The following is a 56,761-nucleotide window of genomic DNA, read 5'->3' as shown; positions in this document are numbered from 1 at the left end:
TGTTGCGTTTTCTCGGCGTGCCCTGAGGATGTCATTAACCCCGGCAAAAGCGGGGATGTTATCGCAGTGAAAATTTGTCAGGATGGCACTCTCTCAGGCGTGATTAGCCCGATAACCTTGCAGGGATTGCTGAATGAACACTATCCGTACCTGTTTCCTCCTGATGCTGCTGACCGTGATGACAGCCGGTTTAACCGCCGTTCCGGCCATTGCCCGACCCGATATGCGTCCGCTGGGCAAGAACATCGCCGACACAGGTTCCGCCTGGTATCGCTTCCAGAGTAAAAAGTTTGTCTCACAGGATGGGGAACGGCACTATCGGGTGTGGCTTGCTATCCCCAAAAGCGATGCGCCGCCAGGCGGCTATCCGGTGCTATGGCTACTGGATGGCAATGCGGCGATGGCACATTTGACAGAACCTCTGCTTAAAAAGCTGAGCAGCGGCACGCCGCCAGTGCTGGTCGCGGTGGGTTACGACACCCATTTGCCCTTTGATGTGGTGGCGCGTAATTACGACTACACCCCACCCAATGATGCGCCTGATACTCTGGTCACTCAGCCTCATGGCCGCAAAGGCGGAGGCAGCCATCAGTTTCGTCAGCTGCTGCTGAACACAATTGTCCCGTGGGCAGAACGCATTGCGCCCAGTAATCCGCAGCGGCGTGCGCTCTGGGGTCACTCCTACGGCGGACTGTTCGTGCTGGACACCTTCTTTCATGCCGCCTGGTTCAGCCATTATTTTGCGGCCGCTCCCTCGCTGAGCTGGAATCATCAGCGCATTCTTACCCTGGCCCGACGCGCCGACGCCGGACCGCTAAAACATTTGTCGCTCTATCTGATGGAGGGCGATGGCATCACCGAACGCCGAACCGGCCACTCTGACGATCTTCAGCAGGAAGAGCGTGCACTTACCGACATCCTGCGCCCGAGCGGTGCCAGACTGATTCTGACGCGTTATCCCGGTCAGAGTCACGGCCAGATATTACCCTCATCGCTGGTGGATACGCTGGAAATAGTTTCCGGTAGCCGGGATTGATATCTGACCGGGCATCGCGGCATGATGGCGTTTCATCACCTGCCCGGAGTTCACGCATGAATCGTCCGCTACAGATTGGTCTTTTGCTGTTCCCTGATGTCACTCAGCTCGACTTAACCGGCCCGTGGGAGGTGTTTGCGCGCACGCCTGGTGTCGAATGCCATCTCATCTGGAAAGATCGCCAGCCGGTGCGTTCCGATCGCGGCCTGTCGATATTGCCGACCACTACGTTTGCAGATTGTCCGCCACTGGATGTGATCTGTGTGCCTGGCGGGCCGGGACAGATCGCCCTGATGTCGGATGACGTCACGCTGAATTTCCTTCGTCAGCAGGCCGAACAGGCGAAGTGGGTTACGTCGGTCTGTACCGGTTCGCTGGTGCTGGGGGCCGCCGGACTGCTAAAGGGATATCGTGCGACCTCGCACTGGAGTTCCATCGATCAGCTGGCACTGCTGGGCGCGGAGCCGGTCAGTGAGCGGGTGGTGCGCGACCGCAATCGTATCAGCGGCGCAGGCGTGACCTCTGGTATCGATTTTGCCCTGACGCTGGTGGCAGAAATTGCGGGTGACGCGGTGGCGAAATCGGTTCAGCTGCAGATGGAATATGATCCTGAACCGCCGTTTACCAGCGGTTCGCCGCATACCGCACCGCCACAGGAAGTGGAGCAGGCGCGGGCGAAAATGGCTGAGTTTCTTGCCACTCGCCGTGCGGCAACCGAACGAGCCGCTCTGCGACTACAGGCTGATTAGCTTACTGACACCGGGGATGCGCAACAGCAGCAGTGACAGCGCCATTGAGAAGATTAACGTAAGGGCGATGACCAGCAGTTTATCGCCCAGTGTCTGGATGCGGATTGCCGCCGCCAGCAGGCCAAAAATCAGATAGTGCAGGATATAGACGCCGGTCATGGTCTTCCCCAGGGTCGTCAGAAACGGCGTCAGCCACTGGACTTTTTCCGGCAGGCGAATGGCGTTAATGCTGATCACAATCAGCACCACCAGCAGATAAACCTGCGAGCCCGTCAGCACCACATCGTTATGGGTCGCCAGAAAACGCGCAAGAAAGTAATGACGCTCATACAGCCAGGTAAAGAGATAAACCGCGGGCAGCAGCAGCAGGCTGATCTTTATCACTCTGGGTGATGTCAGCAACTGCATCACGCGCGGCGCGGCCATCAGCCGACCCGTGAGGTAGTAGAGCACCCAGGTCCAGATTCGGTATTGCGGCAGCAGCGAAAAGGCCCGCTGGCCCGGGTAGAGACTGGCGAGCAGGTCATAGGCAAAAGCTAACACCAGCAGCAGTAAAATCCCCGATGCCATCAGCCCAGGCCGCTGAATGAGTCGGTCAATCAGCGGATGCGACACATAAATCACAATCAACGCAATTACAAACCACGGCTGAATCAGATAGCCCTTATGATGCATCCCGGCAAACCAGAAAAAGCTGAACCAGAAGATAAAAATCAGCAGAATGCGGCGAATTTTGCCGAGCTGCCACGCGGGTGTATGCAGCTCACCGGCATCAATATAACCGCTGAGCAGAAAATAGAGCGGCGTGGCGATCGTCGAAACAAAACTCAGCACGTTCAGCGTCAGATTAATGTCGTAATGGTAGCTGTCGTAGCTCTGGTAAAGCGTGAAAAACGAGACGGCGGTGATACAGGCCAGCGTCTTCAGCATTGCCAGTCCGCTCTTATTCACCGTGCGCCTCCCGACCATGGAAGCAACGATAGATGACCGGCAGCACCAGCAGGGTCAATACTGTCGCGAACCCGAGGCCAAAAATAATGACCACCGCCATGCTCTGGAAAAAGACGTCGCGCAGCAGCGGCAGCAGGCCCAGCACCGTGGTGAAGGCGGTCAGCAGAATAGGACGCAGACGTGAGGTCGCCGCATCAATAATTGCCAGCTGCAGCGATTTCTCCTGCCGGAACAGCCTGATCTCCTCAATCAGCACGATCCCGTTACGGATCAGCATACCCGACAGGCTCAGCAGCCCAATCAGCGCCATAAAGCCAAACGGAATACCGGTGAACAAAAAGCCACAGGTGACGCCAATCAGCGCCAGTGGCACGGTGATCCAGATAGCGACGGCGTCGCGCAGCGAGTTAAACATCAGCACAGTAATGATGAACATAGCCAGGAATCCCACCGGCAGCGAACTCAGCAGCCCGCTTTGCGCTTCACGTGAACTCTCCAGCTCACCTCCCCATTCAAGCCGGTAGCCCGCCGGGAGTTTAAGCTGGTCGATCTGTGGCTGAACCCGCGCCACCACTTGTGCGGAGGTTAACCCTGAAGCGGGATCGGGATCGGTCTGCACCGTCAGCACGCGCGTACGATCGCGGCGCATAATCAGCGGATTCTCCCACTCCAGCCGGAAGTCGGAAATCACATTGCTCAGGGGCACAAAGTGCTGCAGGGCCGCACTCCACAGCTGAATATTCTCGATGTGATCGACACTCTGCCGCTCTTCATCAGCCGGATAGAGCATCACCGGCATCAGCCGCGAACCGTCACGGAAAATGCCCACCGCGTCACCGCTGAAATTCATTCTCAGCGCCTGATCGATGTCACGTTTATCGATACCCAGTTCCTGACCACGCAGCGCCGAATAGACCGGGCGGATCACTTTGCTGCGCTCCTGCCAGTCATTGCGAACCGGAAACGTTGAGCCATCCGCCAGGAAAATGGCATCCAGCTGGCTGCCGATGTGGCGCAGCACTTCGGGATCGGGGCCGATCACCCGCAGGGCAATGGCGCTGTCACTGGCGCTGCCAAACTGGATACGTTTGATGCGCTGATTCACCTGTGGGAAGTTCTGCTCAATATACGCCTCGGTTTTCAGCGCCAGCGCATCTAGCTGTCGGCCATCCTTAACCCGCACCATAATCTGTGCGAAGTTGCTGTACTGCCGTGCCGCGTCATAGGTCAGGGTAAAGCGCAGAGCGCCCTGGCCCACCGTCGTGACCGTGGCTGCGACCTCAGGATCCTGATTAATGAACCGGGCAATATCCGCCGCCGTATTCGCGGTGTAATGAATATCGGTGCCATAGGGCAGCCAGAGATCGGTGAAAAAGACCGGCGTGCTGGAGGAGGGGAAAAAGTTCTGCTTCACGAGTGTAAAGCCATACAGCGACAGAGCCAGCAGTGCCACCATTACCGTCAGCGTGGTCAGGCGGAAACGCAGCAGGCCGCCCAGCGCCTGACGATAGAGCCGGAATACGATGCCCTGATAAGGTGCCGAGGGTTCGGTTTGCTCAGGCTGAGCCGTGCTGCGGCGCTTCTCACTCCAGTTGATAAACACCGGCGTTAAGGTCAGCGCCGTGACCCAGCTCAGCATCAGTGAAATCAGCAGCACCTGGAACAGCGATTTACAATATTCGCCGGTCGAATCCTGCGACAGGCCAATCGGCGCAAAGGCGAGAATCGCAATCACCGTGGCACCCAGCAGCGGCAGGGCAGTGCGCCGTACCATACGGGCAATGGCCTGCTGTAAAGGGTGACCGCGCTGGTGATCGATTTTGACCCCTTCGACCACCACAATGGCATTGTCCACCAGCATGCTGAGCGAAATAATCAGCGCGCCCAGCGACACCCGCTGCAGCTCAAGTTTAAACAGGTACATGATCAGGAGTGTGCCAAGCACGTTAAGCGCCAGCGAGGCGGCAATCACCATGCCGCTGCGCAGGCCCATAAACAGCAGCAGCGTTCCCACCACAATCGCCAGCGCCATCAGGAAGTTGAGGATAAAGCCATCAACCGACTGTTTCACCTCATGGGCCTGGTTATAGAACACCTTCAGACTGATACCGGCGGGCGTATCCTGCTGGTAGTGCGCCATTCGGGCGGAAAGCGCGTCGCCAACATCAATCACATTGACGCCGGGCGCGAACGAAATGCCGATAGCCAGAGCCGCTTCACCGTCTGCAAAGTAGATATTGGCGGGATTGTCGGTAACGCCACGCGTCAGGGTGGCGATATCGCGCAGATGCACGTTCTGTGGGTTGCCAGCGGGCAGAATCGGCAGATTAGCCAGATCGTCCAGCGTCTGCAGTTCGCCGGTGGGATGAAAACGGATCGATTCGCTGTCGACCCGCAGCGTTCCGGCACTGGCAACGCTGTTATTCCGGCTCAGCAGATCGGCGACGCGCTGCGGCGTCATACCATAGGCGGTCATTTTGCTGGCGGAGAGAGCGATGCGGATCTCCTCCTGCTCGACGCCCGCTACTGCAACTTTAGCCACACCCGGCACCAGCACCAGATCGCGCCGCAGCTGATCGGCATAGTTGCGCAGTTCGCTGTTGGTAAAGTCTTTACCGTGAATGACGAAGAAGTAGCCGTAAACATCGCCGAAATCATCGTTAACCAGCGGGGCCTGAACGCCAGGCGGGAACTGCCGGGCCGCATCGCCGACCCGACGACGTAACTCATCCCAGATTTGCGGCAGCTGATCGGCCAGATAGCGGGTATGAATATTAACGGTAATCTGCGACAGGCCATTGCCAGAAATGGACGTGACATTGTCCAGCGACGGCAGGCGCTGCAGCGCATTCTCCAGCGGCAGCGTTACCTCCTCTTCAACCTGCTGTGCGGACGCGCCGGGATAGTGGGTGACAATAACCGCAGACTTAATGGTAAACAGCGGATCTTCAAGGCGGCCAATGTTGAGCAGCGCATAGATGCCGCCCACGCCCAGCAGCAGAATGACCATCCAGATGCGAATGGGTTTATCAAGAAAATGCTCCTGAATACGCATTATAACCCCCGCTCGCGCTGCCAGATGCGCACCGCTTCACCGTCACGCAACTCACCCACTCCGGCGGCAACGATACGGTCGCCCGGCTTCAGCCCGCTGATGATTTCTATGCCCTGGGCGGTGAGACGGCCCACTTCGACAGGTCGATCTTTGATGCGCAGCGCCTCGCCATCCTGCTCAACCAGCCAGACGTGCGGTTGATTAGTGGGGCTGCGATCGGGATTGAACACCGCCGCCGCAGGCACGACCAGACGCGGCTGGGCAGGGGCATTCGGCAGGTTATGCAGCCTGACGCGCACCGAACCGCTGAGGCCGGCAACGCCAGGGAGATCAGCCGGACGCGGCATGGTCAGCACCACCTGATAGGTCAGCGTGGCGGCATCCGTCTGGCTGGTATGCTCTTTATATTGTGCGGTGAAAAAGCGGCCTGGCAGGGCGTTAAACTGCACCTCAGGCTGATAGTCAATATTCTGGATATCGAGGCTGGTGAAGAGGGTTTCGGGCAGCGTAAAGATGACGTCGAGCAGATCGGCACGGGTCAGCAGCGCAATGGGCTGTCCGGCGGCCACGACCTGATGATTACGCGCCTGTACCCTTGCAATCACGCCATCAAACGGCGCGCGAAGGCTAAGAAACTGTAACTCCTCCTGTGCGATTTTCAGCGCAGTCGCGGCGGCATCGCGATTAGCACGCTGCACATCCATTTCAGACTTTGAAACGGCGCTGCGCTGGGCCAGCGTATTGAAGCGCTGAAATTGTCGCTCCGCCAGTTGCAGTGCAGTCTGGCGGTCGCGTACCCGTAGTTTCGCATCTGCATCATTCAGGGTAGCGAGAAGCTGTCCCGCTTTCACGGGCGTTCCGTCACGAATATCAAGCTGTACCAGCTGGCCTGCCCGTTTAAACGCAAGATCGGTATTATCACCCGCCTGAATACGCGCAGGAAATACCCGGATATTTTGAGCGATGTCCGACTCAAGGGTGAAAACTTTAATTACGCGGGGCGGGGGAGCATCCGGTTCTTTTTTTTCATCGCACGCTGTCATAAAAAAACAACAGAGCAAAATGAGGATAACCTTGCGTTTAATCATTTTCTTCGCCTTAACATCAGCTTTTAAACTGCGGTTTGATAAGCATTAAGGCGTAATAAACCCTGATGCTTATCGCGACCGGGATAAACTTATTTTTAATCTTCGTCATATAAGTTTAACGAAGCGGCAGGGCCGCTTCGCCTGAATCGGCTTACGCCGCCATCTGAGAGACCACCAGCCAGGTCAGTAAGCCCACCAGAGTCGTTGCGGCGACCGCGAGAATAACGAAACCGCAAAGCATGATAATGCTCTGTTTTTTCATCAGAGTTTCCTTTTGCGAGCCAGAGTATAAACCGATGCACACTGCATCAGCATACTTAAACCTTAGCTAAACAAAAACAACGTTGTCATTCTCATAATATAGGTTAGATTTAATTTAGCCATTTTATGTTATTCGTCAGACGTTTCTTACGTAAATATGATATCGGTCATTACCTGCAGGAGGGGCTGCCTGCAAAATGCATGTCTTTTAATTGCGCCTTTATTTCATCGCTAAATGGCACGAGGTTTATATATGCTAAATAATGATAAGCAGGATAAAGCGTTAGCTTTATCTGAGCGCCCCTGGTATCAGCGTAGTGTGGCAGAGATATTCTCCGAACTGCAGAGCTCATCAGCAGGATTATCCACCGCCACTGCGCAGGAACGCCTGCAGAAACACGGTCCCAATGCCCTTCCGCAAAAAGCTGAGAAATCGGCTCTGCTCAAATTCATCGCGCATTTTAAAGATGTGCTGATCTATATTCTGCTGGCCGCGGCGGTGATCACCGCGATAATGGGTCACTGGGTCGATACCTTTGTCATTATCGGCGTGGCCGTCATTAACGCCCTGATCGGCTTTATTCAGGAGAATAATGCCGAGAAGTCACTGAAAAGTATTCAGAACATGCTTGCCAGTGAAGCGATGTTGGTACGGGATGGCAAACAGGTCACGGTCGCGACGCGCGATATTGTGGTCGGTGATGTGGTGATGTTACGCCCCGGCGATAAAATCCCGGCTGATCTGCGACTGTTTGAGGTCAATAATCTTCGGGTTGAAGAGGCGATTCTCACCGGGGAGTCGACGGTGGTGTCGAAGAACACCGATACGCTGAGCGGTGAAAAATCGCTGGGCGACCGTCTGAACCTGGCTTTTTCAGGCACTACCGTCAGTTCCGGCACCGCCGCAGGCGTGGTGATCGCCAGCGGCGGTGATACTGAGCTGGGCCATATCAACGAAATGATCAGCGGCATAAAAGAGGTTAAAACCCCGCTGCTGGTGCAGATCGACAAACTCGGTAAAGCGATCTTTTTCATCATCCTGCTGATGATGGTCGCCCTGTTTATCTTCGGCTATCTGCTGCGTGACATTCCACTGGGCGAGTTGTCGCTGTCCGTCATCAGCCTGGCGGTTGCTGCGGTTCCGGAAGGTCTGCCTGCCATTATCTCTATCATCCTGTCGCTGGGCGTGCAGTCGATGGCGCGGACCCAGGCGATTATCCGTAAGCTGCCGACTGTTGAAACCCTGGGCGCGATGTCGGTGATCTGCTCCGATAAAACCGGCACGCTCACCATGAATGAGATGACGGTGAAAGCGGTGGTGCTGGCGAAGAGCCGCTGGCGCGTCAGCGGAAACAGCTATGAACCCAAAGGGGAGATTGTTGCTGAGCAGGGCGACGCAAGTGGACTCTCTGCGGCACAGGATCCGCTGTTTCAGCAGTTCCTGCATGTGGTAGACACCTGTAATGAAAGCCAGCTGCGTCAGGAAAGTCAGGGACACTGGACGATTGTTGGCGGCCCGACTGAAGGCGCGCTGAAGGTGCTGGCGGCGAAGGGTCAGACGACACCTCAGCCGGTTGAGGTGGTGAGCAAGCTGCCGTTCGATTCCCTCTATAAATATATGTCGGTCAGCTGTGTTGCCAACGGCGAATCTTATGTGCTGCTGACCGGTGCGCCAGACGTGCTGCTGACGCTATGTCAGCAGCAGCAAACACCGGAGGGTGCAGAGCCGATAGACCGTGCGTACTGGGATGCCGCCATCACCACCTACGCCAGCGAAGGGCTGCGCACCGTTGCCGCCGCCTGGAAGAGAACCTCTGCACCCGTTACCGCGCTGGATCATGCCGATCTGAGAAGTGACATGGTGCTGCTGGGTCTGGCCTGTATGATGGATCCCCCACGTCCCGAGGCGATTGCCGCCATTGACGAGTGCCAGAAAGCGGGCATTCGCGTCAAAATGATCACCGGCGACCATCAGGAAACCGCAATGGCGATTGGTCAGATGCTGGGAATCGGCAACAGCCAGGCTGCTATCACTGGCTACCAGCTTGAACACATGAGTGACGCCGAACTGGCGGACGCGGCAAAAACCTATGATATTTTTGCCCGCACCAGCCCGGAACACAAACTGCGTCTGGTGAAAGCGCTGGAAGCGAGCGGCGAAATCGTCGGCATGACCGGCGACGGCGTCAATGATGCTCCGGCGCTGAAACAGGCCAACGTCGGTATTGCGATGGGTATTAAAGGCACCGAGGTGACAAAAGAGGCGGCCGATATGATTCTGGCCGACGATAACTTTGCCACCATCGCTGCGGCAGTCAAAGAGGGACGTCGGGTCTACGACAATCTCAAGAAAACCATCCTGTTTATCATGCCCACCAACCTGGCGCAGGGTCTGCTGATTATTATCGCGATTCTGATGGGCAATCTGCTGCCGTTAACCCCGGTACAGATTCTGTGGATGAACATGGCAACGTCCGCCACGCTGTCATTTGGTCTGGCGTTCGAGCCTGCTGAAGCGAATGCGATGCGCCGGCCACCGCGCAATGTCAAAGCACACGTAATGGACGCTTACGCCATCTGGCGCGTGGTGTTTGTCGGGCTGCTGATTTCAATCAGTGCTTTTGTGCTGGAAGCCTGGCTGCAACCGCGTGGTTACAGTGCCGAGTTTATCCGTACCGTGCTGCTGCAGATGCTGGTCACCGCGCAGTGGGCCTACATGCTTAACTGCCGTAACTCGGATGGCTTCTCACTGGATCGTGGTCTGCTGAAAAATCGTGGTATCTGGCTGGTGACGCTGGTACTGATTGTCCTTCAGGCGATCATTATTTATGTGCCATTAATGAACACGCTGTTTGGTACCCGTCCACTGCCGATCAACTACTGGCTGATTTCGCTGATTGTCAGTATCGCGATCTTCATCATAGTTGAGATTGAAAAACGCCTCACCCGCGCATGGCGGATGAAGACGCCATCACTGAGTTAATTCTGTCTCCGGGTCCTGCTGCGGATAGCTCGCCAGCAGGACCTTTTTAATCAGATAGGTCAGTGGAATAGCCAGTATCCCGCCCGTAATCCCCAGTAACGCCTGCCAGAACAGAAACGCCAGCAGCTGCGTAGTCAGCGCCAGATTGAGTCGCTTACCAATCAGCAGTGGTTCGATCACCGAACTCAGGCAGAGGTTCAGCACCACAAAGAATCCTGCTACCGCCAGCGCGATCTGTAAATCAAACATGATGTAACTCTGGATCACCGGCGGAATCGCGGCCAGAAAGGAGCCAAGCACCGGCACGTAATTAAAGATGAACATCAGCACGCCCCAGAAAAAGGCAAACTTCAGCCCGATCAGATGCGCGCCGACGCCCACGATTAACCCGCCCAGAATACTGGTCAGCGTTTTCACTCTGGCATACACAATCACGCTCTGAATTCCCTCCTGCAGCGCCAGATAAAAGGCCTGATGTTTTCCCTTTACCCGCTGTTGCAGTGCAGCTTTCAGCAGCGGCATCTCATAGAGCATAAACAGCAGCATCAGGAACACCATGATCCACCATGAGATGACGCCAGGGATTTGCGTCAGAAATGCAGTGACAATGCGCACTATCGCACCCGCATCCACAAAGGTCAGCAACTGGTCGGGCGTCATACCGATATCAAGCCGGGCAAAGGCCAGCGTCAGCTGTTCAAGCCGGGCCGCCAGTAGCACGGGCGCCTGACGGCTGAGCTGCATTAAATCGGGCGTCAGCACGGTTAACTTGAGGATAGTGACCACCATGATCAACAGCATCAGCATAATCACCAGCAGTGACGAGACGATGCGCGGTATGCGTTTGTTTTCCAGCCGGGTAATCAGGGGATCAAGCATGATAGCCAGTAACATTGCCAGCAGAACCTGATTGATCAGCGGTGCTGCCAGATAAAGGCCGGTCAGAATAATGGTCAGACAGGCGAGGATAAACAGCACGCGTGCCAGCGGCGGCCAGAGGGTAAACCAGCTCAGTCCCATGATTGGGCTCCTTCAGCAAAGATAAGCTGCAGTATAGATGAGGCTTAAGCTTCAGTGCTTTGCGTCAGGTCAGAGGGGGGAAAGGCTTCTCTCAGGGCTTAAGAGACGATCATCGGTGGCTTCTGACCCTTGTTCAACGCACGAATGCGCGACCAAAAGCTATCCGGATAGTTTATTTACGATCCGGTTTCAGCCGACGATCAAACCGGAACGGAATAGCCTCAGCCTGTTGAACTATACGGAAGAAATCGGGGTGTTCAGGATTTAACAGATAGTTATATTCTACAGGGGAGAGGGCACTGGGAACACGCAACGCAACCGCATCGCAGGCAGAGCACCAGGCGTCTCCATAGTCAGCCAGTTCTGCCGGTGCATCTTCATCAGCCCAGTTTACAGGCAACTCAGTGATATCAGCGGTCTGAATCAGCGCATCGGGAACATCGATGCGCAGTAGTGTGAAAGCATCCAGGATGTGTGCTGAGTGCAGATGGACCAGTGTTTCCAGCAAAGTCAGCGATGCTGTTTCAGAAACATAAACCATGGAGATGCCGATGCTGTTCCAGCGGCCGCCCGCCTCTTTTGCGCCAAATCCCGTCCAGGCTGTTGAAAGATACTTTGTCTTGGTCAGCCTGTAGAGAATCAAGAATAAACTCCGTGCTCCAGGCGCGTGATTAATTTCATGACCTCGTAAGCCCCGGTTTCAGACGCCATCAGTTCTGCGGGCATTTTCCAGCTCAGCGCCCTGTTAGGCTCATTCAACCATTTTTGCGCTTCATCCTTATCACCTTCGAACAGTTCAACTGCGCGATCAATGACACGGATAATACGTACCAGTCGTTCACTTTGTTCAGCGCTGAATTTCGCTTTCACGCTTCGGCTGAACGTCGTGGAGGGAATACCGGACATTTTGCGCAGGTCGTTTTGCGTAATCTTCGCCCAGTTGACGATCAGGTGAGCTACGTTGCCATCAAGGCCTTCATTAATCTGGCCCAGCAGGGCGACACCATCAGCGTTGTTCAGGCCTGCGGCCTGCCATAAGCGTGGCGGCCTGGTTTTGTTCGCAGAAAAGCTGAATGTTTTCATCTTTCACCTCCAATTGGTCATTTAACTATAACCATTTGGTGGGAGGGGCGCAAATTTCAGGATCTGATAAATCAGGAAAACCGGTCACTCTGAACCTTTCAGGGGCATGTGTCAGATCAAGTCGCGACTCACACATATTCATGAGTTTCATTCATATCACGTTATTGATATGAATAATGTGCAGATTGTCGATCTCATGAGCCAGTTTCTTAAAGAGCGAAATCTGCAATAGCGGGCAGACAAAGATCAGGATTAATCATCATTGATGAATAAAAGTAATAAGCCCTAGCTAATTACCCTACTTAATCCAATTAATCACTTTACGTTATGCTTTTCACACACAACGGCTGAAGGATAACGCCATGCCAACTGTAAAACTCAAAAATGGTAGAGAACATCAATATCCTCGTTTTTGAACTCAGTTCTGAGGATATGTTGCAAATTGCGGCGCTTGATTCCGCAACCAGCACATTCTTCTCTCATCCCTATCCGGCGATGGTGGAGTGGCTGACTGGCCGCAAACCTGACGTTAAAAACGCAACAGAAGAGGCTTTCAATAATGCAAAAACGCTATCTCGGAAAATCAGGTCTTGAAGTGTCAGCACTGGGTTTGGGCTGTATGGGCCTGAGTCATGGCTATGGTCCGGCGACCGACACCCGTCAGGCTGTTGAGCTGATTCGCGCCGCGGTTGAACGTGGGGTGACATTTTTCGACACAGCCGAAGTTTATGGCCCGTATCTTAATGAAGACGTGGTGGGTGAAGCGTTACAACCCTTACGCGACCGGGTGGTTATCGCTACCAAATTTGGTTTTACCTTTGGTGAGGACAATAAACAGCAGATTTTAAACAGCCGCCCGGAACATATTCGCAAAGCGGTTGAAGGCTCCTTGCGTCGTCTGAAAACCGATGTGATTGATTTGCTGTATCAGCACCGCGTCGATCCGGAAGTCCCTATCGAAGATGTTGCGGGAACCGTGAAAGACCTGATTTCAGAAGGTAAGGTCAAACATTTCGGCCTTTCTGAAGCGGGTGCACAAACCATTCGTCGTGCACATGCCGTACAACCTGTTACTGCACTGCAAAGCGAATACTCAATGTGGTGGCGCGAGCCTGAGCAGGAGATCCTGCCATTGCTGGAGGAGTTGGGGATTGGTTTTGTGCCATTCAGTCCATTAGGCAAAGGATTTCTGACGGGCGCGATTAAGTCAGGAACGACGTTTGGCAGGGACGATTTCCGTAGTAAGGTGCCGCGTTTTGCCGCTGAAGCAATTGAAGCTAACGAAAAGCTGGTCACATTACTGGGTGAACTGGCTGCCGGAAAAGGGGTTACGTCTGCACAAATAGCACTGGCATGGTTGCTGGCACAAAAACCGTGGATTGTTCCCATCCCCGGCACCACTAAACTGCACCGGCTGGATGAAAACCTGGGTGCTGCCGACATCACGCTTTCACAGGACGACGTGCGGCAGATAGAAGAGGCGCTTGAAACGATAGAAATCGTCGGCGAGCGTTACTCCCCTGAGCATCAGGCTCGTGTGGGCCGTTAAGATTCAGGCGGGTCTGCATCGAATTGTAGACCCGCTATTCCGGGTGCCGAAGCGCATCTATCATCAGCGCAAAAGCGGGCGGATGCTGTTTACGGCTCGGATAACAGAGATAATAACCGGGAAATGCAGGGCACCTATCCTGCAGAATCTGAATTAGCTTTCCGGATTTTACATGCTCCCTGATCGTATCTTCAGGAACACAGGCAATACCAAAACCCGATAATACGGCATCGATTCTTTCTGACAGAAAATTAAACGTGACCTGTCCTTCAACTCTGACACATAACGATTTTCCTTCCTTCACGAACTTCCAATGATAAAAGTTTTAATTTTGGCCATACGAGAGTTTGAGCTGCATGCTCCCCTGCGGATAAGCGGATATTGCCAGAGAGCGTTCCATTGAGTTGAACCTGAAATTCATGCTCCTGCTCAAGATCGGCAATACGTGGCTCAGATAGGCCTGATTACATAACGCGAGATTAAAACGGCGTGCCTGACGTGTCGAACATGTCTGGGCCTATGCCTTTCACGCGCCGTCGAAACGGTGTTTTATCTGAGAAGGTCATGGTGAGGGGCGGGTTCCATTTCCAGGCGAGCCCCAGGCATAAGAAAGCCTTTATCTGGCGGACAAATCAGTCTATCTTAAAGGAAATGATCATTCTCTAATGGTGTTTGCGATGAACGATAACCGTTATAAAGAGCGGGGACGACCGCGGGCGTTTGATACCGATGCGGCACTGGACAGCGCAATGCTGGTATTCCGGCAAAAGGGCTATCAAGCCACCTCGATCGGCGATTTGGGCCAGGCTATGCAGCTCACTACCGGCAGCATCTATAAAGCTTTTACCGACAAGCGCACGCTGTTTGCAAACGTCTTCGCTCGCTATCTCTCAATGCGCAACAGCAGTTTAGCCGCGCGGCTGGCGCAATGTGAAAATGGCCGTGAGCAACTGGCGACGCTACTCAATTTTTATGTGGATTCAGTGCGCGATGTCGAAGGTGAGCGCGGCTGTCTGGTGGCTGTCAGCGCCGTGGAGCTGCAAACTCTGGATGAGGAACTTGCCGGAGCCGTCAGCGCGGCGCTGATACGCAACCAGCAGAATCTGCAGCAGATAATCAGCCTGGGTCAGCAGGATGGTTCGGTCAATCCTGCACTGGACAGAGACGCCACCGCTTCGTTAATGCTATGCATTGTTCTGGGGATGCGGGTCGCCGGTAAAGTTGCTGCGACCCGGCCCGATGCCAGCATCATCCCCCTGGCGCTGAAGTTACTCGACTAAATTTTTTACTCATTAAGGAAGTGATCGTTTCCTTAATATCCGGAGGTTTTATGCACGAATATCCACTCTACCAGCACCACTTTATTAACATTGACTCGCAGCGGCTGCACTACCTCAGCGCAGGCAGTGAACACGCTGAGGCTGTGGTTTTGCTCGCGGGTTTCCCGCAAAGCAGTTATGCCTGGCGGGAGGTTATTCCCTTGCTTGCCAGCCGCTTTCAGGTGATCGCACCCGACCTGCCAGGGCAGGGTGATTCTGACTTTCCAGCCAGTGGTTACGACACTGACAGCGTGGCAGAGCGCATACTGGCGCTGCTGAACCAGCTGGGTATCGAACGCTTTCATCTGGCCGGGCATGATATCGGGGCGTGGGTCGCCTGGTCACTGGCGGCAGGCCATCCCGAAAAGGTCAACCGTCTCGCGCTGCTGGATGGCGGCATTCCCGGTATCACGCTGCCTGACTTACTGCCAATGGTGGGTGATAGCGCCTGGAAAACCTGGCATTTTGGATTTCACTGTGTGGATGATTTACCGGAAGCGCTGATCACTGGCAGAGAGGCGATCTACCTGGACTGGTTTTTTAACCGTAAGTCAGCCAATCCACATCGCATAGATGCGGCGGCCCGTCATGAATATCTGCGCGTTTTTCAGCAGCCCGGGGCCCTGCGGGCCGGACTGGCTTTTTACCGCGCTTTTGCACAGTCGGCAGAGCAGAATCGACAGCGCGCGTTAAAAGGCAAACTGGCTTTACCGCTGCTGGCTGTCAGTGCCGACCAGGGATCGATACCCGATATGGCCACCCCGCTGCGCACCGTAGCGCATAAGGTTAGCAGTGAAACTGTTCTCAACTGCGGCCATTTTATTCCCGACGAACAACCCGAGAAATTAGCGGAAATACTGGCAGACTTCTTTATTCCCTCTCCGGATAAAAGCGAAATATCACCTCAGTGACAGTAGGGAAAGTAATGTCGTGTGGCGGATTATTAATATTATTGCTGATCTGCTGTTATCTCATACAGGTTTCCAATAAATAACACTATCTTATTGATTTTTAAGTATGTATAGCAGGCTGTTGCGCGTTGCTTTCTGTCGCGTGCTGTGAATAAATAAACGGTCATCAACGTCCGCCATCAGGATGAGATTAAAATAGCGGTCGGCAGCAGAGTGTCGATCGCATATTGCCGGGGCTGCTATGAATCAGGAAAAAGCACGACTGGCCGGGGAAATAAAAGCCAGAGTTAATGAACTTGAATCGCAGTTAGTGGCGATTCGACGTGATATCCATGCGCATCCGGAATTAGGCTTTGATACGCTGCGCACCGCCAGTCTGGTCACAGAGTATCTGCAGGCGCTGGGACTCAATCCCCGCACCGGCGTTGGCCGCAGCGGTGTTGTGGTAGATATCGACGGCGCAGAGCCGGGTAAGACCCTGCTGTTGCGCGCCGACATGGACGCGTTGCCGATCCATGAGCAGACCGGTTTACCGTTTGCCAGCCGCTATCCCGGAAAAATGCACGCCTGTGGGCATGATATTCACACCGCAACGATGCTGGGTGTCGCAACGATCCTGCCGCACTATCGTCAGCAGCTCAAAGGCCGGGTCCGGCTGATATTCCAGCCCGCGGAGGAGACGCCAGAAAGTGGCGCTGAGGCGATGATCGCGGACGGCGCGGCAGATGGCATCGACTGGGCCGTGACCCTGCATAACAAGCCTGAACTGGCTGCGGGGGAAGTCGCCCTGACGCGCGGGGCCAGTACCGCCTCCAGCGATGAATTCGACGTTACGGTGCATGGCGTATCGACCCACGCGGCACGTCCTCACATGGGCACCGATCCTATCATCGCGACCGTGCATCTCATCAGCCAGCTACAGACCCTCATCTCGCGTGAACGCGATCCCGCTCACTCCGCCGTATTGACCATCGGGCACATTCAGGGTGGTACCACCCACAATATCATTCCCGATAGCTGCCTGTTTCAGGGCACCATCCGTACTAAGTCGCCGGAAGTACGCGCTGCTATGGAAACCTCGTTTAAACGGATGTGCGAAGGGGTGGCGCTGGCGCAAAACGTACGGGTGGAGGTTAACTTCCAGCGTGGCGTGCCGCCTCTGATGAATGACGATCGCCTGATCGATTCACTGGAACAGATTCTGTCGCATCAGTTTGATAAGCCTATCATCGCGCAGCCCAGCGCCAGCTTTGGAGCCGAAGATTTTTCACTGTTCACGGAACGGGTACCGGGCTGCCAGATTCATATTGGATCGGCCACGCCGGGCCGTGACGATCACCTGCATAACTCCGACTATCAGCCGGACGAACGCAGCATTACCGCCGGGACGCAGGCGCTGACCCGCCTTGCAATTGATTTACTCTCTTAATAATAAATAAATGAGGTTTATATGATGATGCTTAACCGCCTGTTCACGGCTTCTCTGACCGTGGCACTGCTCGCCACTTCCGCGTTGAGCCAGGCGAAAGATTTCGGCACCCTGAAGTTTGCGACTGAAGCGGCTTATCCTCCGTTCAACCAGACCACACCGAGCGGCAAAATCGTCGGCTATGAGCCGGATATGGTGGCGGAGCTGGCTAAACGTGCTGGCTTTAAATATGAAATCATCGCCCAGAAATGGTCGGGCATGATCCCGGGTCTTATCGACGGTAAATATGATGCGGTGATCGATGCGGTGACCGTAACGCCAAAACGTGCTGAAGCGATCGATTTTACCCATCAGTACACCGTCAGTGTCTCCAGCTTTGTGACTGCGAAAAAAAGCCCGCTGGCCACGCTGCCAGGCAGCGGCACGATTGTGACGGCGGATGATGACGCCGGCATGAAAAAAGCGATCGACGATCTGAAAACCACCTTCAAAGGGAAAACCATTGCGGTTCAGGTCGCCACCATTCAGGCGGATTTCCTGCAGAAATACCTGGGCGACGTTGCCACTATCCGCACCTATCAGGCGGGTCCTGAAACCTTTGCCGACCTGATGAATGGCCGGGTGGATGCCGTCATGGCGTCTCGTACAAATCTCAACGCCTTTGTGAAAAAACATGCTGAGGCGATCAGCAGCAGCGGCTATGGCTTCTCCGGTGGCGTGCTCGGCGCAGGCTCGGCGATTGGTCTGCGTAAAGGCAACAGTGAGCTGCAGCAGGTGCTGAATCAGGCGCTGGACTCCATGATCAAAGATGGGACGCTGAGCAAACTGTCGATCAAATGGTTTGGCGAAGATGTCGCGCCGAAAGCGTAACCGCTGATGCTGATGAATATTGACTGGCAGATACTGGGCTTCGGGGATGAGGGCTGGGGTGGCGTCCTGCTTAACGCCGCCGCCGTCACCGTCAGCGTGTCACTCTGCGCCTGGCTACTGGGTGCGTTGCTGGGCAGCGTGCTCTGCTGGATGCAGATTGCCGGTTCACGCTGGCAGCAGCGACTGGCGGCAGGCTACATCACACTGTTTCGCGGCGTGCCGGAACTGCTGGTGATCTACCTCTTCTACTTCGGTGGACGACAGGTGGTCTCCACCGTGGGCAACGCGCTGGGCTTCCAGGGACCCTTCGATGTGAACGGCTTTGTGGCGGGCGCGATTGCCATCGGGCTGATCTCCGGTGCCTATCAGAGCGGGGTGTTCCGTGGCGCTTTCTACGCCATTCCCGGCGGAACGCTGGAAGCGGCGACCGTGACCGGCATGGGACGGCTGATGATGTTTCGCCGCATCATCGTGCCGCAGGCGTTACGCACTGCGCTGCCCGGCATGGGCAACCAGTGGCAATCGGTGATCAAAGAGTCGGCGCTGGTCTCGGTAACCGGACTGGTGGAAACGATGAACCAGGTCTCCACCGCAGCCAACTCCACCCAGATGTCCTTTTTCTTCTACAGCGTGGGGGCGGTGATCTACCTGATTATCACCACCTGTTCCGATATGGTTTTCCGCTACGTGGAAAAGTTTGCGATGCGCGGTCAACAGCGCGTGAAGGGGTAAGGAGTCCACGTGGATATCATGTTTTTACAGCAGACGCTGCTGGCGCTGCTGAAAGGATTGCCGCTGACCATCAACCTGGCGCTGCTCTCACTCTTTGGCGGCGGCGTGCTGGCGCTGCTGCTTAACCTGCTGCGCATGACGCGTGTCGGCAGCGTTTTCTGTCGCTTCTACGTCTGGCTATTTCGCGGTACGCCACTGCTGATCCAGATCTTTATGGTCTATTACGGCCTGGGCAGTTTACCTGCGGTGCGGGAAAGCCTGTTCTGGCCGCTGCTGCGCGATCCCTACTGGTGCGGCTTACTGGCGCTGATTCTCAATGATGCCGCCTATACCTCGGAGATCCTGCGCGGCGGGCTGCGTGCCGTCAGTCAGCAGTCGCTGGAGGCCGCTAAAGTCTCAGGCATGTCGTCGTATAAAATCTTTACCCGCATCACCTTACCGATTGCGATTCGACAGGCATTGCCGGCCTACAGCAATGAGATCATCTCGATGATCAAAGCAACGTCGCTGGTCAGCACTATCAGCCTGATGGAGATGACCGGCATTGCCGACTCGATAGTCTCTTCCACTTTCCGGGCGCTGGAGGTGTTCCTGAGCGCGGCGGTGATCTACCTGATACTCACCATGCTGGTCAGCAAAGGCGTATCGATGCTGGAACGACGCTTATCACCTTACTATTTTGGAGCACGCTCATGACCGCACCTACCATCATGCTGAGTCATCTCAGAAAGAGTTATGCGGGACACGAAGTGCTGCACGACATTAGCCTGACCGCGCAGGATGGCGATGTGATATCGCTGATTGGTGCCAGTGGGTCGGGCAAAAGTACGCTGTTACGCTGCATCCCGTTTCTTGAAGTACCACAGGCGGGTGAAATTGCGGTAGGCGAGGTGAACGTTACGCTGGATAACGCCGACGAAAAACTGAGCCGCGAGCAGCGCCGTCGCATCAAGCTGATGCGAATGCAGCTCGGCTTTGTATTTCAGAGCTTCAACCTGTGGCCGCATAAAACGGTGATGCAGAACATCATTGAAGCGCCGGTTCATGTGCAGAAGCGCAGCCATAAAGAGGCGATTGAAGAAGCAGAAGCGCTGCTCCATAAAGTGGGACTCTATGCAAAACGCGACGCCTGGCCGTCACAGCTTTCCGGCGGACAGCAGCAGCGTGTGGCGATTGCCCGGGCGCTGGCGCAGCAGCCGAAAGCGATACTGTTCGATGAGCCAACTTCAGCGCTGGATCCGGAGCTGGTGGGCGAAGTATTGCGGGTGATCCGCAGTCTGGCGGAAGAGGGACGTACCATGATTATCGTCACCCATGAAATGGGCTTTGCGCGTGACGTGTCGAACAAAGCGGTGTTTCTGCACCAGGGCATGATTGAGGAGTCCGGTTCGCCGGAGCAGGTGTTTCTCGATCCGATCTCGCCACGCTGCCGCGCCTTTGTGAACAGCCACTTTGAGCGTAATGCAGGCTGAATTGGCATTCTGATAAGGCTGACGCGCGAAAATTTCATGTTTTGAGATAACAAAACCCCGGAAGATTATCCGGGGTTTTTTACAGCAGCCAGACCACGTTATCCAGAACGATCAGCGCGATCTCACGCCCGGTCCTGAGACGATGCAGCAGCAGCAGGGCGGCCCGCTTCAACCATTGCCTGCCATTGCTGATAGCTGGGGCGGCTCTGGATTTTTGCATACCACGCTTTCAGGGCGCGACACTCGTCAGGAACAGCAAGATTCACCAAAGCCGCGAAAATCATTCCGCCGGTTACGGCGATATCCGCCATCGAAAATGTATTGCCCGCGACATAAGGTTGTGAGCGTAAAACGCCGTCAAAGTAGTGCATCCCTCTGATGGCCTTTTCACGCATCTTCGCACCCCATTCCGGATTCTGATAGAGCTCCACCTCCGGCCCCAGTCCTGCTGTGGCATGATGGAAATAGACGCTGACCGCATCAAGAAATTCGATCTCAGCCCGTTTGGTCATCATATGGATAACGCCTTTTTCTGCCGGCGTGACGCCAGTCAGAACCGGATTCTCATCCAGCACATCGAGATATTGCGTAATGGCGGTGCATTCAGCGATCAGCGTTCCGTCATTCAGCGCTAAAACCGGCAGGGTTCCTGAATAATTGATCGCTAAAAATTCAGGTTTTTTATGCTCACCTTTCCACAGGTTGACCGGAATAAATGCGACCTCAGAAAGCAATCCCTTTTCCGCCAGGGCAATCCTGACCCGTGCAGGATAAGGGCCATCATACCAGTCATAAATCTTCATCGCGGGGAGTGACGGAACTGCAGATGCATTGTGGATATCAGTCATGATTAAGTTACCTACCTGTCAATTGGTAGGTTGATTGTGGTGCTGAACTTTCCTTATGTCAATCCCTGTCTACCAGTTGGCAGGTAAATATTTTCCCCTTATAATGCGTCTCCACCTCCTGAAGGAAAACTGAGTTATGAGCCTGAACGCGCGGGAAGCCATTCTGGCCGCAGCAAAAAGTGCTGCCCAGAATCATGGCTATAACGGGATTAATTTTCGCAGTATCGCTGACGAGGTAGGCATCAAGAATGCCAGTATCTATTATCACTTCGCCAGTAAGGCCAATCTGGGGGCCGCGGTTGCCAGCCGATACTGGCAGGATACGGCTGAGGATTTAAAGACTATACGCGAGCAAAGTGCCTCACCGGATGAAGCGTTGCAGCGCTATCCGCAGATTTTCCGCAAGTCGCTTGAAGATGCCAACCGGCTCTGTCTCTCCAGCTTTATGGCGGCGGAATATGAAGATCTGCCCGAGGAAGTGAAGCGTGAGGTTCAGTGTTTTGTCGATGCGAACGTCAAGTGGCTGACAGAGGTCCTTTGCGAAAAGTCGCCCGATAACGCGGAGAAAAATGCGCAGCGTGCGCTGGCAATTTACACCGCAGTTGCTGGCGCGCAGTTAATAGCCCGCACGCGCCAGGATATAACCATTTTTGATAACCTGATTGCGACCTATCAGGAGAGCGGCCTGATTCCGCTGTCACACTGAATTAAAACGACACCGCGCCTGAAAGAGATGCAGGCGTCAGCACTCAGAGCTTCAGGGCTATCAGTGAAAGCAGCAGTGAACATTCAGGGTTAAATTGCACTATGGCGCAAGCCGCCTGCCAGTTGTGTGAACACGTCGATCATCTTTGGCAGCGCCTTTTCCGGCTCGCTGCTGGAAGCGACCCACAGTGCGGCATTCAGCGCCGCGCTGTTCAGCAGATGAGCGGCGGCATCGGCGTCGACCGGCTTCATTATCCCGCTGTCGATAAGACGGGTAATCGTTTCACGCGTGGCTTCCAGGCAGCTGTTCTGGCTGGGCCATTGCGAGGGATCTCCCAGAAAAGCCGGGCCATCGCGCAGCACAATGCGTTGCACTTCGGCATCCATTGCCATGCGGATGTAGGCGATGCCTTCAGCCACCAGCTTTTCCCACGCATCGCTCACCCCAGACGCTGCCGCTTTAGCCTGCTGGGCCATTTCGCCATCAACCTGTGCGACGACCGCCGCAAGCAGCCCCTTTTTATCACCAAAATTGTGGTAGAGCGCCCCGCGTGTCAGACCTACGCTGGCCGTCAGTTCATCCATTGACGCAGCGGCAAAGCCTTTTTCGGCAAAGGCTTTGCGTGCTGCTGCAATCAGTTTTGCCCGGTTCTCTTCCATTGTTTCAGCGCGACGTTTAACGGCCATATACTCTCCTTTCACATACGCGAGGTATATTAATTGACATACTCGGCGTATGTGTGATTAATGTGACATACGCCGCGTATATTAAATCAAACTCGTGTGCGCTGCATCCTGCAATCCGCTAAAGGCTATTGAGGAAATTCTATGATCACCCGCGAACCCATTTTTCCTGCTAATCGTCACGCTCTCTATGAGCAACATGGTTATTCAGCGGCTATCCGCTCAGGCGATCTGCTGTTTGTCTCTGGTCAGGTGGGCAGCCGTGCCGACGGCACGCCGGAGCCCGATTTTGCTGCTCAGGTAGAACGGGCATTTGAGAATCTGGCGGCCACGCTCGCTGCGGCAGGGTGTACCTTTGACGATCTGATCGATGTCACCACATTTCACACCGATCCGGAGCATCAGTTCGAAACCATCATGCAGATAAAGCAGCGCGTTTTTCCGCAGCCTCCTTATCCTAACTGGACAGCGGTGGGTGTGACGTGGCTGGCGGGATTTGATTTTGAAATTAAGGTGATTGCGCGCATTCCCGATCAACGGGACCAACGGAGCCTGTCACAGAGTGCATAAAGCATGAGTGGCAATCTGCCTGTCAGGTACTTTACACCGGAGACGGGCGCTGCGATGACATGCCGGACGTTAAATAAGCTGGCATCACATACAGGGATGTCCCGCGCTGCATTTGCAAAACACTTTGGTCAGACGGTTGGAATTACGCCCATAGAATATCTGACGCAATGGAGGATGCCGCTCGCCAGCAATCATCTGCAAAATTCAGACGAGACGATTTCAGGCGTTTCTGCCGCGCTGGGATATGAGTCGGAGAGCGCCTTCAGAAAAGCATTTAAGCGTGTTACTGGCGCTCCACCAGGAAAGTTAACCCGTTCGAAAAAGTTTTGAAGGTTAATCGAAAACCCCATTAATTACGGCGGTCACGACAGCGGTGCTCAGGGCTATCAGCACAAGATCATCTCCGACGGCTCGCCATTCGTAACCAGGATAATAGGGCAGCTCATTTAGCATTGATGCTGGCAAACTTTTTTTGGCGATACCTGGAGGCAAAGGTTTACCACGCGCAACTTTTTTAGCTATTCCTGGCGGCAAAGACTGATAGCCTACAAGGCCATAATTGACGGCAAGGTTACGTGCAAGAGAGTAGTTGATATCTGACTCAACGTGATCGGGTCGTCCTGCGTTCTTACGATTTCCATGTTTGTCTTTCGGACCCGCATTACCATGCCCCTTGTTTCCGTGCTCTCCGCTTTTGCCGTTATTACCCGGGTTTCCGCTATTACCATTACCCTGACCGCCACCACCGTTGCCGTTGCCCGGATTTGCGAAAACGGGCGCAGCAAGCACGGTACAAGATATCACCACCGCAAATGCGGCTTTTAAAGCGCGAGATTTGAGCATGTGATCTTTCCTTAATATTATTCAGTAATCTGAATCAGAAAATATAAAGCGATGTAAGGAGGTAACATGAGCTCAACCTCTTCACATTATGATGTCACCTGTTAGTTATTACCCAGCATTAAACGGCCGACAACCACATAGCAACCTTAAGAATTATCTCAAACCAATCAAAGAAAAGCTGTACGATGTTTTGATATTTCGTATAAATTTTATGCTGAAGCCCTTGCTAACAATAGATAAATTTTCGGCTTTAAGCGAGGCGGAATACATTTTCGTTATTTTTATGCTGCTGTAATGCATTGTTTATACTTGCGATTACCTGACATTACTACAACGCTTAATAACTCTGCTACGTAAGGTACTTTAAGCGAGACAGAAACCATGTCGACTCATGAGACGGAGCAGGTAATTGTGAGCAGAACTTTTCTGATATCGGTCTTCCCATAATATTCAGGATTACAAAATGAAAAATAATAAAAGCTATAAAGGATGGCTGGCTATATCAGCCGTCGTCGTTCTGTGCAGCACTGCCACCGTACAGGCTGAGACGCAGACAAGCGCCCCGCAGGGCGGGAATACACCGCAGACCGTAAAGAGTGACAAGCTCAGCCCTGGTGATGAAAAAGCACTGAAGGATATGGCGCAGGCCAATATCAATGAAATTGCCGCCGCCAAAATTGCGCTGAACAAAACACAAAGCGTAGAAGTTAAAACCTTTGCACAGAAGATGGTCGAAGATCATGGCAGTGCCCTGACAAAAGTTCAGGCGGTTGCTAAGCAAAAAGAGGTGACATTACCGACTGCGCCAGACGCTAAACATAAGGCCATGGCCGACAAGCTGGAAAAGCAGAGCGGCGGTGCCTTTGACAAAATGTATATGGAAAATGCCGGAATAATGGATCATAAGATGGTGCTGTCGACGCTGAAGAGTGACGCGACGAAGATAAAGGATCCGGATGTAAAGGCGCTGGCCGACGCGCATACCCCTGTTGTAGAACAGCATCTGAAATCCGCCCAGCACATGGCGATGTAACCGGGCTGGCCGGTTCCGAATTATCCGCAAGCGCTGTTACGGGATCATCGGGACCAGCCAGAAACGACATAATCCACCATCGGCTGGAGTTTCTTTCTCGTTACGCCAGTCTTGGCCTGAACAGCCATGCCCTGCGCTCAGCCACATCGGTATAACTGGGTTGAAATGCGAGCTTCAGGAGCCATCAAGCCCCAGCGTTTCACGACGCAGGAAGGCCCAGTCAATCAGAGCAGTCATTGATGGCCCAAGCGCTTTTCCCAGATCGGTAAGTGAGTACTCAACACGCGGAGGGACTTCGGGATAAACCGTGCGAGTCACGATGCCATCCTGTTCCAGTTGCTTAAGCTGCTGGATCAGCATTTTTTGATTTACGCCCTCAATCCGGCGCTCCAGCTCGGAAAAGCGCAGCGGGCCTTTAGCGGCGAAAAGCTGACAGATAATAATTGTCTTCCATTTACCTTCAATAATCTTCAGCGCTTCGGTGGTAGCCTTAGCCCACACCAGTCGCTGCTCCGGAATATCACAACGCCAGTCTCTTTCCATACTTACCTTCAGGTTAGTAACCCACTATTTTGTCGGTTCTTGTTGTTTATTCAGTGAATATATAGGGTATCTCACTTCAACACAGAATCAGGAGCGAAATATGAAAATCGGCGTAATTGGCACAGGTAATATCGGTGGTACCCTGGCACGGAAGCTCAGTGAAGCGGGGCACAAGGTAAAAATCGCTAATTCACGCGGAGTTGATGGCGTGCGTGGTTTTGCGGGTGAAATTAATGCAGAACCCACAGACATCAGGGGAGCGGTTACAGACGTCGAAGCCGTGATTCTCTCCATTCCGCTGCCGGCACTTAGCAGCCTGCCTGATGGGCTTTTCGATCACCTGCCACCCCATGTCCCGGTGATCGACACCAGCAATTACTATCCTGGCCTGCGTGACGCACCGATTACTGCACTGGATAATGGGCAGACCGAAAGCGAATGGGTTCAGGAGCAAATCGGACACCCTGTGGTTAAAGCTTTTAATAACATCCTTGCCGACTCGCTCGCCGATCTGGGCCAGCCGCAGGGAAGTCGGGGTCGTCTGGCGGTTGCCGTAGCGGGAGATCATCCTGAAGCAGTGCAGACGGCCATGTCACTGGTTAACGACACCGGTTTTGATCCTGTGTTCTCTGGGACTATCGCTGAATCATGGCGTCAGCAGCCCTGCACACCTTGTTACTGCTGTGACTGGGAAGCGCCCGTGATGCTGCGAGCTCTGCCGTTGGCCAGAAAGGGCGAAGGGCTGACCCGGCTGCCACAGCTTTATGCCAGTTTCGCGACGCTGGGTGATGCACCCTCTCATCAGGATATTATCGAAAACAATCGTGCCATAAACTGGCCGGTTTAAATCGTCCGGGAAGGATAATCTGTCTGTATTGAAGTTCTGGATAAAGATTGTTCTGAGAATATTTTTGCATAGTGGCTCTGGCTCAGGCATCTGGTCCACGGTATTGCTCTGCAGGCTTGTCCTTAAGCCTGAGAGATCCAGATTACTCTCCGGGGAGTGTGCTAATAAAGTCACGATAGGTATGCAGTGGGCGGCCAGGCAGGGTGACCAGACGTTCCCGGTCGCCCTCTTGTGGAATCATCCCATCACTGACGTAACGTTCAGCCATCAGCCGCATTTCATACGCCATCCAGCGCGGCATAAACTCCGCCATATTGGCTTCGAATGCATCCGGATTATCTCCTCCATAAATTACCGGACGGCCCAGAAGCTGTTGCCAGGCTGCTGCTGCCTCTTCTCCGTTTAGCGTATCTGGCCCCACGAGATTGAGCGTTTCGACCGGTAATTCTTCGCTGGCCTGGTCGCGCCTTATCAGTTCAATTGCCGCTACTTCAGCAATATTCCGTGTTTCGATGATTACAGTTACGGATTATCAGACCTCTTTACGGCCCAGATAACGCTCTTTCATCAGTGACAGTTTTATGCCGATATCCAGCGCCGGCGATGGCGGCATAAAACTGGCCTTACCCAGCGACAGCATATCCGCAATATATGGGTTGTCCTGTTTCATCATGAAATCCGCCAGCAGACTGCCCGCCACTGTCTGTTTTGAAACGCCTGCGCCGTTACAGCCACCTGCCGTACAGATAAATTTGTTCAGCATGCCCCATTCAGGCGCGCCGTTTCGCGTTACGCCGATGGTGCCGGACCAGGTGTGGGTTATCTTCACACTGCCCAGGGTCGGATAGACTTTATGAAATAAGCGCTGATGCAGTTGGGTCGCCTGCCAGGTCTGCGCGACATTCACCTGACCGTTGAGTGCGGGTATCACGTGCTGGCGAATCAGGAAACGGCGGTCTGAGGTAAAACGGAAGGTTGCACCGGCAATCGCATTAACCGGCGTAAGCCCCCAACTCTGCATAGGAGGCAGGGTGGCCAGTTGTTCATCCGTCAGCGGATCGGTAATGCTTGCAAAGGTCGCCATTGCAGCCTGACGCGAAAGTCCTGGTCGCAACTCGGGCGATAATGCATTGGTGGCCAGCATCACCTTTGGCGTTTTGATGATGCCAAACGGTGTCAGCACTTCAGCCACGCTGCCGTAGCGAATCCCCAGCACTGGCGTATTATCGAAGCGTTGAATATTTTCAGGTAAAGAGTGTTTTAGCCCGGCGATCAACTGCGCCGGATTAACCAGCACACAGCCAGGTGTATATATACCTTTGCTGTAAAAGCGCGTGCCGAGTTTAAGGTAAAGCTCCTCGCTGTCTGACATCTGCCATGGCTCATCCATTAAATCGAGCTGGCTGGTGTACTCTTTTAAAATACGATCACTGCCACGTTCAGCCTGGCAGTGATATTTACCGACCTGTTCCCAGTCGCAATGAAGATGATGCTGAGAAATAACCTGCTCCAGCTGACGAATGCCTTCCTGAAGCAGGTTACGGTAAGCGTTGGCCTTTTTTAATTCAGCGGTCGAACTGCCAATATTATGAGGCAGACCGATAACAAACCCGGAATTACGTGCCGATGCGCTTTCCCGTGTGCTGTGCGCGTCGACGATGATAATTTTCAGGCCAGGATTGATTTCAGCCAGGCGGCGCGCAAAGGCAACACCTGAAAATCCCGCGCCGACGATAACCCAGTCGGCAGTGATATCCTCTCGCAGCTTGGGCTGCGGCGTAAAACAATGCTCACCCGCAGGCCAGCCCAGTTGATTGTGATTAAATGGTATCGATGCGTAGCGCAATTCCCTGTGCCTTCTCTGAAAAAATAAAAGAAATTTATAAGTGAAAGCGGGATATCTATGCCAGCGGTAATCTGACTATTGTTGATTTCAGACAAGTAAAATTCAGGTGGATGATTTTTGAGTTAACAACCAAAGGTGGCGCGAATTTTCGAAGAAGAGATTATAACGCGACTATTATGGGTTTTATTGGCTAGCGCCAAAGACCGAAACCAGTGATCTGCAAAGCGGTATTCATAAAGCGCGAGCAGGGAAGAGCGAAACGGAACAGGTCGCGCTGTTAACTGGCAATTTCGAGTAGGAATCAGCCCCTGAAACGGATAACTGTAGGGCATCAAAGCGTTTTATAGATTTCAGCAATGACCTGCATCGTTGCCTCTTCTATAGTTCCTTCATTGCGACATAAAAACCAGCCGTGGTTAGTCATCTCCTGCTCGAACGCTCTGGTGCAAGCGACATGCTCTTCCAGCCTGTGAATCACTGTACTCCCCAGCCCACGCGATCGTGCCGCGGCTCGTTCCCATGAAACTTCAGGTGCCGTGACCACCCCGACATGCAGATCTGGCGCTCGCACATTGAGCTTAATGTTTCGCTGCAAAATCTCTGCAAAGGGCACCATCCGCCGAAATGCGGCATCAGACGGATACCAGCGATCCATCAGGATAATGCAGTTCCCGGGCTGATTAGTGAGTACATTCTGTGAAATCCAGGCTCGGCTAACGGCAAAACGTTCACAAATTTCCCGTTCAAGATCCACTGAGGGATTTCTGGCGAGCCTGTTAACCAGCGCCATTGTTTCCGCCCTGAAGGGATCGCTTTTTTGCTCGCTAAGTCGAATCACCTTCCTGTTATCTGCTCTTAGCACTTGCGTAATGGACTCCAGCAGAGTGGTTTTACCGGTTCCCTTGGGCCCATCCAGAGAAACAAACAGCTGACGACTCATGCCTGGAATGAGAAGTGAGGAAAGATTTTTGTGAATCGTGCATCCGGTAAAAACATCTTATTTTCCTGGTTTAATAGCTGAAGTTACATCGTTCTCTGTAGCAGTATGGCATGTCAGCGTGAGCATGATTTTAAACAAACACTGATAAACACGCTGGTAACGGTTCTGACTCACGAGTTTATAGAACAGGATGTTAATCAGATAAGCTTAATAGTTGAGGCCTGTGCGGTGTAGTTTAAGGGAAGCGTCTGGAAAACGGAAAAGATCGTGCCTGTTCTGCCATTTACCCATTCAAACGCATGTCCTTAATCGCAATAACGAGCCCTCAAAGGCAATCCTCCGGTACGTGCAGGAATCTGGCGAGTAGAAATTATCTATATTATGCTCATAAGCCCTTGTTAAATTGATCCTAATCCAATCCTGCCTAAGGTGGTTAAATGTCTGACGAAAGGGAAATCAAACTGGAGACTGCTTTAAAACTGGCGGCCGATCATCCAGCAGAACGACCTGAGTTTTACCGGGTACTGTTAGATTCATCTCTTTACGTCCTGGGTAGTTCCGGAGGGGCAACGGGTGATGGTGAGGTCGAACTAAAGGCGGGTGAGAATATCTCGATTCAGCACTGGGAAAAACCGGATGGAACGCCTGTCATTCCGGTATTCAGCTCGCTTGCCACCCTGCAGCGCGCCATCAGCCAGGAAAGTAAATACATGAAGTTGCCTGCCAGAGCCTTTTTTGAAATGACGCGGGGAGAGGGTGTGTTTCTTAATCCCAGGTCGGATTACGGAAAGGAGTTTGTGCCGGAAGAAATAGAAGCCATGCTGGCGGAAGGAACGGGTCGCCTGCCGCAGACAAGGGTGGTTGAGGAAGAAACACAGGTATTAGTGGGAGTACCTGCCGTTGTTCCGGACAGGCTTCTGAAAGAGTTATCAGCCTGGTTTGCAAAATGTCCCGGGGTCAGCCGTGCATTCCTGGTTTTAATGCACGACCCGTCAGTCGATGATAAACCGCATTATCTGGTGGGGGTGGAAATGAGCGGTGATGTGCAAGAGGTGATGCGTGGTGCGGGTCTTGTCGCAGCGGATACCTCTCCGGATGGGCAGGCGGTGGATCTGATGCGCCTTGGCCAGAACGACAAAGGTCTGGACTCACATATCAGGTCGCAGTTTACGCCATTCTATGTTCGGAGCATGAAGCAAAAACTAAAGGGCATGTTTGGACGCTGAGCGCTGAACGGCTTCTGAATGTTGTCTTGTAACCAGCGTAGTAAATCGGGGGTGACTTTGATCTCCGGTTTCAACAGTGCCAGTGATAGTGACTGAAATACGTGATCCAGGGCGGATTTATCTATGTCCGCTATGAGTGAGAAGGGGACTTTATGCTTCGGGCTTAATGAGGCGTAACAGAGCGGCCCTGCACATGCGCCTCGTCTATCTGAGTACGTGCGTGAAAGCTCACGCATCAAAGGCTCAGGCCTCGTTAAACCCCTCAATTCGTAAAAATTCTTATCAGCAGTTACCGATCACCGGGTAAATGAAAATCAAAAAGACCCACATTAATTGACGATTAGTGCGCTTAAGCACAGGATAATCCCTTTATAACTATACGGTGATTAAACAACATTAATCTTTCTTAATACATTCAAGTATCTTTACTATTTGCGTGAAAATTGCACTCTTTCCACAGTGTTACAAAGTTGTTTTTCCCTCCGCATTCAGCCCGTTTATAACTTTATGGCGGTAACAAAAATAATACCGTTTATAAAAGATTCTTAAGAGGGATGAATATGAAAACACTGACAAGAAGACATTTTATGGCTTTTGCTGCAGGAGGAACGGTCGCGCTTGCGGCGGGTCAGGCCATGGCACATGACAACGGCGTAAAGACGTTTCCGGCAGGGAGCGGAGGACGAGATCCCGGACCACATGATCCTATTCGTGAGGCTGAAAGTCCGGACATCGTAAATCCGCCCGTTACCGACAGCGGAACGCTGCCAAACCTTCACTTTTCTTTCAGTGATGCGCACGTACGCAAGGGAAGCGGTGGCTGGACGCGTCAGGTGACGCAGCGGGAGCTGGGCATATCTACGACGATTGCGGGTGTGGACATGCGCCTCAATGCCGGAGGTATTCGCGAACTGCACTGGCATAAAGAGGGGGAGTGGGCTTACATGACTTATGGCAACGCGCGGATTACCGCTTTTGACGCCAGCGGAGGATGGTTTGTTGATGATATCGCTGCAGGTGACCTATGGTATTTTCCGCCCGGTATTCCCCATTCGATTCAGGGTCTCGGTCCCGACGGCTGTGAATTTTTACTGGCTTTTGACGACGGAAATTTTGATGAGGATAGCACTTTTCTGCTGTCAGACTGGTTCAGGCATATTCCCCCGGAAATTCTCGCCAAAAACTTCAGGGTTCCGGTATCTTCATTTTCTCACCTGCCTTCACCTGATGATGAGTACATTTTTGCCGGCAACGTTCCGGGCAGCCTGGAATCAGACAGTATAAAAGGCGGGGTGAAGTCGAAAATCCGCTTTACCCACAAGATGCTGGCTCAGGATCCGGTCCGCGCGCCGGGAGGAACCGTCAGGATTACGGATTCATCCAATTTTCCGGTTTCAAAAACGATTGCTGCCGCACTGGTAGAAATTGAGCCAGGCGGACTGCGCGAGCTGCACTGGCATCCTAACAATGATGAATGGCAGTATTACCTTGAAGGAGAGGGACGGATGGGGGTCTTTGCATCATCCGGTCAGGCAAGGACTTTTGACTACCGCGCCGGCGATGTGGGATATGTTCCTTTTGCTATGGGACACTACATCGAAAACACCGGTAAGGGACCACTGCGTTTTCTTGAGCTTTTTAAAAGTGATTACTATGCCGATATTTCGCTTAACCAGTGGCTCGCCAGTACACCACCTGAACTTGTCCGGCAACACCTGCATCTGGATGAAGAGTTTATGAACATGCTTTCACTTAAAAAGAACCCGGTGGTGAAGTAACTGGCTCAGTCGTTACTTGATTAATAAGGATTGACGCTGACCTATTCCTGTTTAAATTAAAGTGTCCGCTTTTAGCATAAAGCGGACACTTATATCGGTAATGCAATATCTCACCTGCCACTTAAAATGGTGCAATAGCATCAGCATTGCTCTTACAGGGATGGGGAAGTCGTTACTAAACTGAGACAGCAGGGCAGTTAAATCATCAGGAAGCATCTGCTATTAACAGGGGACATTTCCAGATTTTACCTGGTAGCCAGACATGAAAACGAAGTTTAGCTTATGTCTATCCAGCATCAACTATTCACTTTTCCTGACGATACGTCGTTGAAGTCAGTAAAGGTTAATTGAGCCGATGCCCGGACTCTTGCAAAGAATGGTACTTTTTATTTTGCCAGCAGAAATAATCTGTTTTCAAAAACGAATATTTAATCTGGCTCTGGTTATGCCCTTTATTGTTGCTACGAATTGCGTTTAATGCGTTGAGTGCCGGCTCTGCCTCAGCACCTTTATTGGCGCTGGCCGTTGCGTGCCTGAAATAAGTAAAGCGTCGCTTTATTTCCAACGGCATTGCCTACTTAATAACTGGTATATAAGGAGATTTCCATGGCATTTTCAGGAACGGGCCGCGCCACGGTCATATCGCTGAAAAGCGGTCACCCATTGTCTCAGTCCACTGAAGGAAAATCACAATCTATTCTGAGCGAACCCGCTCTTATCACGCTGCAAAGCTCACCTTCTCAGATTTCTTCTTTTCAGAAACAGGGTGACGATCTCATTCTTAACCTGCACGAGAGCGATACGCTTCGCTATCAGAATTTCTTTACTGAGGTTGCAGGCCAGCAGAGTAAAATGCTTTTCCAGCAGGGAAGTTTATTTCAGGAGGCACAGTTCAGCACAGACGTTTCCGGCGATGCTCAGACTGTCACCACGCTGACACCTGTCTGGCAATCTCCAGCTTCTGCAACATCTCCAATGCCATTCCCTGCCAGTTCAGAGTCAGATCCCGCGTTATCAGTGGTAGAGTCTTCCCAAAGCCAGATTCTGATCCCGTCAGGCACGCCGTTAAACGGAGCAGCTGTCGCCCTGAGGGCGACGACCAGCGAAGCCGATTCAGCCATAACGCTTACGCCCCAGGTTGAGTCAGCAACAGCTTCAGATGCCCCCGCCACCTCCGACGCTATGAAGGCCAGCCCCATTCCATTACCGGCGCTGACTCTTGATCCGGTTACCGGCGACAATGCGGTCAGTTACCAGGAGGGGATATACGGGATTATCTTCACCGGCTCCGCCGCCCATCTCCCCTCCGGCACGCCGGTTGAACTGACCCTTGACGGCAGAACCTGGCAGGGCAGCGTCTACCAGGATCAGTGGCAGGTTCAGCTCTCTGACAGCGACGTGAAAACTATCAAGGATGGCAACTATACCATTCAGGTCAGTGCAACGGATCTGAATGGAAACAGTACCAGCCTCAGCCATAATCTGCTGCTGATTACCCACTACAACAGCAGCAACCCAAAAGTCACCGTTAACGACATCACACTGGCGGATGCGGTCCAGCATGACGGTCAGACCTGGTACGTTATCAGCGGCACGCTTGAAGCGCCGCTGCCGCTTAAGACTTTTGCGGTGCAGGTTTCTGATACCTTCCACTGGAATTATGCCGTGGTAGAGGCAGATGGCAGCTGGCGCGCGGAAATCAGCGCGTCGGAGCTTTCCCAGGGCGGCAACTTCCTGTCGTTTGGCGTGCTGGATGGTGCCGGAAACTGGTTTGAGCAGAGTGGCAATGTCACAGCCGACCTTATTACGCCCGTTGAAGGCGGCAATGGGGTTCCGCCGGTTATCGATGACAATCCAACGGATGGTGGCACGCCGATTCCGCCTGTCAGCACGCCCCCTTCTTTAACCATTAACAGTTTTACTGGTGACGGCGTGTTAAGCGCTGAGGAGAAGCTCTCCCCACAGACGTTCAGCGGCACCACAGCGAACCTCGCCGCAGAGAGCACGCTGACCATAATGCTGAACGGTCAGACCTATACCACAACGCCGGCCGCTGACGGCAGCTGGAGTGTTACCCTGCCGTCTGCCGATCTGCAGGTGCTGCCGGTAGGGTCTAACCACATCAGCGTAACCTTTGAAAACAGCGTTGGCGGTACGACCACCGCGAACAAAGTCATTACCGTAGAGGCGTCAGCACCGCCATCAGACGCTATCCCGCCACAGCCGACTATAGACACGCCGTTTGTCGACGGGTTTATGAACGCACATGAACGCTTCGAGCCTGTTACGCTGAGCGGCTCCACTGGTGTGACCGGGGCGGGCCAGAAGATCGATCTGACCGTAGATGGTGTTCACTATGCGGGCGCTGTGGACAGTCTGGGCAACTGGCTTGTCTCACTCTCCACCGGGCAGCTGATGGAAGCAGATTTAGCCGAGGGGAGTCATTCCGTTACGCTAACCGCCACCGATCGCTGGGGCCAGTCCGGTATCACGGAGACGACGTTTATTACCGATACGCAGGATCCTCTTGTCACGATTAATACCCTGGCAGGGGACGGGGTGATCGACAGTCATGAAATCAGCAGCCCGCTGGTGATCTCTGGCAGAGGCGAAGCCGGCAGCACGATTGAGGTTAGTTTTGGGGCCTCCCACTGGAGCGGCATCGTCGATCAAAATGGCCAGTGGCAGTTCTCAGTTCCCGCGGAAACGCTGCAGGGAATGGAGGAAGGGAGCTACCGTGCTATTGCTGAAACAACCGACGAAGCGGGCAACAAAGGTTATGCCTCAGCAGGCGTGCAAATCTTCGCTACTGAGGCGTTGCCGCAGCTGACCCTTGATCCAATCACCGGCGACAATGCGGTCAGTTACCAGGAGGGGATATACGGCATTATCTTCACCGGCTCCGCCGCCCATCTCCCCTCCGGCACGCCGGTTGAACTGACCCTTGACGGCAGAACCTGGCAGGGCAGCGTCTACCAGGATCAGTGGCAGGTTCAGCTCTCTGACAGCGACGTGAAAACTATCAAGGATGGCAACCACACCATTCAGGTCAGTGCAACGGATCTGAATGGAAACAGTACCAGCCTCAGCCAGAATCTGCTGCTGATTACCCACTACAACAGCAGCAACCCGAAAGTCACCGTTAACGACATTACGCTGGCGGATGCGGTACAGCATGACGGTCAGACCTGGTACGTTATCAGCGGCACGCTTGAAGCGCCGCTGCCGCTTAAGACTTTTGCGGTGCAGGTTTCTGATACTTTCCACTGGAATTATGCCGTGGTAGAGGCAGATGGCAGCTGGCGCGCGGAAATCAGCGCGTCGGAGCTTTCCCAGGGCGGCAACTTCCTGTCGTTTGGCGTGCTGGATGGCGCCGGAAACTGGTTTGAACAGAGTGGTCACGTCACAGCGGATCTGACTTCTCCGGTCAGTGATAACAGCGGCGATCCGTTGCCACCGGTCACCCCCGATAATCCCACCGATGGAAGCAATACTACGCCAGTGGTCGATATTCCAGGTCAGCCTGCACCTGAAATTGATACGCCATTTGGTGACGGCTGGCTGAACCGTGCGGAGAAAAAAGAGGGCTCGATGCTGACCGGCACAACGGGCGTCACCGGCAGCGGTCAGACGGTATCGGTGATTATTGGTGGTAAACCTCACAATGCGGCAGTAAGCGACGACGGTCACTGGAGCCTGTCACTGGCGCCGGGGACGATGAAAACAGGTTTCGGCAAGGGGCAGCATGACATTGTCGTGACTGCTAGCGACGCGGCTGGCCATACGGCTACGATAACGACCAGCTATCAGGTGGATGTCTGCGCACCCAAAATCGCTTTTACTCACCTCACAGAGGGGCAGCAAATCAACCTTGCCTCCAGCCATGATCAGCATGTATCAGGTACGGGTGAAGCCGGTGATATTGTTACTGTCAGGCCTGGCGACCACCAGTGGCAAACCAGTGTGACCAGCAAAGGCACGTGGGCCGTGCAGCTTGAAACGCTGGACGCACTCACGCCTGAACCGGGCGAGCACAGGATTACCGCAACTATTCGTGATGCTGCCGGAAACGTTAACCACGTTTCGCAAAACGTCGAGCTTTATATGGCCGAGCCGCAGCCGAAGCTGAGTATTGCAACCGCAGCGCAGGACAACCTGATCAATGCCACAACTGTGAACAGCAGCAACACAGAAGATGGCAGCAATTCGGAAAGCCATAGTGCTATCACACTGGAGCACGCGTCTCTTCATACTGATATGGCTGACAATCTCCATCTCTCTGGAACAGTAAACAGTGAAACGCTCTCGCTTTTATATTCAAATCTGCACACCAGCCTGAACGGTGCTGCCGATGACGATTCGTTTCAGCTGAATGGTGCGCATGAGGCGTTTGATTTTGCCACGCTTGGGCTGAGATCAGGCAACGCTGAGGTCATTAATCTGGGCGCTTTCAGCAGTAATAGCGTCAATCTGGGGCAAAAAGAGCCGTTGCCAATGAACGACAATGCGAGTGAGGCGCCGACGATAAAAGACGCGGACGGCAATGTGGTTACGCTAAGTAACATTGAAGGCGGCGTCTGGAGCGAGGATGGGCAGCGTATTAGTAACGGTCAGCAGTACGACCTGTATCACAATGCCTCTGCCAGCCATGAAGGTTCGCTGGCTGATATCCTGATGCAACATAATCTTCACTTACAACTGGCTTAAATCAGATGGCCGGGGCGGATTTTCTTCCCTGGCCATTTTCCGCAATTAAGATTGCCAGTGAAGCGCATACGAGTGCCCAGCGTAGCTATTCTCTAATGGCGTGCGAACCTACGCTGCCGGTATAGGGAAGACTGACGTCAGGCTAATTTCCGCTATGAGCGAAAAGCGGACATTATGGCCAGATAAAATTCTGCTATCCCAATACATTGATAACTACTAGTTATGTTGAACGATGCAGTTCAGATCTTTAGGTAAATATTCAAAAGCATAACCTGTTGAGAATCGATACTATATCTCGGTATCACTTTCTTAAGATGTTGATAGATGGGCGCGTGTAAACAGGAGAAGGATGATGATTTCAAAGGAAAATGCAGAGCATTATTTCTGGGGCGACAATTGCGATGGTTGGTATCTGGTAAACCGTCAGGATATGCTGGTTATTCATGAGAAAATGCCTGCCGGCACTTCTGAAAAGCGACACTTTCACTCCGTTTCCAGACAATTTTTCTTTGTTCTCGATGGTGTTCTTTCAATGGAACTGGAGGGTAAGATGCATAATATTAAAGCCCTGCAGGGGCTAGAAATTCCACCGGGGTCAAAACATCAAGCCAGAAACGACACTGAGTTTCCTGTAGAGTTTATTGTAATTTCGCACCCAACGACGCGAGGAGATCGTTCTGACCTTCCTTCATCCTGCTGACGAATTATGAACACCGCAATGGCGTGTCTTAAGGTAAGGACTGCGCGCCAGGTGTTAACTTAACTGATTATTTGCAACGCCTGCTTCAGGCACAAACCTGACCTGCATTCCGGTAGGTCCGCTATGAGCGAAAAGCGGAACATTAAAAATAATGACATTGCTCAGACCCCATGTCCGCAGCTTACTAAAGTGAAAATAAAATGAACAAAAGCAGTCTTAAAGCGTTTTCCCTGTTACGTGTTCTGACGTTGACGTGTGTGCCCATGTTTTTACTGGGTTGCGCCAGTGCACTTTGCCCTTTTGGCACCACCGAAGGCACGATTCCGGACTTGAAAAATAGTTACTGGAGATCCACTGAAAAAAAACCGGCTAAGGCCAATGAACAAGTCCTGGAGGAATGCACCCATGCTGCCGATGCTGAGGAGCAACGCCTTTCGCAGATCTATCTGCAGATGTGTAAAACCGGAAGTTTAACCGCAGAAAATCAACGCTTTGCACAGAGATTACTGGGCAATCCACTCTATTCTGGCTTGAAACCAGCAAAAGCCGTCCCCCAGCATCAATCAGATGATTCAGTTAAAGCTCAGCTGAAATGGTCGATGTCTTATAGCGATAATCCTCAGGAGTTCAAAGAAAATTGTGGCTCTTACATTGAAAATAACGCAGCGGAACGGTCCAGCACCATGCTGGGTTTAAAGGCGGGCCGTTACAAAGAGCAGGTTTTTAAACAGTGTATGGCAGAAAACCATATGGCGCTCATTGTACCAAGGGCTGAATTCAGTCAATGCAAGTTGATAGGGTGGTAATTTACTGGATGAGTAAAAGTAATTATGAGTACGCTCTTTGCATCTGTGGCACGGAAGATGCTATAGGTTTAATTTATACTATTATCTCCTGGGGTTTTTTAACGGCAAAGCCGATGTAAATGGGGTAAATAGAAAAGCGCTATCTTTATTCAGTGGCAAAATACTCCTCAGGTTGGGAATGATGTCATCTTTTTACAGCCTGAAGTGATCAGTCGCTTCTCAAATATGGCTTCACCAGACATGTTTATGTTTGCGTCATCCGAGCGTATTTATCTTTATACTCATAGTAAATTTTACGAAGTGGTTGAAGGGGAGGCAGGATTACAAAAGAAACTTGTCGAGATGGATAAACAGTATTTCGAGCAGAATCCATGATTATCTGGCAGGCAAAATGTGATCACGTGTTGTCACGTAAACATTATCTAATTAACATCCAGGTGAGTCTGTAATTAAAATTGCTCACATAGGGTTGGAAAACATGGGAATTCCGACACCCTGGACTCACCTGTTTCCATATGTCTGGTTGAAAAATGATACCATTAGCTCTTTTCATTAACGGCCCTACTGCACCGATCCTGATTGATATAATACGCATTAATCCCAGTAAACCAGATAAGCAAGTGCGGCAGCTGAACAGAAAGCATAGGGGCTTAAAAGCAAAATATCCGAATAAGGCGTTTCACATATCCTGATAACAGGCCCTGCCAGTACAACCAGCCACATGAAGAGCGCAGAGCAGACGATAAAAAAGCTCCCCTTCAGGGCAGCGTCAGGATAAAATCGCTTTGAAATCATCGCTAATGGCATGCCGATTATTATTGAGCCCATCGTGGTGCCAATAATACTCACCATAACAATGAAAAAATAAGTAAAAATTAAACCCACTACGGGTGTACTGCTTTTTCCCAAGGAAAGATAGGTTAAAACCAGTAATGAACCCACGACACTACTAAATATTGCTGATATCACAGATATCCTAATCCAGTTGTCGTCAATAGTGTTCGGCATAATTTTCTCTATGTCTGAGCAGCTATATTGATGCAGCGTACCCGCTTAAATTTTCGGCACGAGGCTTGATCGCAAAACAGGATGCCGGCGCAGCATCCTTTTGCCGACCTGTGACGGGCATCCGGGCAATAAGGACATTAAGGCCGCCTGTCAGGTTTTTGGGGCAGGGCAGTGTACGTCTCGATTAGTTAAGGCTGAATCACCTTTCCCTGCTCATCAAGCAGATCCGTCAGGAGTGCTGTGCCATCGCTTCCCACCCGAAATGCCCCGTAACGCGCCTGCGCGAATCTGTCGGCATGACCTTCCTGAAAGAAATAAGCGTTAGTACCGACGGTCAGCGAGCCATAATGTTGATGGTATTTTACCCGTAGCTGATTCGGCTGCAGAGGTTCACCCTGATCAAAACGGGCCTGAGTCGCATGACGCTGCGCATCGAGGTCAACAATCAGGGTTCCGCTGGTGGGCAGGCATGGCGCTGACAGGGTCGCGCCACAGGACTCAGCCTGTTGATACAACGTCAGTTCCAGTGGGCGGGTGAGGGCATAGTTCAGCGCCATGTAATCACCCTGCATCAGGGATCGCGGGTCAACCGGGGCAAGAGGTAAAATCATGACCGCGCCTTGCTTCAGCAACTGCTCTTTTTGCCAGATACTGACATTGACGGCTATCAGCGCCAGCGCTATCACAGCGCCAGCCAGCCATCGGCTCTGTTTATGCATTCTCACTGGCACCTCCGATTTGTGCGGGTAATACTTTTTTGACTCCCCATGCCAGCCCCAGTAAAACCAGACCGCTGACCAGCAGCAGCAGGGATTTCTGCAGCAGAATTACCTCCAGGAAGTAATACCAGCCAATGACATACAACACCATGAAACCGCCACTCATCACCAGCAACCCCAGACTTCCCTGATAACGTGCCATCAGAATTAACCACAATCCCAGCCCTATACCCGGTGCATAGAGGGCGGCAGCCCCGCAGATAAGTGCAGCGGGCAGCGTGATAATCGAAAACAGCGGCTGTCTTCTGTGCCTTTTCTGACTGAGCGCACTCAGCACTAAGCCAGCCGCGATCCCTGTGCCGGTCCCAGACTGAAGCGTGGAAAATTGCGATGCTGACCAGAGGAAATCAGTGAGATAAGCCGCGTTTATCCCAAGGAAACTCAGCAACATCAGACCACACGGGATGCCATACAGCAGAGAATGTACCGCGTCAGCATACGGCCCTGCCTGTAACCTCAACTGATGACTGACAGTCCACATCCACAAAAATATAACCGCCGCCACCAGTACGGACACAGCAAGTCGCGCAGCCATCGGAGACAGGCAGATCCGGGCCAGAGAGTAGCCCGCCAGCACCAGGAAAAAGGTCAGGGCAGTGATGGCCATAAACCGATAAGTGCGGTCGGGCATAGCCATCGCCATTGCGGCCAGGATCGGCAAGGCAGTCAGTGAACTCAGCATAATAAAGCTGACGTCATTGCTCTGGATTTGCAGCAGAACGCCGGTTATCAGCCCGCACGTAGCCGCAATCGCCCATGCCAGCCCGAGGTGATGTTTACCGTCACGCTGACTGCTTAACAGGCCACGCGCAATTGCGGCAAGCAGCAGCGAAGGAATAATAAGGGTGGCAGCATTCGGGTTTTCCAGCAGATCAGTGGCATAGAGCATCAGTATCATCAGTAACAGAATGATGATCGCTGCGACCCAGCCTCCGACGCTTAGCGCCAGCCTGAGATACCAGGGCAGGTCGGATGCGTGACCGCGTTGCTTAATTTCCTCAACCTGTAAGGCGCTCAGCAAACCCTGCTGACGCAAAGTGTCTGTCAGTAAGGTCAGCCTGGCCGGAACCAGATCAATTGGCCCCTTTTCAACCAGTTTGCGTTGCCATTTCAGCAGAATTGAACCATTTACCGCCACCCAGAACGCCATCAGGATGCCGGTCAAAAACAGATCACCCGTATCGTAGGCTAAAAGAAATAACTGCATAATTAGCGCACAGCCAACAATGGTCAGGCTGGCGATGCCCAGCGTCAGCATGCAGAGATCCGGATAGCGGTAACGGTACAGGTAATAACCTGCCAGCAGGGTGATCACCCAACCGCCCGTGATATAAGGAAGGTGGTCACCGCCGCCCCAGTCAGAGAGGTTTCCGGCCACAATGGCGGTCAGCTGAAGCAGTAAAAATCCCGCCATGATTCGCGAGAACCAGCGGCTTGCCAGCCAGCTCTCGGGCTGATGCGTTATCGCGCGCCACGCCAGCGCTTCCCTGACAATCAGGCAGGCTGCCAGCAACGCCAGATATGCGTAGAGCACAGTGGTCGGGAGCCTGGCTAAACTGTCAGACGCGGCGAGATCCAGCAGTGACGACGGCAGGGTGTTGTAATAGAGCTGGAACGCCAGGTTAGCGACCAGCCAGCTGCAAAACCACAGGCTGTTTTGCCGGGCAATCAGCGCCAGCGGCAGAAGAACGTATAACCAGGCCCGGAATAGCTCCCAGCTGTCAGCACCGGTCTGATAAATCTGTCCATACAGCGCAAAAAGGGCACCGAAGCTTAGCCCTGTCGCCAGTAATGCGTTGCGTGCCAGCGTGCTGTACCAGCGCCACCAGACAATCACCGCTAGCGCGACGATCAACAGCTCGGCCAGGGCAAATTTCGCCATTTTCGGCAGCCAGCCCCAGTTCCAGGCAATAAAGAACACCGCTCCGGCAACCAGAGACAGTAATCCCAGACAGGAAAGAACCGGGATAAGAAACTGACGCCACTGAGCATCTGACGGTCTGATTCCACAGAAAGCAAAGATACGCTGGCAGGTTTCCGGGGTCAGGCTTCCTCCTTTCAGCAGGCGTGCGATCTGGCGACAAAGATACTCTGCCGTCCGTGACGGCATCCCGGTGATGCCATCGGGTGCAAGCTCCCTCATTCTTTCCCTGCCTCTGTTAGCGGTATGACTTTGATGATGAAGTTAACGGCTGTTCTTCCCTGCGTTCAATCCGCGTGTCGGTCAGTGACGCTCTGCTAAGCGGCCGATAATTTTGCTGAACAAATGTAAACATCTTTTCCTGGATATAACAGCGTAAATCAAAGGCGAGGGGGGAACTCTGCGCAATCTGCCGCATTATTGTGATCAAGTAGTGTCGCGGCCGTATTTGGGCTGCGTGAACATGACATCCGCCCCCGATGAACGCGATCCCCGTAGCCAGGCTTTACTGCTGTACTCTCAGGGGTACCGCATCACCCGCATTGCTGAAAGGTAAGAAGCGTAAAGATTATCGGGTGACCGAGCAGGGGACGCTTACGGTTGATGATAAGCTGATTGCCACGACTATTGGCCTGAAGCCGCTAAAGAAACCGCAGTCGGACAGCAAATTGTGGATTGTTAGCTGCCTGAACCGCTGAAATAAACGCTTTCCTGAACCGAGGTTTCACCCCTTTATCGCAGGTGATGATGAGACACGGCGTAATAATTTTACCCTGGCCCGTCGCGCATTGATTCATAAGGGTGAGTTCCTGAGTGGAAAAGCACATACGCTATCGGGTACCGCGCCGCATTGGGCGCGCGTGCAGAAAACTGCCCATTCGCTGAATCGGATTGCGGGCAGTTGCTATGCTGGCAGAGGTCCGAAGGCGCGGTATGAATCCACCAGTGAATCAAAAAGCGAGATATCTGAGCGACTTCTGGCGATAAGCTGGGCACCGGCAATGGCCGTGAAAATTGCACGTGCTCTGGATTCACTCTCACCTGAATCGCACACCTTCGCAGCCACCAGCAGTCTGTTCAGCCATGCAATGTTCACATCAGCAAACTTCTGTATTTCTGCATTCATTTCAGGAGGTAAGGTATCTTTTTCAGCGCCCATGAAACTGCCCAGGCAGAGACGATTTTCGGCCTCAAGTGATCTTCGGAAGATTTCAGGAAAGCGACGCAGCGCGTCAATGGGTGATGGGCTTTCTGATTCGATCATCTCGAGTGCGAGCGCACCGTCCTCCCAGTATCGTCTGGCAACGGCAATACCCAACTCGGCTTTGCCTGGAAAATAGTAGTAAATACTCGCCGCTTTGATACCCACATCCTGCGCGAGGTCGCGGAAATTCAAACCGTTATAGCCCTGAGATTGGGCAATTTTCCTGGCCGCCTGCAAAATGGCTTCCCTGGTGTTGACGCTCATCTTGATGCCTTTGGTATTGGGATGATCTCTTAAATAGAGAACGCTAATTTACAGCAAACGCTTACCGGGTGACAGGGCGATTGCCATGGAAAACAGTAAGTTCAATGCATCCAGGGTGCTCAGGCAGACGTCATTGCATCATGGTTTAGCAAGTAACATCGACAGCCGACGCTATCATAAGCACTCTGGTCACCGGGAAAGTCAGTAGATAACGAACCCGGCGTACCGGAGTTTACATCGAGTGGCGCTATTACCGGGCTGGCGAATCGAGCTCAGGAATGCCGCTGTTGCGATCGGCGTAGGCCGCCTGGAAGGCAGGACGTTTTGTCCAGCGCTGCCAGTACGCATCTAAGAACTCAAAACGCTCGTCCAGTGGAGTGGCATTGACCGGGAATTTCGAGAAGGCGATCGCGGTCGCCAGAGTAATATCCGAGAAGGTCGGGGCATCGCCGCCGAGCAGCCATTCGCGGCCGTCTGAAAGATGGCGATTAACCAGCGCGGCGTGAGCCAAAGCTTCTTTACGGCAGTGTTCACCCCAGGCCTCATTTTTGGTCAATTCCAGCCTGAAGCCGAGGCCGGTGTGCAACACGTGGAACGCTGTAACGATGCGGTACAGGATATGCACCCACACCCGGTTATCCCACATATTATCCAGCCCCTGTTCCAGTGCTGTTTCTCCCATAATCTTGCGGCCCGGATACTCCTGATCAAGATAGCGAACGATGGCAGCCGTTTCAGAAATATAACTACCGTCAGCCAGTTCAAGGGTAGGCGTTTCGCCCCACGGATTCATATTCAAATGTCGCCAGCCACGCTGCTCTCCTCCAGGGGACATGTCATAGATGGTCTCGGCAAACTGGTCAGCGATGCCCTTTTCATGCATGAAAAGTCGCAGGCGCTGTGGATTAGGAAAGGCCGAAGGTGATGTAAAAAGCTGAAGTTTAGCAGTCATGGTCGATCCTACAGGTTGATGGTTGTGATATCTAACTAACGTTAGGTAGGCAAACATTAGCGGGCAAATCAACACACGTCAACACCGGTCTAACACTTGTTAGGTTAATTTTTTGGTAACCTTTATGCTTGATATGATATTTCAGCGGAGGCATAGCTGAAGGAGGGGGACAATGACGCCGGAGGGTTGAAAAATGCAAATGATTGGAGAGGTTCGATACAAGCGGGATTTCAGGTGAGTTGCATTTTTGTAATTACTGTCGATTGGTTGCTGGCCAACAGGAAGATAGTCCGGAAGCGCAAGGGCCAGGGGGTGAGGTAGTAGCGGTTAGATCAGCCCATGAAGCAGACTGGTATCGGCATCATTACTGGTCACAAAAATGAGCGGCCGCTGTGAGCCAGGAGCGGACGTGGGGATTTCAAATACCTTAAAACTGCATGTAAAAAGTAACAGGATCGGAAAAAGACTGTTTCATACAGCAAGCATTCTGTATTGACTCACTTAACTCTGATTTCTTTCATGTTCGATAAGCCACTCTTTACGCGATATGGCTCCACCATATCCGGTCATTTGGCTATTTTTACCGATAATTCTGTGGCACGGAATCACAATCGCAATCCGGTTGGCACCATTCGCAGCGGCAACTGCTCGTACAGCGCCAGTTTTATTCAGTCGCAGCGAAATATCCTGATAGTGTGAGGTCTCCCCATAAGGAACAGTACGTAGTGCATCCCAGACGGACTTTTGAAAATTACTGCCCGGGGCGTCCAGTAAGAGATCAAAGTGACGACGTGTTCCGGCAAAATATTCGCTGATTTCTTTTACTGTCTGCCGGGTATGACTGTTTTCTCCTGTGACAATCCTGGCGTTAAGTAAACGCTGAATGTCGCGAAATTCAGTTTCTAACATCCGGCGATCGGTAAACTCCAGCAGGCAGACTCCCTGCTCTGTGGCACATACAAACATAGGTCCCAGCGCAGTAGTAAACCGGTGAATGACTATTACCTGAGTGGTTCGAGTCGGAGCTGCGCCAGTTAGCCGCTTGTAGATGTAACCAAAGCCGCTCAGGGATTCGTAGCCATTGTCCAGCGCGACGTCAGTTGCTGCACGTCCGCTTTTCAGCTCCTGAAGGGCAATATTGACCCGCTGCATTCGCTGGAAGGCCTGAAAAGTGATGCCGTGATGTTGCAGGAACCATCGCCGCACTCGCTCCGGGCTGATTCCATGCTGACGAAGATCCGCGTCGGATACACGGGATTTAATATCGTGCCTGACAAGCGCAAGCGCCTGTTCGACAAATAATGGCGCGCTGTGCGCGTTTTCAGCAGGTCTGCAGACTTTACAGGGGCGAAAGCCGGCCGCCAGGGCAGATTTGGCATCTTTATAAAACTCTACATTTTCACGTTTGGGCTTTCGCGCCCGGCATATCGAAATGCAGAATACGCCAGTCGTTCTGACGCCAGCAAAAAACACACCCGTATATTCTGAAGCGCGTTCAAGTAATGCCTGATACCAGACGTCACAAAGATTCTTATCGATAACCTTCATTAACAAAAAGTCCTTCAAATGTCTGATGCAACCGGATCGCATGCATTAAATCAGTCAGCTTTGACTGAATGGCCGAATGAACAAAATTACCCATAGAAATGCGGCTTACCCCGGCCAGTTTCAGTCTATCGAACAAGGGAAGATCGGGCATACACATGACATTCAGAGGCAGATCAATAGCATTTGCAATAAGGCTGATATCTTTCTCTGAGGTCAGACAGGGAACAAACAGGCCGTCAGCACCTGCAGCTCTATAATATTGACCCCGTAATAATGTCTCCTCTAACGCTCTTTCATGCCCGAGCAGGTAAGCATCAGTCCGTACGTTCAGAAACAGGTTATAACCATCACTTCTCAGCGCATCGCATACTGCTCTCAGATTACGCGAAAATTCAGACACATCATCAAGCTGTCGAACCCGATTAATGACTCTGCTGTCTTCAAGGTTAACGCCTGATACACCTATCTGAGCAAGGCGCTTGAGATTGACTATTATCTCTTCGGCTGAATCACCATATCCTGCTTCCATATCAACACTTAATGGCAGGCTGCTAACTGCCCGGATACGAGTGACAATAAAAAATAATTCATCAAACGGCATGCCCTGGCCGTCTTCATATCCCAATGTGGCCGCTATTGCTGCGCTGGACGTTCCCAGAGCCTGATAGCCAGCTTTTTGCGCTGCGACAGTACTGACGACATCCCAGACGTTAGCGATAAGAAGAGGCTCATACTGGTTGTGGAGTTCTGCGAAGTTCATATCCATATCCTCTCAATTAGATTGAAAATGAATCTAAGCATTCAGCAAAAACGGCACAACCGAAAATCAGACGACCATTTTTTTAGCAAAATTTTATCGGGTCAGTCTGATATGCAGAGTGATACGGTCGTAGTGTTTCAGGGTCTGCCTCTGGCAAAAAGCGAACATTCCTAACCGCCGGATATAAGTATCAACGGGGAGCAAAGCAGATAGGTTTGTATGGTCATTTTGAGAAAAGGTCTTGTCAGAATTAATTTCTGATACTGACTGGCGTGGTTTTTCACATTATTGATTGTCAAACCCCTTACGATATCAGAACTCTTCGACTGCCCCGCGTAATGTCTCATCTTCTTTAGATAAAATTAAGCATTGCTTTCTCATAAATCTACTAATGATAATTTGCTATAAGCCAGATTGTTTCGTTGTTAGACAGGGTGCGGTGCGGCTTTTATCTTTCGTCATGATTTGTAAATTCCACACAAACATTTGATGAGGGAGCCGTTTTGTCCATCCTACTGAAAAGCATAAAAACAAAACCCACGCGTTTTACTCTGGCGCTTAAAATCGCGTTACTCAGCAGTATGGTGGCTTTCTCTTCAGCCTCTTTCGCCGATTTACCCTTAAAAGAGGGCATTACACCAGCCACCGATGCCAGCCAGATTCCGGCAGTGGCTAAGCTGCGTAAAGACACGGTGGTGGCTGGTATCTCTGAACCGCAGGGTATTTTTAACCCTTATTTCTTTGTTAACGGCTGGGACGAAAACGTCACCAACGTGATTTTCTCACGTCTGATTGACTGGGATAGCCACGGCAAGCTGGTGCCAGGCCTGGCCGAAAGCTGGAGCGTTAGTCAGGATAACAATGTCTACACCATTAAGCTGCGCCCACACCTGACTTTCAGCGACGGCTCGCCCCTCACCGCCGAAGATGTGGCGTTTACCCTGACCGTGCTGCATGACCCGAAATATGATGGCGATACTGACATCACCCTCGCCAACATTGTGGGCGGCGCGGAGTATAAAGCCGGAAAAGCTGATAGCGTCAGTGGCCTGAAAGTGATCGACCCGCTGACATTACAGGTCACCACCGGGCAGCCTGGCGCGACAACGCTGGCGAAAATTGGCGGCCCGGTGTTGTCGAAAGCGTATTATGGGAAAGGGTATCAGCGCGGCAATCTCGACTATCTGCGCATGTTGCACGGTAAACCGCTGGGCAACGGACCGTATGTCTATGACAAATATATTCCGGGCCAGGAGATTCGTTTCCACGCCAATACCCATTTTTACCGTGGCACACCACCGACGCCGCGCTTTATCTACCGCGTAACCAACCCGTCCACTAACTTCCAGTTGTTCCAGACCGGCGAAACCGATTACGACTCGTTTACTTCTCGCCCTGATGATATCGAACAACTGAAAATGCTGGGCTTCGCCAATATCAACCTGTTTGGCTCCAGTGACTACAGCAAAGTGGAATTCAACGTACGTCGCCCGGCGTTGCAGGACGTGAAAGTGCGACAGGCGCTGATTTATGGTCTCGACCGCCAGAAGTTGATTGATGTGGTTTATCAGGGCTATGGAAAAGTGGCTATTGAACCTATTGCCCCGATTTCATGGGCGTATAACACAGATGGCGTGAATCCATACAAATTTGACCCGGCACAGGCGAAGAAACTTCTTGATGAAGCGGGCTGGAAACCGGGGCCTGATGGAATCCGCGTGAAGGACGGTAAACGTCTGGAGTTGACGCTGCTGGTGAGCAAGAAAGTGCTGAATGATGCGCTGATCCCCATCGCCAAAGAGAACTGGCAGCAGATTGGCGTGCTGTTGAAGCCGCAGGTGGTGGATTTCAACGCCCTCATGGCACAGCGTAAAGCCGGTAACTATGACCTGGCCTCTTTCAGCACCAGCACACTCAACGATCCACATGATGGCGTGTGGGATTACTACAGCACGGAGGCGAAAGAGTCCGGCTATAACAATCCGCAGGTTGATAAGCTGATCAACGAAGGTAATGCTGTGCTGGATGTGGAAAAACGCAAACCAATTTATCACCAGCTGTATAAAGTGCTGGCGGACGATCCGCCGGTGATTCTGCTGGGTAACCGCGAGATTTTATCGGCCAGTAGTGCCCGCGTCACCGGCTTTAAACCAGATATCTACAACGGGCTGACCGGTAGCCTGCCGGATGTGAAAATCATTAAATAACAGTAACAACTGCCGGGTCTCCCTGCAGTTGTCATGAGAAAGCTATGCGAAATTTTATCCTCAGGCGACTGCTGCAAACCCTGCCAATGCTGCTGCTCGCATCACTGATTATTTTTATGCTTTTCGCGAAAACGCCAGGCGACTTTATCGACGGTAACATTACCCTCACCGCTGCCCGCGCCGCCGAACTGAAAGCTATTTATGGACTCGATCAACCGATCCTTACCCGCTATCTGCATTGGCTCGGCCAGTTGCTGCGCGGCGATTTGGGGTTCTCGCTGCAATACCAAATTCCGGTGAGTCAGCTACTTAACCAGTACATCTGGAACTCGTTCCTGCTGGCAAGCGTTGCGCTGGTGTTTTACTGGAGCATCGGGCTTGCGGTGGGCATTGCCTCGGCGCTGAAACCCAATTCGCTGTTCGATCATCTGGTGAGCGTGTCGGTGTTTGCTGCCATGTCTTTCCCAACCTTCTTTCTCTGCCTGTTGCTTATTAAGTGGTTCGCAGTCGATCTGCACTGGTTGCCAGTGGGCGGCATGACCAACACCGGCAGCGACGATAACGGCTGGGTGTGGGTGATGCAGGTTGCGGCGCATCTGGTGTTACCGGTCATGGCGCTGGTGATGTTGCAGGCGGGCAGCCTGACGCGCTATTTCCGTGCCAGCATGCTTGACGTAGTGAAGATGGATTTTATCCGCACCGCGCGTGCTAAAGGGCTGCGCGAACGCACAGTGATCCTTAAACACGCGCTGCGCAATGCGTTGCTGCCAATCATCACCCTGTTAGGTTTTGAGCTGCCGGGGTTGTTTTCCGGCGCGATCATCACCGAAAAGGTGTTTAACTGGCCGGGCGCAGGGCATATTCATATTGATTCTCTGGCCGCCCGCGATTATCCGGTGCTGATGGGGTTCACCCTGTTTCTTGCGGTATTAACCATTGTGGGCAACCTGATTGCCGATATATTGTACGCGTGGGCCGACCCGCGCATTCGCGTGAGGTCGTGATGTTCGGTTCCCTTTTCTCTACGAATCGCCGCTTACGCAAGGCGGTAATTCCGGCGATGGCGCAGGCCACACCTTCTCCGTGGCACCAGGCGTGGAAAGCGCTGCGCCACAATCATCTGTCGATGCTGTGCCTGGTTCTGCTGGTAATCATGACCATCTGGTGCGTGCTGGGCCCGGTGTGGTCGCCGTGGAAAGATGACGCCACCGATGCGCTGATGATCAACAAACCGCCTGGCGCAGAACACTGGCTGGGCACCGATTTTCTTGGCCGCGATATTTATACCCGCCTGCTGCTTGCCGGTCGTATCTCGCTGATTATTGGCCTGATGACCATGCTACTTTCGGTGGCTCTGGGCTACCTGCTGGGTGCGGTATCCGGCTATGCCGGCGGCTGGACGGACAAACTGATTATGCGCATGGCGGATCTGGTGATGACGATCCCCAGCCTGCCGCTGCTGATTGTTGCCGGAGCGATGTTGTCTGAGCTGGATTTTTCGTCTGATTCGCGCATCTACATGGTAGTAGTGATGCTTAGCTTGCTGGAGTGGCCGAAGCTGGCGCGGCTGGTGCGCGGGCAAATCCTGTCACTGCGCGAACGTGATTTTATGCTGGCGACGCAGGTCCTGGGCCTCTCTTCGCGCCGCCGCCTGTTCGGTCATCTGTTGCCGAACACCATACCCATTCTGGTGGTGATGGCGACCATGGCGGTGGCCAACGCCATCCTGATGGAATCCGCGCTTAGCTACCTCGGCCTTGGCGTCGTACCGCCAACGCCCTCATGGGGCAATATGATGGACGCGGCCAACAGCCTGATCGACTTTCAGCGTCGCCCATGGCTGTGGATGCCGCCGGGCATTGCAATTTTTCTGACCGTCATCGCCATTAATGTGCTGGGCGATGGCCTGCGCGATGCGCTGGATCCGAAGATGAAACGGAGCCTGAAATGAGCGAGCCGCTAATTACCTTTAATAACTTATCCATCTCCTTCGCCAGCGAGCAGGGGCGTGTGCGCGCTGTACAGGATGTCTCCTTTACCATTCAGGCAGGGCAAACCATTGGCGTTGTTGGTGAATCTGGCTGCGGCAAAAGCGTTACCGCCATGTCGCTGATGGGACTGTTACCGCCGCAGGTTGCGCGTATCGACGGCGGAGAAATCCGCTTTGAGGGCACCGATCTGCTTGCTCTGAAGCCGTCGAAAATGGCCGATCTGCGTGGTAATCAATTAGCGATGATCTTTCAGGAGCCGATGACAGCGCTCAATCCGGTGCTGACCATTGGCGAGCAGCTTTGTGAACCGCTGATACGCCATCGCGGCGAAACACCAAAAGCGGCCTGGACGCACGCCACGCAAATGATCACCGATGTCGGACTCGGGCGTGCGGAGAGTCTGATGGGTTGCTATCCGCATCAGCTTTCCGGCGGCATGTTGCAGCGCATCATGATTGCCATGGCGTTAAGCTGCCAGCCGAAGCTGCTGATTGCCGACGAGCCAACCACGGCGCTGGATGTCACCGTGCAGGCGCAAATCCTGCGCTTACTGCGCGACCAGGCGCGGGCGCAGCAGATGGCGCTGATGCTGATCACTCACGATTTGGGGGTTATCGCGCAGATGGCGGAACATGTCGTGGTGATGTACGCCGGACGCATCGTTGAGCAAGGCCCGACTGCCGATGTGCTACACAACCCACTGCACCCTTATACCAAAGGGCTTATCGCATCGCGCCCTGTTTCGGGCGAGCGCCGACGCCGCCTCTACTCCATTCCCGGACAGGTGCCTGACCTGGCCGAACTGCCGCCGTACTGCGCGTTCTATGATCGCTGCGAACGCAGAACCGCGCAGTGCCACGCGGTCATTCCGCCGCTGATCGGGCATACGCGGCAAGCCGCATGTATTCACAGTGAGTTAGCGGAGCCGATCGCATGAGCCAGCAATATGTTATTGAAGTGGACGAGTTGAAAAAGCATTTCTCGCTACGCGACGGGCTTTTTGGTCAGGAAACAGGACAGCTACGCGCTGTGGACGGCGTCAGTTTTAACATTCGACCTGGCACTATTTTTGGCCTGGTGGGCGAATCCGGTAGCGGTAAAACCACCGTAGGACGCACGCTGCTGGGGCTTTATGACAAAACGGCAGGTAGCGTGAAGTATCGTGGTCAGGAGTTGCAGGATCTGACGCCGAAACAGATGCGCGCGCTGCGCCCGAAAATCCAGTTGGTATTTCAGGATCCTTACAGCTCGCTGAATCCACGCATTCGAATAGGTGATGCAATTGGGGAAGCAATGCTGGAACACACGCTGTGCAGCAAAGAAGAACTGCGCGACAAAGTGCTGGAGGTAATGAAAATCTGTGGACTGGCGCCGCAGCATTACAATCGCTTTCCCCATGAGTTTTCCGGCGGCCAGCGCCAGCGTATCGGCATCGCCAGAGCGCTGATTCTCAACCCGGATTTTATTATTGCCGACGAACCCATCTCGGCGCTGGATGTCTCTATTCAGGCGCAAATCATTAACCTGTTTTCCGATTTGCGTGATGACCATGGCGTCACCTTCCTGTTCATCTCTCACGATCTCGGTGTCGTGGAGCATTTGTGTGATGACGTGGCAGTTATGTATCTGGGGAAACTGGTGGAAACTGCCAGCCGCGATGCGCTGTTCAGCCAGCCGCTTCACCCCTACACCCAGGCGCTGCTAGCGGCGGTGCCGACGCTTGCCCCTGGAAGCTTATCCGTGCCGGTGGTGCAGGGGGAAATTCCGGATCCTTCGCGCCCGCCCTCTGGCTGTCGCTTCTCTTCTCGCTGCCCGCAGGCAACAGTACGCTGCCGCACAGAAATTCCGGAACTTCGCGAAATGCGCCCCGGCCATCAGGTGGCGTGCCACTGGGTGCAGCTGACGTAATAAAAAAGAGAGGATTCATCCTCCCTGGTTGATGGAGTCTGACGTTCAATGATGTAAAAAACCACGCCTGTCAGTATCAGAAATTAATCTTGATACGACCCTGTCTGAAAAGGTCATAAAAACCTATCTGACCTGCTCCCAGCAAACTGACATAGCAATGTAAGCAAGTTCCGCTTCTGGTACAAAACTGCCTGCTGAAAAGGGCGGATGACCGCTATGAGCGAACAGCGGACCTTTTTTGGCAAAGATTTATATATTCCAATTGCTTTAAATATCACTTTCTGGCGAAGCGCCTTAATGGAAATCAAGTAGAGCATCAATTAATATCCAAAACCTATGGAAATAAACCTTTATGGCTTTATGCCAGCACTACTCCCTGTTGCACTGTCCCCCGGAGCAAGCTTCACTCTTGTTATGAATGGAGCTCTGGCTGGCGGTTACAAAGGACTATTCAGAACGCTTGCCGGAACAGCCTTGGGTATATACACACATGCGGTTCTCATAGGGCTAGGTATAACCGCTGTGATCATCTCGTCTCCAGCAACTTTTGCGGTGTTGAAAGTTTTCGGAACCGCCTATCTGCTCTGGTTAGGAGCAATGCTCATCCGCAGCGGGATAAGGTCAAATGCCAGCGGGCTTGCTGTTACGAAACATTCGGTGACTTTAAGAGAGGCCTGGATAGCTAATATTTTGAATCCTAAAGCCATCATTTTTTATCTGACAGTCGTTTCGCAGTTCGCAGGGATACAGGGAGGCGTCTACAACTATCTGACATTGGCAACAGTACATGTCGTGGTCATGAGCGTTTGGCTTTTCGCTGTCAGTCAAACACTTATATTTTCAGTAAAAAAAACAAATCCATTAATGCTCAAAAAATACGTCAACATTGCCGGCGGGGTGTTGCTCATTGCTTTTACTCTGCACAGCCTGACCCAGTAACTCATCACCTTTAGCAAAAATGTCCGCTTCTGGCTGTGAGTTCAACTGATAGATGCAACACATTGGTTAAAACGCTCTGCGGGTGATTCATAGTCTAGCGTTTTTCTTGGCCTCTCGTTGAGCTGCCTGGCAACACTGTCTAGTCTTTGCTGGCTGTGAACCGATAAGTCAGTTCCTTTTGGAAAATACTGCCTAAGCAATCTGTTTGTATTTTCATTGGAGCCGCGTTGCTAGGGGGATTGAGGATCGCAGAAGTAAACCTGGATATCTGTGGCTACAGTAAACCGGGTGTGGCTGGTCATTTCAGCGCCCCGGTCCCATGTTAATGTTTTATAAATCTCAGCAGGTAATTCCCGGGCTTGTTTGATAAGTGCAGATATAACCGTTATGGTCTTGTTGTCCCTGATCCTGGCCAGCATAACAAAACGGGAATGACGTTCTACGAGGGTGACGATATAGGAGTTTTTAGAGCCCTGGATCAGGTCACCTTCCCAGTGACCGGGTATGGCTCTGTCAGCGGCTTCAGGTGGTCTTTCACTGATAGAGATCGTATCCCGGATTGACCCTAATCCTTTCCCTTTAAGCGATGATGTTCTGGATCTACGCACGACTCTTCCGCTTCTGAGGCATTGCTGCAGTTCTTTTTTTAATGCACCCCGGGTTTGTATAAAAAGCGTTTTATATATCGTTTCGTGTGACACATGCATTTCCTGATTATCCGGATAACAGCGTTTCAGCCAACCGGCGATTTGTTCCGGCGACCAATCCTGATGCATCTTCTCTGCGATGATTTTACACAGTGTGGGTCTTTCAATTAGCTTGCAAGGTTTTGGTCTCAGAGCATTTTCCCACGCAGCAGTATCCGCTTTTGATGCACGGTATTGATTTGCACCACCGTGCCTCTTTATCTCCCGGCTAATCGTTGAGGGGGCTCTCGATAGTTTGTTTGCGATCGCCCTGATGCTGATTTTGCTACCAGCGCTCTGGATATTTCCTCTCTTTCATCAAGTGAAAGCGCTAACGGATGCCGCTTTCGGACAGGGGGGCGGTATCCACCAGTCTGGTGGATAGTGGGCATAATAGAAGAATGATATCTGTCGAACATTCTGGCGATATCATGCAGGGAATCACCTTGCTTATATCTGTCCCAGATAATCGCCTTCTGCTCTGGCGTGTAGTTAATCCGAGTTCTTCGTTTCATGGAAACGCCCCCCTTGATTAAGGATAGCGTTGCATCGACCCGTTGAACTCACAGCGAACAGCAGACGTTGACTGATGACTACTCAGTGAATTCATCGTTATTGAACATACCCTCCCGGCAACGAACTCAATCTCAATCGTTCTCAGACAGCTAGCGCTAGTTGTTGATGACGCTCTATAAATTTCGCTTTGAGGGCGCTATAGCGATGAGCATCGTTCCTGCTGACTAATACAGCTGCGTGTTTTATCTCAGCATACTCTTCTGCAATGTCTTTGTTTCTTCGAAGATAATCACGGAAAGCAAGATGTCTCAATACCTGCATATCTCCGACTGCAAACGCATGGACTTGATGACTACGCTGATCACCACCTTTAATGAAATATCTGCGCCCCGCAATCCCGTTCTCACCGCGAGCAACATACCCGGCGTGGGCCATTGCTGAATGGTACTTATCCAGTTCATTGATGTCGGAAACTTCAAGTAGCATATCAATTACAGGCTTTGCTGAGAGACCAGGAACTGACGTGCTTCCAATATGATGGACATCCTTAGCCATTCCACCGAGCAATGTTTTTATCAGTAAACTTTCAGCTTCAAACATCTCAGGCCATCTATCAACGTATGGCACAACAATAATCTTCCGCATAAACACATTCTCTCTGTCCTAAGTGTGCAACTTAACCCTGAACCCCGGCATTGCCTGCAGCCGGCGTTCCCTGGTGAAAAAACAGAGTCCACTGGCCCTCATCCGCACAAATCCAGCAAGAGGAACGTAATGCATGATGGTTGCCATCAGCGTAAAACGTCCGATAGTTAAGCAGAGCGTAACCGCAGCCCATCTCCGTAAGACGGAAATCGCTGCTGAGAATATAAGGTGCAGCCTTTTCACTTAGCAGCGACGCAATGGTCTCTGACCGGTCGACCGTCACACCTGACCGGGTGATTTCACGGAATTCAGGATGAAGAATCAGTTCCAGCCACTCCGGATCATTGCGCCTGTCGCCGTGAAGGCTGCACTCAAGCAATCTGAGCTTCTCCAGAAGCATTCTGCTTATCCTCAAGTGATTAAGCCGGACGTTCAAATTTACCATAACAGTTCATGCGCTACTTCCACTTCTGGCGGTTTTGCCTTCTTGACTGAAGGGGTAATTATCTAAGAGCCTTCTTAACTTTTTTAGACTAACGCCCTACAATCGCTTTATCATTTTTAAACTTATCGGGCCGTAAGTTTAGCAACGCTCAGGTGTGGAAAAGCGTAAAACAAGCAAGATACATAAGGAATGAAGATAAGGGACAGGCATGACTGCATATTCAAACTCTGATGCGGCAAGGGACTTACGCCCGGCATTAGACAAGGCACCCATTGGCGCTGTGAACGGTGAATGGTTCTTTATTACGGAACAGGCTGGTGTTTCCTCGCAATATGGAGGTTACATGTATGCTGATGGGAGTCACGTTACTGCTGGTGACCATGTTTTTCAGAGGGTCTGCAACG

52 protein-coding genes and 4 pseudogenes (2 of these 56 cut by a window edge) are annotated in these 56,761 nt (G+C 52.5%); 32 read left to right on the top strand and 24 right to left on the bottom strand.

The window, feature by feature from the left end:
- From ACX8ZY_RS22230 to ACX8ZY_RS22220, 3 genes are all read left to right on the top strand, one after another.
- Positions 1-26 carry the final stretch of an AzlD domain-containing protein gene (locus ACX8ZY_RS22230; RefSeq protein ID WP_010246806.1) on the top strand. It extends 298 nt beyond the left edge of the window, so the window shows 26 of its 324 coding nt (coding positions 299-324); its start codon lies off the left edge, out of view; the stop codon is at positions 24-26.
- 107 nt (positions 27-133) lie between these two features.
- On the top strand, positions 134-1,036 hold the full coding sequence (locus ACX8ZY_RS22225) for an alpha/beta hydrolase (RefSeq protein ID WP_033779978.1): 903 nt from the start codon (positions 134-136) through the stop codon (positions 1,034-1,036).
- A 56-nt stretch (positions 1,037-1,092) separates the two neighbouring features.
- On the top strand, positions 1,093-1,785 hold the full coding sequence (locus ACX8ZY_RS22220; protein ID WP_060678857.1) for a DJ-1/PfpI family protein: 693 nt from the start codon (positions 1,093-1,095) through the stop codon (positions 1,783-1,785).
- Here the strand turns inward: ACX8ZY_RS22220 and ACX8ZY_RS22215 are convergent.
- From ACX8ZY_RS22215 to ACX8ZY_RS22205, 3 genes are read right to left on the bottom strand one after another with little or no spacing between them, the layout of a single operon-like run.
- Positions 1,771-2,736 carry an acyltransferase family protein gene (locus tag ACX8ZY_RS22215; RefSeq protein WP_010670598.1) on the bottom strand — a complete coding sequence of 322 codons (966 nt, stop codon included), beginning with the start codon at positions 2,734-2,736 and terminating at the stop codon, positions 1,771-1,773. The two genes, ACX8ZY_RS22220 and ACX8ZY_RS22215, sit on opposite strands and share 15 nt — an antisense overlap.
- On the bottom strand, positions 2,729-5,791 hold the full coding sequence (locus ACX8ZY_RS22210) for an efflux RND transporter permease subunit (RefSeq protein WP_045139961.1): 3,063 nt from the start codon (positions 5,789-5,791) through the stop codon (positions 2,729-2,731). Before ACX8ZY_RS22210 ends, ACX8ZY_RS22215 begins: the two co-directional genes overlap by 8 nt.
- Positions 5,791-6,879, bottom strand: a complete 1,089-nt coding sequence (locus ACX8ZY_RS22205; RefSeq protein WP_033768724.1) for an efflux RND transporter periplasmic adaptor subunit — start codon at positions 6,877-6,879, stop codon at positions 5,791-5,793. Before ACX8ZY_RS22205 ends, ACX8ZY_RS22210 begins: the two co-directional genes overlap by 1 nt.
- Before the next feature lie 514 nt (positions 6,880-7,393).
- On the opposite strand from ACX8ZY_RS22205, the gene ACX8ZY_RS22200 reads away from it, so the two are divergent.
- Positions 7,394-10,123, top strand: a complete 2,730-nt coding sequence (locus ACX8ZY_RS22200) for a cation-transporting P-type ATPase (protein WP_421665445.1) — start codon at positions 7,394-7,396, stop codon at positions 10,121-10,123.
- Here ACX8ZY_RS22200 and ACX8ZY_RS22195 read toward each other — a convergent pair.
- From ACX8ZY_RS22195 to parS, 3 genes are all read right to left on the bottom strand, one after another.
- Positions 10,112-11,143 (bottom strand): AI-2E family transporter, encoded by a 1,032-nt coding sequence (locus ACX8ZY_RS22195; RefSeq protein WP_031594315.1) that lies wholly within the window; start codon positions 11,141-11,143, stop codon positions 10,112-10,114. The genes ACX8ZY_RS22200 and ACX8ZY_RS22195 overlap by 12 nt on opposite strands.
- Positions 11,144-11,315: 172 nt before the next feature.
- Positions 11,316-11,786 (bottom strand): RES family NAD+ phosphorylase, encoded by a 471-nt coding sequence (locus ACX8ZY_RS22190; RefSeq protein ID WP_421665444.1) that lies wholly within the window; start codon positions 11,784-11,786, stop codon positions 11,316-11,318.
- Positions 11,783-12,226 carry a type II RES/Xre toxin-antitoxin system antitoxin gene (gene parS, locus ACX8ZY_RS22185; RefSeq protein ID WP_033760867.1) on the bottom strand — a complete coding sequence of 148 codons (444 nt, stop codon included), beginning with the start codon at positions 12,224-12,226 and terminating at the stop codon, positions 11,783-11,785. Before parS ends, ACX8ZY_RS22190 begins: the two co-directional genes overlap by 4 nt.
- A gap of 381 nt (positions 12,227-12,607) precedes the next feature.
- Here parS and ACX8ZY_RS22180 point away from each other — a divergent pair.
- Both ACX8ZY_RS22180 and ACX8ZY_RS22175 read left to right on the top strand, forming a co-directional pair.
- Positions 12,608-12,820 (top strand): annotated as a pseudogene (locus ACX8ZY_RS22180) (hypothetical protein); the annotation flags it as partial.
- Complete coding sequence (locus tag ACX8ZY_RS22175; RefSeq protein ID WP_182504891.1) at positions 12,786-13,775, top strand: aldo/keto reductase; 990 nt, start codon at positions 12,786-12,788, stop codon at positions 13,773-13,775. The pseudogene ACX8ZY_RS22180 and the gene ACX8ZY_RS22175, both read left to right, overlap by 35 nt.
- A gap of 34 nt (positions 13,776-13,809) precedes the next feature.
- Here ACX8ZY_RS22175 and ACX8ZY_RS22170 read toward each other — a convergent pair.
- Positions 13,810-14,227 (bottom strand): annotated as a pseudogene (locus ACX8ZY_RS22170) (LysR substrate-binding domain-containing protein); the annotation flags it as partial.
- 213 nt (positions 14,228-14,440) lie between these two features.
- Here ACX8ZY_RS22170 and ACX8ZY_RS22165 point away from each other — a divergent pair.
- From ACX8ZY_RS22165 to ACX8ZY_RS22135, 7 genes are all read left to right on the top strand, one after another.
- Complete coding sequence (locus tag ACX8ZY_RS22165; RefSeq protein ID WP_421665443.1) at positions 14,441-15,055, top strand: TetR/AcrR family transcriptional regulator; 615 nt, start codon at positions 14,441-14,443, stop codon at positions 15,053-15,055.
- Between the two features lie 50 nt (positions 15,056-15,105).
- Positions 15,106-16,005, top strand: coding sequence for an alpha/beta fold hydrolase (locus tag ACX8ZY_RS22160; protein WP_421665442.1), 900 nt, complete (start codon positions 15,106-15,108; stop codon positions 16,003-16,005).
- A gap of 241 nt (positions 16,006-16,246) precedes the next feature.
- Positions 16,247-17,434 (top strand): M20 metallopeptidase family protein, encoded by a 1,188-nt coding sequence (locus tag ACX8ZY_RS22155; protein ID WP_010246783.1) that lies wholly within the window; start codon positions 16,247-16,249, stop codon positions 17,432-17,434.
- A gap of 21 nt (positions 17,435-17,455) precedes the next feature.
- The gene (locus ACX8ZY_RS22150) at positions 17,456-18,304 is read left to right on the top strand and encodes an ABC transporter substrate-binding protein (protein ID WP_421665441.1); all 849 of its coding nucleotides are present in this window, start codon (positions 17,456-17,458) and stop codon (positions 18,302-18,304) included.
- Between the two features lie 6 nt (positions 18,305-18,310).
- Positions 18,311-19,036: an ABC transporter permease gene (locus tag ACX8ZY_RS22145; RefSeq protein WP_187293965.1), complete on the top strand. Its 726-nt coding sequence runs from the start codon at positions 18,311-18,313 to the stop codon at positions 19,034-19,036.
- A gap of 9 nt (positions 19,037-19,045) precedes the next feature.
- Positions 19,046-19,732, top strand: a complete 687-nt coding sequence (locus ACX8ZY_RS22140) for an ABC transporter permease (RefSeq protein WP_010246777.1) — start codon at positions 19,046-19,048, stop codon at positions 19,730-19,732.
- Complete coding sequence (locus ACX8ZY_RS22135; protein WP_010246775.1) at positions 19,729-20,508, top strand: ABC transporter ATP-binding protein; 780 nt, start codon at positions 19,729-19,731, stop codon at positions 20,506-20,508. Before ACX8ZY_RS22140 ends, ACX8ZY_RS22135 begins: the two co-directional genes overlap by 4 nt.
- A gap of 122 nt (positions 20,509-20,630) precedes the next feature.
- Here ACX8ZY_RS22135 and ACX8ZY_RS22130 read toward each other — a convergent pair whose 3' ends face one another.
- Complete coding sequence (locus tag ACX8ZY_RS22130) at positions 20,631-21,311, bottom strand: glutathione S-transferase (protein ID WP_187515327.1); 681 nt, start codon at positions 21,309-21,311, stop codon at positions 20,631-20,633.
- A 181-nt stretch (positions 21,312-21,492) separates the two neighbouring features.
- On the opposite strand from ACX8ZY_RS22130, the gene ACX8ZY_RS22125 reads away from it, so the two are divergent.
- Complete coding sequence (locus ACX8ZY_RS22125) at positions 21,493-22,062, top strand: TetR/AcrR family transcriptional regulator (protein WP_122459924.1); 570 nt, start codon at positions 21,493-21,495, stop codon at positions 22,060-22,062.
- Between the two features lie 89 nt (positions 22,063-22,151).
- Here ACX8ZY_RS22125 and ACX8ZY_RS22120 read toward each other — a convergent pair whose 3' ends face one another.
- Entirely contained in the window at positions 22,152-22,748 is a 597-nt protein-coding gene (locus ACX8ZY_RS22120) for a TetR/AcrR family transcriptional regulator (RefSeq protein ID WP_010246771.1), read from the bottom strand.
- 141 nt (positions 22,749-22,889) lie between these two features.
- Here ACX8ZY_RS22120 and ACX8ZY_RS22115 point away from each other — a divergent pair, with 141 nt between their 5' ends.
- Positions 22,890-23,315, top strand: coding sequence for a RidA family protein (locus ACX8ZY_RS22115; RefSeq protein ID WP_033768711.1), 426 nt, complete (start codon positions 22,890-22,892; stop codon positions 23,313-23,315).
- A 3-nt stretch (positions 23,316-23,318) separates the two neighbouring features.
- Positions 23,319-23,645 (top strand): helix-turn-helix domain-containing protein, encoded by a 327-nt coding sequence (locus ACX8ZY_RS22110; RefSeq protein ID WP_425021128.1) that lies wholly within the window; start codon positions 23,319-23,321, stop codon positions 23,643-23,645.
- A gap of 3 nt (positions 23,646-23,648) precedes the next feature.
- Here ACX8ZY_RS22110 and ACX8ZY_RS22105 read toward each other — a convergent pair whose 3' ends face one another.
- Complete coding sequence (locus tag ACX8ZY_RS22105; protein ID WP_062759038.1) at positions 23,649-24,158, bottom strand: anti-virulence regulator CigR family protein; 510 nt, start codon at positions 24,156-24,158, stop codon at positions 23,649-23,651.
- Between the two features lie 463 nt (positions 24,159-24,621).
- Between ACX8ZY_RS22105 and ACX8ZY_RS22100 the strand changes: the two genes are divergently transcribed.
- Positions 24,622-25,191 carry a DUF4142 domain-containing protein gene (locus ACX8ZY_RS22100; RefSeq protein ID WP_062759041.1) on the top strand — a complete coding sequence of 190 codons (570 nt, stop codon included), beginning with the start codon at positions 24,622-24,624 and terminating at the stop codon, positions 25,189-25,191.
- 174 nt (positions 25,192-25,365) lie between these two features.
- On the opposite strand, the gene ACX8ZY_RS22095 is transcribed toward ACX8ZY_RS22100, so the two are convergent.
- Positions 25,366-25,734 (bottom strand): winged helix-turn-helix transcriptional regulator, encoded by a 369-nt coding sequence (locus tag ACX8ZY_RS22095; protein WP_425021127.1) that lies wholly within the window; start codon positions 25,732-25,734, stop codon positions 25,366-25,368.
- A 100-nt stretch (positions 25,735-25,834) separates the two neighbouring features.
- Here ACX8ZY_RS22095 and ACX8ZY_RS22090 point away from each other — a divergent pair, with 100 nt between their 5' ends.
- Positions 25,835-26,581, top strand: a complete 747-nt coding sequence (locus tag ACX8ZY_RS22090) for an NADPH-dependent F420 reductase (protein WP_187484568.1) — start codon at positions 25,835-25,837, stop codon at positions 26,579-26,581.
- A gap of 142 nt (positions 26,582-26,723) precedes the next feature.
- On the opposite strand, the pseudogene ACX8ZY_RS22085 reads toward ACX8ZY_RS22090, so the two are convergent.
- The 3 genes and pseudogenes from ACX8ZY_RS22085 to ACX8ZY_RS22075 all read right to left on the bottom strand — a co-directional run.
- Positions 26,724-27,098, bottom strand: a pseudogene (locus ACX8ZY_RS22085) (NmrA/HSCARG family protein); the annotation flags it as partial.
- Between the two features lie 15 nt (positions 27,099-27,113).
- Positions 27,114-28,427: an NAD(P)/FAD-dependent oxidoreductase gene (locus ACX8ZY_RS22080; protein ID WP_425021126.1), complete on the bottom strand. Its 1,314-nt coding sequence runs from the start codon at positions 28,425-28,427 to the stop codon at positions 27,114-27,116.
- 331 nt (positions 28,428-28,758) lie between these two features.
- Entirely contained in the window at positions 28,759-29,367 is a 609-nt protein-coding gene (locus tag ACX8ZY_RS22075) for a dTMP kinase (RefSeq protein ID WP_459261280.1), read from the bottom strand.
- Positions 29,368-29,804: 437 nt separating this feature from the next.
- On the opposite strand from ACX8ZY_RS22075, the gene ACX8ZY_RS22070 reads away from it, so the two are divergent.
- The 5 genes from ACX8ZY_RS22070 (at position 29,805) to ACX8ZY_RS22050 (ending at position 38,584) form a co-directional block, all read left to right on the top strand.
- Positions 29,805-30,593 (top strand): enhanced serine sensitivity protein SseB C-terminal domain-containing protein, encoded by a 789-nt coding sequence (locus tag ACX8ZY_RS22070; RefSeq protein ID WP_010246741.1) that lies wholly within the window; start codon positions 29,805-29,807, stop codon positions 30,591-30,593.
- Positions 30,594-31,153: 560 nt separating this feature from the next.
- Entirely contained in the window at positions 31,154-32,371 is a 1,218-nt protein-coding gene (locus tag ACX8ZY_RS22065) for a cupin domain-containing protein (protein ID WP_029519267.1), read from the top strand.
- Positions 32,372-32,977: 606 nt separating this feature from the next.
- Positions 32,978-37,078 (top strand): BapA prefix-like domain-containing protein, encoded by a 4,101-nt coding sequence (locus ACX8ZY_RS22060; RefSeq protein ID WP_459261278.1) that lies wholly within the window; start codon positions 32,978-32,980, stop codon positions 37,076-37,078.
- Positions 37,079-37,430: 352 nt separating this feature from the next.
- Positions 37,431-37,778, top strand: coding sequence for a cupin domain-containing protein (locus tag ACX8ZY_RS22055; protein WP_033761129.1), 348 nt, complete (start codon positions 37,431-37,433; stop codon positions 37,776-37,778).
- A gap of 200 nt (positions 37,779-37,978) precedes the next feature.
- Positions 37,979-38,584: a hypothetical protein gene (locus ACX8ZY_RS22050; RefSeq protein ID WP_158132197.1), complete on the top strand. Its 606-nt coding sequence runs from the start codon at positions 37,979-37,981 to the stop codon at positions 38,582-38,584.
- Positions 38,585-39,178: 594 nt separating this feature from the next.
- On the opposite strand, the gene ACX8ZY_RS22045 is transcribed toward ACX8ZY_RS22050, so the two are convergent.
- The 3 genes from ACX8ZY_RS22045 to ACX8ZY_RS22035 all read right to left on the bottom strand — a co-directional run bounded on the left by ACX8ZY_RS22045 (position 39,179) and on the right by ACX8ZY_RS22035 (position 42,514).
- Entirely contained in the window at positions 39,179-39,592 is a 414-nt protein-coding gene (locus ACX8ZY_RS22045) for a hypothetical protein (protein WP_459261276.1), read from the bottom strand.
- Between the two features lie 188 nt (positions 39,593-39,780).
- Positions 39,781-40,311, bottom strand: coding sequence for a GDYXXLXY domain-containing protein (locus ACX8ZY_RS22040; protein ID WP_050679629.1), 531 nt, complete (start codon positions 40,309-40,311; stop codon positions 39,781-39,783).
- Complete coding sequence (locus ACX8ZY_RS22035; RefSeq protein ID WP_425021121.1) at positions 40,304-42,514, bottom strand: DUF4401 domain-containing protein; 2,211 nt, start codon at positions 42,512-42,514, stop codon at positions 40,304-40,306. The genes ACX8ZY_RS22040 and ACX8ZY_RS22035 overlap by 8 nt, the downstream gene beginning before the upstream one ends.
- 241 nt (positions 42,515-42,755) lie before the next feature.
- Between ACX8ZY_RS22035 and ACX8ZY_RS22030 the strand changes: the two genes are divergently transcribed.
- Both ACX8ZY_RS22030 and ACX8ZY_RS22025 read left to right on the top strand, forming a co-directional pair.
- Entirely contained in the window at positions 42,756-42,848 is a 93-nt protein-coding gene (locus tag ACX8ZY_RS22030; RefSeq protein ID WP_372340244.1) for a terminase gpP N-terminus-related DNA-binding protein, read from the top strand.
- Positions 42,835-42,990, top strand: a complete 156-nt coding sequence (locus ACX8ZY_RS22025; RefSeq protein ID WP_191920357.1) for a hypothetical protein — start codon at positions 42,835-42,837, stop codon at positions 42,988-42,990. The genes ACX8ZY_RS22030 and ACX8ZY_RS22025 overlap by 14 nt, the downstream gene beginning before the upstream one ends.
- 206 nt (positions 42,991-43,196) lie before the next feature.
- On the opposite strand, the gene ACX8ZY_RS22020 is transcribed toward ACX8ZY_RS22025, so the two are convergent.
- From ACX8ZY_RS22020 to ACX8ZY_RS22005, 4 genes are all read right to left on the bottom strand, one after another.
- Complete coding sequence (locus ACX8ZY_RS22020; protein WP_033768693.1) at positions 43,197-43,760, bottom strand: TetR/AcrR family transcriptional regulator; 564 nt, start codon at positions 43,758-43,760, stop codon at positions 43,197-43,199.
- Between the two features lie 250 nt (positions 43,761-44,010).
- Entirely contained in the window at positions 44,011-44,712 is a 702-nt protein-coding gene (locus ACX8ZY_RS22015; RefSeq protein ID WP_031292479.1) for a glutathione S-transferase family protein, read from the bottom strand.
- Between the two features lie 501 nt (positions 44,713-45,213).
- The gene (locus ACX8ZY_RS22010; protein WP_033768692.1) at positions 45,214-46,260 is read right to left on the bottom strand and encodes a bifunctional transcriptional activator/DNA repair enzyme AdaA; all 1,047 of its coding nucleotides are present in this window, start codon (positions 46,258-46,260) and stop codon (positions 45,214-45,216) included.
- Positions 46,244-47,020: an isocitrate lyase/PEP mutase family protein gene (locus ACX8ZY_RS22005; protein ID WP_033768691.1), complete on the bottom strand. Its 777-nt coding sequence runs from the start codon at positions 47,018-47,020 to the stop codon at positions 46,244-46,246. Before ACX8ZY_RS22005 ends, ACX8ZY_RS22010 begins: the two co-directional genes overlap by 17 nt.
- 581 nt (positions 47,021-47,601) lie before the next feature.
- Between ACX8ZY_RS22005 and ACX8ZY_RS22000 the strand changes: the two genes are divergently transcribed.
- The 6 genes from ACX8ZY_RS22000 (at position 47,602) to ACX8ZY_RS21975 (ending at position 54,065) form a co-directional block, all read left to right on the top strand.
- Entirely contained in the window at positions 47,602-49,227 is a 1,626-nt protein-coding gene (locus tag ACX8ZY_RS22000; RefSeq protein ID WP_371742425.1) for an ABC transporter substrate-binding protein, read from the top strand.
- A 44-nt stretch (positions 49,228-49,271) separates the two neighbouring features.
- On the top strand, positions 49,272-50,231 hold the full coding sequence (locus tag ACX8ZY_RS21995; RefSeq protein WP_033760938.1) for an ABC transporter permease: 960 nt from the start codon (positions 49,272-49,274) through the stop codon (positions 50,229-50,231).
- Complete coding sequence (gene opp4C, locus ACX8ZY_RS21990; RefSeq protein WP_033780026.1) at positions 50,231-51,178, top strand: oligopeptide ABC transporter permease; 948 nt, start codon at positions 50,231-50,233, stop codon at positions 51,176-51,178. Before ACX8ZY_RS21995 ends, opp4C begins: the two co-directional genes overlap by 1 nt.
- Positions 51,175-52,155, top strand: a complete 981-nt coding sequence (locus ACX8ZY_RS21985; RefSeq protein ID WP_163800064.1) for an ABC transporter ATP-binding protein — start codon at positions 51,175-51,177, stop codon at positions 52,153-52,155. The genes opp4C and ACX8ZY_RS21985 overlap by 4 nt, the downstream gene beginning before the upstream one ends.
- Positions 52,152-53,126, top strand: a complete 975-nt coding sequence (locus tag ACX8ZY_RS21980) for an ABC transporter ATP-binding protein (RefSeq protein ID WP_033773706.1) — start codon at positions 52,152-52,154, stop codon at positions 53,124-53,126. The genes ACX8ZY_RS21985 and ACX8ZY_RS21980 overlap by 4 nt, the downstream gene beginning before the upstream one ends.
- A 336-nt stretch (positions 53,127-53,462) precedes the next feature.
- A complete protein-coding gene (locus ACX8ZY_RS21975; RefSeq protein WP_029519298.1) occupies positions 53,463-54,065 on the top strand; it encodes a LysE family translocator in 603 nt (200 codons plus the stop codon).
- 41 nt (positions 54,066-54,106) lie between these two features.
- On the opposite strand, the pseudogene ACX8ZY_RS21970 reads toward ACX8ZY_RS21975, so the two are convergent.
- The 3 genes and pseudogenes from ACX8ZY_RS21970 to ACX8ZY_RS21960 all read right to left on the bottom strand — a co-directional run bounded on the left by ACX8ZY_RS21970 (position 54,107) and on the right by ACX8ZY_RS21960 (position 56,312).
- A pseudogene (locus ACX8ZY_RS21970) lies at positions 54,107-55,266 on the bottom strand (IS30 family transposase).
- Positions 55,267-55,408: 142 nt separating this feature from the next.
- The gene (locus ACX8ZY_RS21965) at positions 55,409-55,912 is read right to left on the bottom strand and encodes a GrpB family protein (protein WP_033760036.1); all 504 of its coding nucleotides are present in this window, start codon (positions 55,910-55,912) and stop codon (positions 55,409-55,411) included.
- Between the two features lie 31 nt (positions 55,913-55,943).
- Positions 55,944-56,312, bottom strand: a complete 369-nt coding sequence (locus ACX8ZY_RS21960; RefSeq protein ID WP_459261272.1) for a nuclear transport factor 2 family protein — start codon at positions 56,310-56,312, stop codon at positions 55,944-55,946.
- A gap of 253 nt (positions 56,313-56,565) precedes the next feature.
- On the opposite strand from ACX8ZY_RS21960, the gene ACX8ZY_RS21955 reads away from it, so the two are divergent.
- A protein-coding gene (locus tag ACX8ZY_RS21955; protein ID WP_459261270.1) for a hypothetical protein crosses the window boundary here: on the top strand, positions 56,566-56,761 show its beginning. Its footprint extends 731 nt past the window's final position; only the first 196 of its 927 coding nucleotides appear in the window; the start codon lies at positions 56,566-56,568; its stop codon lies beyond the right edge, outside the window.

This window comes from Pantoea sp. XAF26B01_ASV70 (assembly GCF_054512635.1).
This window is presented reverse-complemented; position numbering and strand designations above follow the sequence as displayed.

Bases quoted from the DNA above. Each gene is read 5' to 3' on its own strand.
- ACX8ZY_RS22220 (WP_060678857.1), top strand. From the start codon at position 1,093: ATGAATCGTCCGCTACAGATTGGTCTTTTGCTGTTCCCTGATGTCACT.
- ACX8ZY_RS22150 (WP_421665441.1), top strand. From the start codon at position 17,456: ATGATGATGCTTAACCGCCTGTTCACGGCTTCTCTGACCGTGGCACTG.
- ACX8ZY_RS22145 (WP_187293965.1), top strand. From the start codon at position 18,311: ATGCTGATGAATATTGACTGGCAGATACTGGGCTTCGGGGATGAGGGC.
- ACX8ZY_RS22175 (WP_182504891.1), top strand. From the start codon at position 12,786: ATGCAAAAACGCTATCTCGGAAAATCAGGTCTTGAAGTGTCAGCACTG.
- ACX8ZY_RS22020 (WP_033768693.1), bottom strand. From the start codon at position 43,760: ATGAGCGTCAACACCAGGGAAGCCATTTTGCAGGCGGCCAGGAAAATT.
- ACX8ZY_RS22165 (WP_421665443.1), top strand. From the start codon at position 14,441: ATGGTGTTTGCGATGAACGATAACCGTTATAAAGAGCGGGGACGACCG.
- ACX8ZY_RS21960 (WP_459261272.1), bottom strand. From the start codon at position 56,312: ATGCTTCTGGAGAAGCTCAGATTGCTTGAGTGCAGCCTTCACGGCGAC.
- ACX8ZY_RS22055 (WP_033761129.1), top strand. From the start codon at position 37,431: ATGATTTCAAAGGAAAATGCAGAGCATTATTTCTGGGGCGACAATTGC.
- ACX8ZY_RS22010 (WP_033768692.1), bottom strand. From the start codon at position 46,260: ATGAAGGTTATCGATAAGAATCTTTGTGACGTCTGGTATCAGGCATTA.
- ACX8ZY_RS22130 (WP_187515327.1), bottom strand. From the start codon at position 21,311: ATGAAGATTTATGACTGGTATGATGGCCCTTATCCTGCACGGGTCAGG.
- ACX8ZY_RS22000 (WP_371742425.1), top strand. From the start codon at position 47,602: ATGGTGGCTTTCTCTTCAGCCTCTTTCGCCGATTTACCCTTAAAAGAG.
- ACX8ZY_RS21985 (WP_163800064.1), top strand. From the start codon at position 51,175: ATGAGCGAGCCGCTAATTACCTTTAATAACTTATCCATCTCCTTCGCC.
- ACX8ZY_RS22195 (WP_031594315.1), bottom strand. From the start codon at position 11,143: ATGGGACTGAGCTGGTTTACCCTCTGGCCGCCGCTGGCACGCGTGCTG.
- ACX8ZY_RS22070 (WP_010246741.1), top strand. From the start codon at position 29,805: ATGTCTGACGAAAGGGAAATCAAACTGGAGACTGCTTTAAAACTGGCG.
- ACX8ZY_RS21965 (WP_033760036.1), bottom strand. From the start codon at position 55,912: ATGCGGAAGATTATTGTTGTGCCATACGTTGATAGATGGCCTGAGATG.
- parS (WP_033760867.1), bottom strand. From the start codon at position 12,226: ATGAAAACATTCAGCTTTTCTGCGAACAAAACCAGGCCGCCACGCTTA.
- ACX8ZY_RS22100 (WP_062759041.1), top strand. From the start codon at position 24,622: ATGAAAAATAATAAAAGCTATAAAGGATGGCTGGCTATATCAGCCGTC.
- ACX8ZY_RS22035 (WP_425021121.1), bottom strand. From the start codon at position 42,514: ATGAGGGAGCTTGCACCCGATGGCATCACCGGGATGCCGTCACGGACG.
- ACX8ZY_RS22205 (WP_033768724.1), bottom strand. From the start codon at position 6,879: ATGATTAAACGCAAGGTTATCCTCATTTTGCTCTGTTGTTTTTTTATG.
- ACX8ZY_RS22200 (WP_421665445.1), top strand. From the start codon at position 7,394: ATGCTAAATAATGATAAGCAGGATAAAGCGTTAGCTTTATCTGAGCGC.
- ACX8ZY_RS22160 (WP_421665442.1), top strand. From the start codon at position 15,106: ATGCACGAATATCCACTCTACCAGCACCACTTTATTAACATTGACTCG.
- ACX8ZY_RS22225 (WP_033779978.1), top strand. From the start codon at position 134: ATGAACACTATCCGTACCTGTTTCCTCCTGATGCTGCTGACCGTGATG.
- ACX8ZY_RS21995 (WP_033760938.1), top strand. From the start codon at position 49,272: ATGCGAAATTTTATCCTCAGGCGACTGCTGCAAACCCTGCCAATGCTG.
- ACX8ZY_RS22110 (WP_425021128.1), top strand. From the start codon at position 23,319: ATGAGTGGCAATCTGCCTGTCAGGTACTTTACACCGGAGACGGGCGCT.
- ACX8ZY_RS22125 (WP_122459924.1), top strand. From the start codon at position 21,493: ATGAGCCTGAACGCGCGGGAAGCCATTCTGGCCGCAGCAAAAAGTGCT.
- ACX8ZY_RS22090 (WP_187484568.1), top strand. From the start codon at position 25,835: ATGAAAATCGGCGTAATTGGCACAGGTAATATCGGTGGTACCCTGGCA.
- ACX8ZY_RS22155 (WP_010246783.1), top strand. From the start codon at position 16,247: ATGAATCAGGAAAAAGCACGACTGGCCGGGGAAATAAAAGCCAGAGTT.
- ACX8ZY_RS22050 (WP_158132197.1), top strand. From the start codon at position 37,979: ATGAACAAAAGCAGTCTTAAAGCGTTTTCCCTGTTACGTGTTCTGACG.
- ACX8ZY_RS22115 (WP_033768711.1), top strand. From the start codon at position 22,890: ATGATCACCCGCGAACCCATTTTTCCTGCTAATCGTCACGCTCTCTAT.
- ACX8ZY_RS21980 (WP_033773706.1), top strand. From the start codon at position 52,152: ATGAGCCAGCAATATGTTATTGAAGTGGACGAGTTGAAAAAGCATTTC.
- ACX8ZY_RS22210 (WP_045139961.1), bottom strand. From the start codon at position 5,791: ATGCGTATTCAGGAGCATTTTCTTGATAAACCCATTCGCATCTGGATG.
- ACX8ZY_RS22105 (WP_062759038.1), bottom strand. From the start codon at position 24,158: ATGCTCAAATCTCGCGCTTTAAAAGCCGCATTTGCGGTGGTGATATCT.
- ACX8ZY_RS22095 (WP_425021127.1), bottom strand. From the start codon at position 25,734: ATGGAAAGAGACTGGCGTTGTGATATTCCGGAGCAGCGACTGGTGTGG.
- ACX8ZY_RS22045 (WP_459261276.1), bottom strand. From the start codon at position 39,592: ATGCCGAACACTATTGACGACAACTGGATTAGGATATCTGTGATATCA.
- ACX8ZY_RS22120 (WP_010246771.1), bottom strand. From the start codon at position 22,748: ATGGCCGTTAAACGTCGCGCTGAAACAATGGAAGAGAACCGGGCAAAA.
- ACX8ZY_RS22065 (WP_029519267.1), top strand. From the start codon at position 31,154: ATGAAAACACTGACAAGAAGACATTTTATGGCTTTTGCTGCAGGAGGA.
- ACX8ZY_RS22005 (WP_033768691.1), bottom strand. From the start codon at position 47,020: ATGAACTTCGCAGAACTCCACAACCAGTATGAGCCTCTTCTTATCGCT.
- ACX8ZY_RS22135 (WP_010246775.1), top strand. From the start codon at position 19,729: ATGACCGCACCTACCATCATGCTGAGTCATCTCAGAAAGAGTTATGCG.
- ACX8ZY_RS22075 (WP_459261280.1), bottom strand. From the start codon at position 29,367: ATGAGTCGTCAGCTGTTTGTTTCTCTGGATGGGCCCAAGGGAACCGGT.
- ACX8ZY_RS22030 (WP_372340244.1), top strand. From the start codon at position 42,756: ATGACATCCGCCCCCGATGAACGCGATCCCCGTAGCCAGGCTTTACTG.
- ACX8ZY_RS21975 (WP_029519298.1), top strand. From the start codon at position 53,463: ATGGAAATAAACCTTTATGGCTTTATGCCAGCACTACTCCCTGTTGCA.
- opp4C (WP_033780026.1), top strand. From the start codon at position 50,231: ATGTTCGGTTCCCTTTTCTCTACGAATCGCCGCTTACGCAAGGCGGTA.
- ACX8ZY_RS22060 (WP_459261278.1), top strand. From the start codon at position 32,978: ATGGCATTTTCAGGAACGGGCCGCGCCACGGTCATATCGCTGAAAAGC.
- ACX8ZY_RS22015 (WP_031292479.1), bottom strand. From the start codon at position 44,712: ATGACTGCTAAACTTCAGCTTTTTACATCACCTTCGGCCTTTCCTAAT.
- ACX8ZY_RS22040 (WP_050679629.1), bottom strand. From the start codon at position 40,311: ATGCATAAACAGAGCCGATGGCTGGCTGGCGCTGTGATAGCGCTGGCG.